The sequence below is a fragment of the Shewanella decolorationis S12 genome (assembly GCF_000485795.1).
GTDB lineage: Bacteria > Pseudomonadota > Gammaproteobacteria > Enterobacterales > Shewanellaceae > Shewanella > Shewanella decolorationis.
This window is the reverse complement of record NZ_AXZL01000044.1, coordinates 1-57,671: the sequence shown is the minus strand read 5'-3', so window position 1 is coordinate 57,671 and position 57,671 is coordinate 1. Positions and strand designations below refer to the sequence as shown.

Genomic DNA, 57,671 nt, shown 5'->3' with positions numbered 1-57,671 from the left:
CGTTACGAGTGCCTGTTGAGTATCGAGTGCTGATTGATTTTCTGCCATGGTTTTATCTCTATATAAAGATTCTTTACATGCTAACCATTTTGCCGCAGAATTTACATATCTTTATATAAAGATACTTTTCATGAAGTTTAAGTCAGTTTCACAATGCATACAGTTCAACGGATTGTGTTAGCCATTTTTATTCGACCCTGCATAGGAGTATGCGATGTCTCATATTTTATCCCCTAGGGGCAATCAACTGATGATAGGCGTTAGTCTGTTACTTATCGGGCTTAATCTGCGCCCCATTCTTGCCTCTGTCGGCCCATTACTGCCGAGTATTCAACAGGATATTTCCTTAAGTTTTGCCCTCGCCTCTATGCTCACCCTGCTGCCAGTCCTCGCCATGGGAATGGGATGTTTTGTTGGTTTTAAGATTGCTAAAGGCTTGGGGTTTGCAAACACTGTGACTGTATCGCTGCTATTTCTGCTGATTGCAACTGCGATGCGTTTTTGGGTCGAGACGGCGAATGCGCTGATCTGTTCTGCACTTTTAGCGGGCATGGGTATCGCCCTTATCCAAACCTTAATGCCTACTTTGATTAAACAAAACTTTGCCGACAAAACGCCGTTGATGATGGGCTTATATGTCACCGCCATTATGGGCGGAGCGGCACTGGCCGCCAGCAGCGCACCATTTATAGCGGCCGATTTAGGCTGGCGAGCAGGCTTGGGCCATTGGACTTGGTTAGCCCTCATCGCCATCTTGCTATGGATTGTCAGCCGAAAACATCTTGCCCTGCCGAGTCACACCGACAAACAGGCGGAATACTCATTTTGGCGCTATCGCCGCAGTTGGTTATTGGCACTGTTTTTTGCTTTAGGGACAAGTTGTTATGTCTGCGTGCTCGCTTGGTTAGCACCTTATGCCATCGAGTTAGGTTATAGCCAAACCCAGGCAGGATTAGCCTTAGGCTTCCTCACCAGTATGGAAGTGATCGCAGGCTTAGTCTTTCCTTGGCTTGCCAGCAAATCGATGGATAGACGGGCGATTATTGCCTTGCTATGTCTGTTGCAACTCATTGGTTTTATGGGGTTCGCCCTCGCACCACAGGTATCGATATTCCTCTGGGCCGCACTGGCAGGACTCGGGATTGGTGGCATTTTCCCGCTGAGTTTGATTGTGACTATGGATCATCAACAGAATCCGCTGTTAGCGGGTAAGTTAACCGCCTTTGTGCAGGGTATTGGCTACAGTATTGCCGCTATCTCACCTTGGATAGCGGGACTTATTCGCGATAATTTCCAAAGCTTTAATATGGCCTGGTTATTACTTGCGGCGCTGAGTGTCATCGCTTATCTGCTATCGCGGCAATTTAATCCGAGCGGCTATGCCCAGCACTATCGACAAGTGATGGCCTAGGATTTAAGCACATAAAAAACCGCCCAATTTGTAAAAATTGGGCGGTTCAGGTATCAAGCTAACAGCTTAAACTCGAGTCGATTAAGACTTTTTCACAAAGCAGGTCAGGATCACGATGCGAGTGCCATTCACACGGCCCTCGATATGCTCAGGATTGTTGGTCAACGAGATATTGCGAACCGCTGTGCCGCGTTTTGCGACAAAGCTGGTGCCTTTGACGTTGAGATCTTTAATGATAACTACGGTATCGCCCGCGTTCAGTACCGCACCGTTGCTGTCTAAGGTCGGAGGCGTATCATCGCTCGCTGCAGCGGCCTCGGCATCGCCCCAAGCACGCAAATCTTCTTCCAGATACAGCATATCCAGTAAATCCTGCGCCCAGCTTTCGCTGCTTAGGCGTTTCAGCATGCGGTATGACATCACTTGAACCGCAGGGACTTGGCTCCACATGCTGTCGTTTAGACAACGCCAGTGGTTCATGTCCATGGTATCCGGTGCGGCGATTTGGCTGCTGCAATTTTCACAAATCATGATCTCGTTTTCATGACCATCGGAAGCCGGTAAGTCATAAATAGAGAGTTCGACGTCGCTTCCGCAGAGTTCACATTTGCCGCCACAGCGAGTTAGCAATTCATTTTCAGTCATTTTTTCTGTCTACATGCGTAATAAAACGCGGATTATGCCATAAATTGACTTTTCACGGCAGGGGGGAAGGCAAGATAACCCTATTTTTTATATGCGTTATCTGTTTCCCCATCCTTTAGATCGACATTAATCCTTAAAATTCATAAGCTAAACTGAGCCTAATATCACGCCCCGGCGCGGGAATTCCATCCGATAGAAACGGCGTCACTTGCTGGTTAGTCAGGTTTTTTGCCATTAAACGCACGCTGAGTCCTTTTAGAGTCTCTTGGGGCTCGTAGGCTAAATATATATTTTGTAAGAAGTAATTCTCACTTGGGGACTCAGCGTTAAAAATATCACCCTGAGGCACATTATCCTGCGCATCGTACCAAGTGCCCTGCCAAGCGACTGAGATGTCATCCGTAATGTACATTCCCACACGCAAGCGAATATCCAGCGGCGCAATGTTGGCAAGGTATTCGTCCTCGCCTTGGCTGTCTCTGAGCGATCCCCTGTGCTCACCCTGTAACCAAGAAACGGCTAAGTCACTGAAGAAATCCTGATAACGGTATTGGGACTCGAGATCGGCGCCGTAGATATCATAGCCGTCAAGATTGGTGTAACCACTTTGAATTGCTTGATTTGGGTCGGACTTTGCCCCACGGCGCTGGGCAATATCGTCACGCCCTAAGTTAGCAAAGAGGGTCACTTGGGTTGAAAGCGTATCTTGGGCGGCAAAAAGACTGGTTTGCTGTGTCATCAAGCCCAGTTTAAAGGCGTGCAGACGCTCAACATCGATATCTCGGCTCGTGCCAGTTATGCTCGCCTTGGCGTATTGCACCGCATAGATTTCATCGACCACTGGCGCCTGTAAGCTGTACGCATAATCGAAATTCACTCGAGTATTCGATGTTAACTTGTAGTCGATTCCCAATCGCGGTGAAAAGCCCGAATGGTGGGTCGAACTGTAATCGTGCCCCGCCTCGATATCGTTGTAATCGGGGGCAATGTTGGGACGGCCAATGCTGTAGATAAAGTCATAGCGTAGCGAAGGAGTAATGGTCAGCTCATCCGTCACGCTAATCGCATCGCGCAGATACACTGCATAGGTATCCTGGCGCCCTTCGGGCTGATAATAAGGGGTGTACCAACCGTAGTTTTTCTCGGGATTTTTCTCATAACTTTTGTTAAAGACCATTGAATCCCTATCGAGACTGCGGAACTGCAACCCGGTTGTGAGCTCATGATCCCCAATAATGCTTAAGTTGTTGATGTCAATGTAGTCACGCTTGTAATCCAACCAAGATTCATGGCCGAAATTGCCGACGGAGACAGTCATCTTTTCCCACGCGATTGGCGGCCTGATCCAGTGACGTGCATTGGCAGAATGGGAAACCACAATTTGGGTATCAATTAAAGGATTACTCGGTGAATAGCGATAATTCGCCGACCAAGTATTGTCTTCATAGGTGTTGTAGGCCGTAGTGGCATAGAGCGCCTGTTCATAGGAGCCATATTTACGGATGTTATAGTCAGAAATTGCGGGCATAGGCCCACGACGATTGGCCCAAGGCTTACGGCCTTCGTCGAGATAATGGGTCAGGCTCAACATGAGTTGATGGTCGCCCTGCTCATAATCCAGTTTGCCGAGGTAATTATTTTGCTCATAACCTGAGTATTCAAATTCATCACCATTGGCGAGCGTCACATCCCCCGCATCACGACGAGTGACATGCAATAAACCTGAAAGTTGTTTATTAGCTCGTCCATAAACCGTTCCCGTGTAGCTTTGGGCGTCGTTATTACTGGCATAACTGGCTTTGACTCGGGCACCAAGGTTTTGATTGTAATTTAGAAAATCATCGGCAGATTTAGTCACAACATACATGGAGCCACCAAAGCCGCCGTTACCCGAGCGGACATCGTGGGCCCCTTTAATCACTTCGACTCGCTTGATTAAATCGGGATCTAAGAAGAACGAGCCATAGCGATACTGCTCAAATCCCACGGGGGCGTTATCGACATAAATATTAAAATCTTCGGTTTCGCCAAATCCCCACAGGTTGATACGCTCACCACCACTGCGAGTTCCACCATCGATATGAGCACCAGCCATATCATCGATAACCTCAGCAAATGTGGTCGCTTGCATCTCTTCAATTTGCTCCATCGAGATGATCGCCTCACCCGGCTTAGTCATAGTGGTCGCTCGGCGGTATTGCTGGCCATGTACTTGTAGTATCTCAATCGGCTCGACCTTAGGTGCTCCCAATACTTCCTTAGCATTGAGTGGCAACGCAGGCAATATAGTTAAACCCGCACAGCCAATCATTGTTTTCGCTATCCTGCTCTTAGGTTGATATCCCATCTCCCCATCCCCTGTTACATAGTGTAAAAAAATAGGGCGGCATTATAGGCATCAAAGCAAAAGATGAGAATAATTCTCACCTAGCTTTACATGTAAATCACAACCTGTTGGTAACTGCCGGGAAATGCTCGAAGAATTTGCAATATCCAAGCGCATTTGTTCAACTCACACTAGCCTGTTTTGATTAACGGTCGGAATCCCAGTCTCAAGCACCTCAAAGGTTTTATGGACATGACTAAATTAACCGCAGAATCCCAAACCGAGTTGGCATTTACGGCCGCCAGCTTAGATTTTCTCAAACGGCTGGCGCTCAATAACTCCCGCGACTGGTTTAAAGCCCATCAGGAAGAATATGAAAGTAAGGTCAGAACCCCTGCACTGCATTTTATCGAGCAAATTCAGCCCGATATTGTGGCTATTTCCCCAAGATTAACGGCGGTTGCCAAAAAAGTCGGTGGCAGCTTAATGCGCCCGCAGCGCGATAGCCGTTTTAGCAACGACAAAACGCCCTACAAGACCAATGTGGGGATCCAGTTTAGGCATTTTCAGGGTAAAGATGTTCATGCACCAGGGCTGTATTTACACATTGCCGAGGATGGATGTTTTATTGCCGCCGGTATTTGGCATCCCGAATCCAAGGTGCTGAATGCCATTCGGACTTGTATCGATGAAAACCCCAACGGCTATAAAAAGGCGCTGCAGACCTTAACCAGTCAAGGATTTGTGATGGATGGTGATAGTTTGACTCGCCCGCCTAAGGGATTCGATAAACATCACCCAATGCTGGAGGAACTCAAACGTAAGGACTTTATCGCGCTAAAACCAATCCCCTTTGAGCGACTCTGCCAAGCCGATGCCGCCCGCTACTGCGCCGAACAATTCGCCCACTGTAGTCAATTGATGGCCTACTTATGTTTCGCCCTCGAATTGGACTTTTAGTTTTTGCAGTTGACGAGGCCAAGCATTCACTTGGCCTCATGCTTTTCCGTTTTGCTTAAGCCCTATTTCCCATCAATCGGTTTAAGTGGCGCCAACGCCAAACTCTTAAGGTATTCGCTTAAAACCTTAAATGCATTATCCAACAGGGCGTACTCCTTCGCTTTGCCTAGCACTCTAATCCCTTGTAATTGAAGCACTAAAAAAGCCGCGAGCGACTCAGGCTGAACCGATTGAGATAACTCACCCTGTAGTTGACTGTAGCGTAAAACATCGGTGAAATTACTCTGCAACTGGGCAAATAAACGCTGGCACTCCTGCTGCACGCAGTCATCATCGAGGCATTTTTCCATCACCGCATTCTGCATAAAGCAGCCGTACTCTTGCTCACGCTGCAAGGCCACAAATCGCGCTAAATAGGTCAAGATTTCACTCAACCCTGCCTGTGCGTGCAGAATGTGCTCCTTCGCGCCGAAGGAATAATGGTCGAGATAAAAGCGCAGGGATTCGCGATACAAACTCTGCTTATCGCCAAAACTGTTATACAAGCTGAAGCGATTAATCCCTAAGTGTTCGACCAGATCGGCAATCGAGGTCTCGGCAAATCCCTTTCGCCAAAACAGCTCCATCGCCTGGATAAGCTTTTCCTGTCTATCAAAATTACAACTGCGTGCCATGGTCCAAACCTAGATTGATGCCTGCATTAAACGGAATATCACGGGGTAAAAACATTCTTGACTGACCGTTTAGATATGGCGTAAATTCTATCCTAACCGATCGTTCCGTTAAAGCCCTGTTTGGCCAAACTTAAAGATTAATAGAAGGAAAAAGCATGAAGCTTTATGAATTAGCCCCTACGCCAAGCGCAAGACGCGTGAGTATTTTCCTCGCCGAAAAAGGCATCGACATTCCACGTGTGAGTGTGGACATTCGCGGCGGTGAAAACCTCAGCCCTGAATTTAAAGCCAAAAGCTTAAACGGCCGTATTCCCCTGCTCGAACTCGACGATGGCAGCTATCTATGTGAATCCGTTGCTATTTGCCGCTATTTAGAAGAAATCCATCCGAGCGCAACATCACTCTTTGGTAATAGTCCACTAGAGCGTGCCAGAGTCGAAATGTGGCAGCGCATTATCGAGCTACAAGGATTGATGGTCGGCTTTCAAGCCTTTAGAAATCTGACGGGTATTTACAAAGACAGGGAAAATTGCGTCGAAGCCTGGGGCGCAGAATCACGCCAACGGGTCATTGACTTCCTGCCGACCTTAGACCAACAATTAGCCAAATCAAGCTATGTGGCGAGCGATAACTTTACGATTGCCGATATTTCTGCATACGTTTTTATTAGCTTTATTAAAAACTTAGATATTCTAGTTGATGACACCTTGCCCCACATTCAGGCATGGTTTGCGACAGTGACCCAGCGCCCTGCGATAGTGTCGCTTACCCCAAAAAACTAGCAGCTATGCCCTATTGGGCAGCCAAGTTAAGCATTAACCAGTTAAGACTTAAGGGATAACTATGATTGATTTATATACCGCCGCGACCCCGAACGGTTTTAAAATTTCCATCGCGCTCGAAGAAATGGGTCTCGACTATCGAGTGCATAAGTTAGATTTCAATACTAACGAACAGAAGCAGCCTGAGTTTCTCGCCATTAACCCTAATGGCCGTATTCCAGCCATTATCGACCGAGATAACGAGGACTTTGTGGTGTTCGAGTCCGGCGCAATTCTTCTGTATCTGGCGGAAAAAACCGGTAAGTTCTTACCAGACGATCCTAAAAAGCGCTCACAGGTCATTCAATGGCTCATGTTCCAAATGAGCGGTGTCGGCCCGATGATGGGTCAAGCTAACGTGTTTTACCGTTACTTCCCTGAAAAAATCCCCGCGGCCATTGAACGTTATCAAAAAGAAGGTCGACGTTTGTTTGAGGTAATGAATATCCAGTTAGCCAAGCATCAGTATCTGGCTGGCGATGAATACACCATTGCCGATATCGCGACTTGGCCTTGGGTGCGCATCCATGAATGGAGCGGCATCAACATGGAAGGACTCACTCACCTACAACGTTGGTTAGACGAACTAGCCCTGCGTCCCGCCTGCCAAAAAGGCATAGTGACACCTCCGCCCTCAGTATTGAGTGATGAAGAACGTGCTAAGCAAATCCAGAAAATGGTGACTAAGTAGGTCATCCTTTCCTCACCCGCGCATTCGTTTTCCCATCAAGCCCCAACTCAGCATTGGGGCTTTTTTACTGCTAGCGATACGTAAAACTGCTACACTCTGCGCCACTTATTGATTTGCTTGGCCATATTCATCCCAACGGCTGGATGTCACTCGGCCGAGCCCCTTTTCAGGCTAACTTTATGGGCAATCCAAACGGCTTATCATCAGCAATCATGGCATCAACAGTGAATATCGAACCGCAAACCCTCGCGCAAAAACGCGGATTAAGTTATGCCAATACCATTAAGTTATTGTTCGATGAGATTTTAAATACCAAGCAACCCGCCGACCGAGTGCTCGCGAACTACTTTAGGGAACATAAAAAGCACGGCTCTAAGGATCGCAAAGTGATCCGCGAATCCTTATTTAGCCTGTTCCGTTGGTGGGGCTGGTTTAAAGCCACGGGCGATCATCAACAGGCGCCCCAATTTTTTGCCATGCTCAGTGCGAGCGCCTTAATCGAAGCCCATCCATGGCAGGACATCGCCCAAGCCTGGCATGAACTCGCACAATCGACTGTTGATTATCAACAACTTCAATCCCTTAGCGCTAACAGCTTAACGGATAAGTTGGCACTGGTACGGCAGCAATTTCCCGAAGTGTCCTTCGAACTCACAGATTTATTACCCGAATGGTTTTGGCAGGTCTGCCCGATTGCCCCAGAGTTGCGTCCAAATCTCATCGAAGCCATGTCTAGCCGCCCACCGATTTGGGGACGCGCGCAGGGAATAGATAGCCAATCGGCAGTCAAACAACTGCAAGTGCTAAAGATAGATGCGAGCCTCAGCCCCTATTTTGCAGATGCCATTAACCTTGGCACTAAGAGCATGAATTTCAATGAAATATCAGTCTATAAAGAGGGCAAAATTGAGATCCAGGATCTAGCCTCGCAAGTGATAGGTCAAATTTGTGCACCAGAGCCCTGGCAGCACTGGTGGGATGCCTGCAGTGGCGCAGGCGGAAAAACCTTGCAATTGCGATCACTGATGCAAACGGCCGCGACTAAGCAAAACCCATTAGTAGGCTCAATTGTCTCATCAGATATTCGCGCCCACGCCTTAGAAGAACTCAGCAAACGTGCCCAGCGGGCAAGATTTGATGGCATCAGCATTGCGCGCTGGCGCAGTGATGCACTGCCGGTCGATGCCAACCATTTTGATGGGGTTTTAGTCGACGCGCCCTGTAGCTGCACGGGCACCTGGCGCCGTAATCCCGATATGCGCTGGCTCGACAGCCTCGATGCCGTCACAGATAAAGCCGCACTCCAGCTGGATATTTTAAGCCGCAGCAGTAAGGCGGTAAAACAGGGCGGAAGCTTAGTCTATGCCACTTGCTCATTGTCGCCTGTAGAAAATGAGCAAGTGGTTTGCGCCTTTTTACAACAACATCCCGAGTTCAGCCTAGTGCCGATCCGCCACCCCTTTACCGGCGAACAAACAGAAATGTTGACCGTGTGGCCCTTCGAAGCCAACACCGATGGAATGTTTGTGGCGCGTATGCAACGCAATTATTAGGGCGTGTTGACGTTTCAGGGTTGTTTTTGCAGCAGTTTGGCTGGCTTTTATGCAAGGCAAAGTCCGTGCAGTGTAGTTATTCTACATAAACGGACGATAACGCGGCAGAAAAGCCAGCCAAATGCTGCCCGAAGGGTTCGTCTGGCAAGCCCTTGCTCTTATTTTCTGTCATAAGAGCCGCTCGTCATTTGAGTAGAATAACGACACATCATTCCTCGTTTCGCGAGCACGTGCTTGCCAGAACGAACAAAATTTAATCTCGAAACGTCAACACGCCCTAGTTATTTTAGTGAGTACTAAAGTTTCAGGTTGGTTTTTAAGAAGCTTAGCATCTGATCGTAATACTTGGCTCTATGGCTATCATCATAAAAACCATGGCCTTCGTTATCCATCACCAGTTTTTGATAGGGATAATTATGGGCCTTGAGGGCTTTTTCGAGTGATTCGAGTTGTGTTATCGGGGTTCGTTCATCGTCACCGCCATGAACCAATAACAAGTTTGCCTTAAGCTTGTTGACGTTATAGCTTGGAGACATCGCTTTAAGTGTTTCCAAGTTGTTGCCTAGTACATTTTTTTGATAGCTGCTTCCGGAAGATGAGTCCGCAACGTCACTATCGTCTGTCCAGAGGGGAAGATCGTAGATCCCTGCCATGCCCACGGCACATTTAAACATATCGGGTGCTAATACCGCACTTTGCAAGGCGCTATAACCGCCAAAGCTACCGCCTGCGATACACACCCGTTCCTTATCGGCAAAGCCTTGGTCAATCACATATTGAGTTGCATCGATAATATCGTGCTGAACATCCGAGCCCCATTTTTTATAGCCAGCTTGCTCGAAACGCTCGCCATAACCCCCTGAGCCACGGAAGTTTACTTGCAACACCGCCATACCATTTTGAGCAAGTAGTTGGTTTTGTGAGTCAAACCCCCACCAGTCACGAACGCCATGGGGGCCACCATGGGGATTGACGACCAGAGGTAAATTTTTGGCTTCTTTTCCATTGGGTAAGGTTAAGTAGCCATGGATTTTCTGGCCATCACGGTTAGTGAAACTAATAGGTTTAACCTCAGCCATTTGTTCGGGGTCGAGCCACTTACGGGCGGCGGCCAGATACTCTAGCTTGAGTTTTTTCGTATCAAACAAATAGTAATCACCGGGATTGCGATCGTTAAATGCAATCACCACCAATTGTTCGCCATTACGGGTTTCGCTGACGATTTGCACTTGATGCCCCGGCAGGGCCGCGAGTAAATCCTTAAGCAGTTTGGCATGGTTATCGTTGTTATCGACAAAGGCATAGCTTGGATAGCCATTTTCAAACTCAACGGCATAGAGCTGTTTGTTAGTGCCATTGATCCAGAAGTTGCTCGGATCGACGACCTCATCTTGAATGATTTCCGCTTTATCGCCTGTTTCGAGATTGATGCGATAGACACCTAAGGTTTCATTACCCACGCGGCCAGCGGCATAAATGCTATTTTTATTATCGGCGAAGGAGATAGGCGTAAAATCACTTAAGCCTAGGTTGAGTTTGTCGGTGTTTACCCATTCGCCATCTTTGCGGTAAAAGACTTTAGTAATGTTTTTGCCATCTTCCCCTGCCACAAAGCGGACTTCACCCTCATGGTCTGTCATAAAGCGTGCTCGGCCAATGGGAGAGCCTGTAATCCGCTTACGTGTGCCGTTAAATAGGTCTACGCGGTAGACATCCTGTAGCAGTTCAAAGTTTAAGTTCGATTCATTATTCCAAGGAATCGCATTGACTAGCATATAGCGTTCATCATCAGGCAGAGGATCGAGAATAAAGGCGGTGGCGCGCATTGGGGTGTTTTTCTTGATATTCGAGCCGGTTTGTTGCTCGCCGCTGTTATAGCCGAATAGGTACGCCTTGCGAGAACCATCGGCGTTGACCGCCATTAATTCGCCGTAGTATTGGGGTACATCGGTCCAGCCCTTAAGATATTCTTTTGCCAGTACAATGCGTTCGCTATTAGCCCACTCATAGGTGCCTACCTGCGCGTTGCTCGGGAAGCGAATTGCGTTAAGCAGTTTTTTGGTTTGGGCATCGAGTACTAAGAGGACATTCTTGCCTTCGACACTGGTGATTGCACTTAAGTATTTGCCGGTAGGCGAGATTTTGACGTTAGAGTACTCGTTACCGCGACTGAATAATTGGGATTGTGACAGGGCATTTGTCGCCGAGGTTTCGGCCGCTAATGTGCTGAAAGGCATAATAGGCAAGCAAATTACGGCCAATGCAGCAAATGGCAAAGATTTCATCTGACATCCTTGTAATATTATTGTGGTTTTTGTTTTGTAAATGTTTGCTCGAGATTAAAACAAAAGAAATATCGATACAAGGAGTAGGGGATAAAAGAAAGGACGGTGATTACCGTCCTTTGTATTGAAAAATCATTAGCTTTGTAAAAGCTGATGCTGAATAAAGCGCCACTGTTCATCGAAGTGCTGTGTTGGTTTGAGTTTAAACTCACTGCGGACAAATTGAGCAATTCGTCCTTCAGCGAAAGCTAACAGCAAATTAGCTAAAATAGCCTCATCTAAATTAAAGCCTTTACCTTCACGCAGGGTTTTTTCCCGCAGGATTTGCTTAAGTTGGGTCTCAATTTTGGCAAATAGGGTGCTGATACGACTGCGTAGACGTTCATTTTCACCTAAGAGTGCATCGCCATTGAGTACCCGAGAGATCCCCGGGTTACGCTCGGCAAAAATCAACAGCAGTTGCAGCACTAGTTGGCAACGTCTCATGGTGTCTTTTTCATCATCCATGATGATGTTGATGCGGGAGAGTAATGATTCTTCAATAAACTCAATTAACCCTTCAAACATCCGCGCTTTACTCGGGAAGTGGCGATAGAGTGCCGCTTCTGATACACCGACTTCTGAGGCGAGTTTAGCGGTGGTAATACGTTGTCCTGGGCTGGTTTCTAGCATTTGCGCTAGGCATTGCAGTATGTGTTCACGACGATTAATTTTTGGGCTTACAGCCATTGCAGTATCCTTCGCTCAATAACGATTCAGGTTATTTAGTGCCAGAATGGCCAAATCCACCTTCACCACGGTCTGAGCTGTCGAACTCATCAACGAGTTTGAATTGCGCTTGCACCACAGGGACAAATACCAGTTGTGCGAGACGATCACCGATTTCTAAGGTAAATGGGGTATCGCTGCGGTTCCAGCAAGAGACCATCAAAGGGCCTTGGTAATCAGAATCGATTAGCCCAACCAGATTTCCAAGGACGATACCGTGCTTATGGCCAAGGCCTGAACGCGGTAAAATCACGGCGGCAAGCCCAGGATCGGCTACATGGACGGCGATACCCGTTGGGATTAACTGGGTTTCTCGCGGAGCTATTGTCATGGCAGTATCTATCATGGCGCGAAGATCCATGCCTGCGCTACCAGGTGTTGCGTAGGCTGGCAGGGGAAATTCGGAACCAATGCGGGAGTCGAGGATCTTTAATTCAATCGGTGTTTTCATTTATTTTGTTTTTTCTTTCACTATCAACGAAAGTAATTGCCGAGCCAACGTGAGCTTATCGGTAGCTGGCAAATCTTGACTACCCTGTGGCCAGAATACACGCAGGGCATTGGCATCGGCATTAAAGCCAAGACCAGCAACGGATACATCGTTTGCGGCGATCATATTCAAATTTTTGCGTTTGAGTTTATCGCGGGCGTAGGCTTCTACATCATGGGTTTCGGCGGCAAATCCCACCACAAAAGGACGGTTTGCCAAGCTTGCAACCGTCGCTAAGATATCAGGATTCCTCACCAGCGCAAGTTGCATTTCTTCGGCGGACTTTTTGATCTTACAGTCCGCAATATCGCTGACGCGATAGTCGGCAACCGCCGCGCAGCCGATAAAAATATCTTTTTTATCAACATTATCCATCACGGCGTCGAGCATGTTTTGCGCCGATTCGACATTGATGCGCGTCACCCCTTCAGGCGTGGCTAAATTTACGGGTCCTGCGACCAAGGTCACAGCGGCGCCCATGTCTGCTGCGGCTTTCGCTAAGGCGAATCCCATCTTGCCTGAGCTGTGATTAGAGATATAACGCACCGGATCGATGGCTTCACGTGTTGGCCCTGCGGTAATGAGCACTGACTGGCCCGCTAGGGGCTGCGTTTCCTGTTCAGCATAGACATCTTTTGTTGCAAAAAAGCGACTGGCAAGTTCGGCAATTTCGAGCGGTTCGAGCATACGACCAGGGCCGACTTCGCCACAGGCTTGGCTGCCGCTGGCGGGGCCCCACAGGGTATAACCTCGGCCTTGTAAACTCGCTAAATTGGCTTGGGTAGCGGCATTGCGATACATCTGCTGATTCATCGCGGGGCACAGGGCTATCGGGGCTTCGGTCGCAAGGCAAGTGGTGGTGATAAGCTCATCCGCCATGCCAGCATTGATGCGGGCGAGAAGATTCGCCGTTGCAGGGGCGATAATCACTAAATCCGCCCAGCGCGCGAGCTCGATATGACCCATTGCCGCTTCGGCGGCGGGGTCGAGTAAGCTTGATGATACTGGATGGCCAGACAAGGCTTGCAGTGTGAGTGGGGTAATAAATTCCATGGCGCTCTGGCTCATCACCACTCGCACATCAAAGCCGCGTTCTTTTAAGCGGCGCACTAAATCCGCACTTTTGTAGGCCGCAATGCCGCCACCAATACCCAGTAGGACGTTTTTCGTTATCAGGCTCACAGACATCATCCGAGATTGAAATAATGTCGCCAACCATACCACAAAGCGATGAATTGGCGTGACTGTCCAAGTTCAAAAAATCTCGTCCATACTCTCTAAAGTAAAAATAGAAAACGACAGGAGGTCACATGGCGATTAAGGATTGGCCAGAGGGAGAAGGGCCGCGAGATAAGTTATTAGTCAAAGGCGCTGCCCATCTTTCAGATGCAGAATTGTTGGCCGTTTTACTGCGAAATGGGCTGAGCGGTTTGAATGCGGTCGACCTTGCACGCTCACTCATTCAAGAATTTGGTGGATTAAGAAGCTTACTTTGCGCACCAAAGCATCAGGTGTGTCGACTTCCGGGCGTGGGACCTGTAAAATACGCCCAGCTTCAAGCCGCGGCTGAATTAGCGAGGCGTGTGGCACAAGAAAACCTGCAGAGAGGTCAGGTTTTGACAAATCCCGATTTAACTCGGGATTATTTAATGAGACAATTAGCTGACCGCTCCTATGAAGTGTTCGCAATTTTGCTGCTGGATAGCCAGCATAGAGTGATTCAATTCGTCGAATTATTCCGCGGAACAATAGATTCAGCTTCGGTGTATCCACGTGAAGTGGTGAGCTTAGTGCTGGAAAAAAAGGCTGCTGCCGTCATAGTGTGTCACAATCATCCGTCTGGTATTGCCGAGCCCAGTCAGGCTGACAGACGAATAACTGAGCGATTAAAAAATGCGTTAGCAACCATAGACGTATCCTTACTGGACCATATGGTTGTTGGTGATCGAGAGATAGTTTCCTTCGCGGAACGAGGCTGGATTAATTAATCTAACGCTTGATCTTACCTCTATGATCGTGTATAAAATGCGCCCTCTTTGTGCCTCGGGCGACGGCCATACGAGGTACATTAATGCTCGAGCGTTAAAATTGTTTTTTGGAGAAGACTGACATGTCAAGAGTATGCCAAGTTACTGGCAAGAAGCCGATGGTTGGTAACAACCGTTCGCACGCAAAAAACGCGACCCGTCGTCGTTTTTTACCTAACCTGCAAAATCACCGTTTCTGGTTAGAAGAAGAAAAACGTTTCGTACAGTTACGTGTATCTACTAAAGGTATCCGTCTGATCGATAAGAAAGGTATTGAAGTTGTTGTTGCTGAACTTCGTGCCCGTGGCGAGAAGGTGTAATAGATCATGGCTAAAGCTAAAGGTAATCGTGAGAAGATCAAATTAGTTTCTACAGCTAAAACTGGTCACTTCTACACAACTGAAAAAAACAAGCGTAACATGCCAGAAAAAATGGAAATCAAAAAATTTGATCCAGTTATTCGTCAGCACGTTATCTACAAAGAAGCAAAAATCAAGTAATCTTTGTTTAGTGTTTCGAGAAAAGCCCCTTATCTAAGGGGCTTTTTTTTGGCCTTTTTTCGGCTTCTCGTCATCAAGTTGAGATAAATCTGTCTCATACTTGGCCTGTATTGCTAAAGCACATCGAGTTAAAAAAATGTGAATATTTATCTGGAATGCAGTTTTTTGAAAATATAAGCACTTTATTGTATTAAATCTGCATTTTTGTGAGAATAAATTCTTTATTGGTGAATTAAAATGCAATACTATACGCGGGTTTTCGTTATTCACTCCTGGTAGGCCATTTTGGGGTTACCAGCTTAAATATGAGGTGTAAACAACGCGTGCGTACCACTGAACTGGTTGATGGATTTCGTCATTCTGCTCCTTACGTCAATGCCCATAGAGGGAAAACCTTTGTGGTGATGTTGGGTGGCGAGGCTTTAGCACAAAATCAATTTCGCGGCATTTTAAATGACGTGGCCCTGCTGCACAGTTTAGGCATTAAAGTGGTATTGGTGTATGGCGCGAGGCCGCAAATCGATGCGGCATTGGCAGCCAATGGAATTGAACCCGCCTACCACGAAGGTGTACGTATCACCGATGAGGACTCGCTTAAAGTGATTAAGCAAGTCGCGGGTGCATTGCAGTTTGATATCACCGCACGTTTATCGATGAGCCTAAGTAATACGCCGATGCAAGGCGCGCAAATCAACTTAGTCAGCGGTAACTTTGTGATCGCCCAGCCACTGGGGGTCGATAATGGCGTGGATTTTTGTTTAAGCGGCAAAGTGCGCCGTATCGATACCCAAGGGCTTAAGCGCCAGCTCGATAATCACTGTATCGTGCTGATGGGGCCGATTGCCGCATCGGTCACCGGCGAAAGCTTTAACCTTACCGCTGAAGAAATTGCCACACAGGTAGCGATAAAACTTAAAGCTGACAAGATGATTGGCTTTAGTTCGCAAAACGGCATCCTTGATCGCAATGGCGATGTGATTGCCGAATTAATGCCAAATGACGCGCAAAACATTCTGACTAAGCTTGCTGAGCAAGGTTCAGCCTGTGTGGGCACTATGGCCTTCCTCAAGGCGAGTATTGATGCGTGTCGCAATGGTGTGCCACGTTGTCATTTGGTCAGTTACCTCGATGACGGCGCCTTGCTTCAGGAGTTGTTCTCCCGTGAAGGCATAGGTACGCAAATCGTAACAGAGAGCGCTGAGCGTCTGCGCCGCGCATCGATTAGTGATATTGGTGGAATCCTCAATTTAATCCGTCCTCTGGAAGAGCAGGGCATTTTGGTGCGCCGCAGTCGTGAGCAGCTTGAGATTGAGATCGAGCAGTTTATGTTGATTGAGCGTGATGGCTTAGTGATTGGCTGTGCGGCCCTGTATCCCTTTGAAGAAGATAACGCCGGGGAGTTTGCCTGTTTGGTAGTGCACCCAGATTATCGCGATGCCGATAGGGGCAGTTTGTTGCTGAAAAATATTATAGGTCAGGCGCGTAGCCGTGGTTATTCGCGTTTGTTTGCCTTGACTACCCGCAGCATTCACTGGTTCTTAGAGCATGGCTTTGTGATTGAAGATGTGGATGCATTGCCGCAGAAGAAAAAGCAGCTGTATAATTATCAGCGCCGCTCTAAAATTCTCGCCCTCGATCTTTAAGCTTTTAACGCTTGATAAGATGCCAGCCTAGCGCTGGCATTTTTGTTGACATAATATGTCTTTGTTGGCAGATTAAGCTTTTCTTCCTTAAGGACTGCCCACCATGGTGACTCAGTTTTTCTCCCTTGCTCCACTGACTCAAACTTCGATTTTAAGCTTTATTACCTTGCTGTTAGTTTTAGTCGGCTTAATGTGGATGTTGTGGGTTAAACCTATGCCGAAAGTGGCTAAATCGGCGAGTTTAGGTATCTTGCTGGTAATGGTGGGTGGATCTTCTTGGGTGTTTTATCAATCCCATAATGCTGAAATCGCGCTAACCGACACAGAGCTAAAACTTGATATCCCTTTCTATAAAGTGCAGCTAGCACGCTCCGAGATCCTCGTCGAGCAGGCACGCATTATCGATTTGAAGCAGGAGGCGGATTTAGCGCCCAGCTTTAAGACCAATGGTATCGGTATGCCAGGGTTTCAACTCGGCTGGTTTAGCCTTAAAGGAAAAGGGCGTGCTTTTGTCGCAATAACGGATCGATCCAAGCTCGTATTAGTCCCAACGACCCAAGGCTACAATCTGCTACTGTCGGTGCCCGAAGGTGAGAAATTTTTAGCCCAGTTACAAAAGTAGGCGGTTAAGTTATACGTTCACTTAACCATGACCGACTTTTGTGACTGTGGACAACGGCGTGAAGTTATTACGCCATTTTGCGTTTATAGGCCATATCGAAGGTGAACACCAGCAGGGCGCTCCAGATAAAACCAAAGGTGATGCTCTTCTCGGCATCGAAGGGTTCATTGAATAAGGTTACTGCGAGGATAAACATAATACTCGGACCAATATATTGGAAAAAGCCGAGCATAGACAATGGAATGCGCACGGCAGCACCGGCAAAGCACAATAGTGGAATCGTGGTAACAATCCCCGCCGCCATCAACAACAAATTAAGGTGCCAATCGTTGGTGAGCATATTCGCCGTGGCGCTATCTAAAGTCGCGACCAGATAAACCAATGCAACCGGTAGCAGAATGGCGGTTTCGACTAGCAGACCCGATTTAGCATCCACATTGACCTTTTTACGCAGCAGCGCATATACCCCGAAGCTGCCCGCCAAGGCGAGGGAGACAATGGGAATAGAACCGAATGAAATCAACTGAATAAGCACGCCTGCACTCGCCAGCGCGACGGCAAACCATTGCAACTTACGTAATCTTTCACCCAAAAACAGCATGCCGAGCAGCACATTCAGTAGGGGGTTGATAAAGTAACCCAAGCTGGCATCGAGCATATGGTCGTTATTCACTGCCCAGATAAAAATCAACCAGTTGGCGGCAATCAACAGGGATGTGATGGTGAGCACGAGTAGCTGCTTTGGCTGTTTAAACAGTTGACGCAGCTTTCCAAAGCCACCGATAAACAGCATGATAATCACCATAAACACAAATGACCAGATCACCCGATGCAGTAAAATTTCGGTCGCCGAAACATGGTGGAGTAGTTTGAAATATAAGGGCGCAAATCCCCACATACAGTAAGCACTGACGGCGAGTAGGATCCCTTTGCGGTATTCAGTATCAGGCATGAGACATCTTCGAAGGACAACAGGACGGCGATTGTAGGAGGCTATGGGAATTGACTCAAGGTGTGTGCGCCTGCCTTTTTCGTTACAGGATGTCTCTAATGACCTGTGCTCAGCAAAAAGCAGAGGGAAACACCTGAATAATCAAGGTGTTTTCCTTTAGCTTATCGATGATGAATGCGGTAAAAAAATTCTAAAAAACGATGTGTGACAACGGACTAGCCAACCATATAAGTGCCTGTGCCGAAGGCGATATGGGTTCCTTGCTCGTTATGAAGCTCCATGCGACATACCGAGACGCGATTGCCAGCACGGATCACGCTGCCCGTGCCAGTGAAAACCTGTCCACGCCCGGGGCGCAGGTAATCAACGCGCATATCGATAGTGCCTAAGGTCTGCAACCGTTGTTGTAACTCCTCCACAGTCCAATCATCACGACTCGCAACCAGTCCTGCAAAGGCGGTGAGCCCTCCTACCACATCAAGCACAGTGGCGGTGACACCACCGTGGAGAATTTGTTGGTGAATATTGCCAATGAGTTCTGGCTTCATATTGATCACCACTTCGACGCCATCTATGTCGTAGCGTTTGATATCCAGACCCAATAAATTATGAAACGGCACGTGCTGATCAAACACTTCGGCAACACGTTTGAGTACTTCGGCTTGAATTGGGTTTGTCATGCTGTTCGTCCTTGTAGGCTGTAGGGCTTCTTAGAATAGGGTCGAAGCGTGTGCAATAGCGTTCGACTTAGAGCAATTAATCTACAGCCAAGCCTATGCCTAATGCAACTTAAGCCTTTGTGCGGGCAAATCGTCTTAGGTGTTGTGATGAGTCGTGGTAGCAGCCTAAGCCTTAGTTGTTAGCGCTGGGTCAGTTTGAGCAAGATGGCGCAAGACAGGAGCGATTCTGTCCTTTAGAATAGGCGCCCTTACTTTTTAGCTAGAAGATCCATGGAAACTCAGTTACTCGACATACATGATGATCCGCTGTCGCAACGCCTAGCGCAGGTGTTTGGCTACCGTGATTTTAGGGACGGTCAGCGCGAGGTTATCGAACGTGTATGCAGTGGTGAGGACTGCCTTGTGATCATGCCCACTGGCGGCGGTAAGAGTCTGTGTTACCAGTTGCCCGCACTGCTGATGCCTGGCATCACTATCGTGGTATCACCGCTGATTTCATTAATGAAAGATCAGGTCGACAGCCTGTTGCAGACGGGTGTCAATGCCGCCTATTTAAACTCATCGCAGCCGCGGGAACAAAGTTTAGAGGTGCTGAGGCAGTTGCATAGAGGCGAGCTAAAACTGCTATATGTGTCTCCTGAACGCTTACTTACTGGCGATTTTATCGAGCGCATGCGCTCCCTGCCGCTATCCATGTTTGCGATTGATGAGGCGCACTGCATCAGTCAATGGGGACACGATTTTCGTCCCGAATATGCTGCCCTTGGCCAGTTAAAGCAGCTCTTCCCCCATGTGCCCATGATGGCGCTCACCGCCACCGCGGATCAGGCGACGCGGCAAAATATTTGCGAGCGCCTAGGAATTAATCCCTTTAGGTTACTATCGAGTTTCGATCGGCCCAATATCCGCTATACGGTTGCCGAAAAACTCAATGCCGCGAATCAATTACGACAGTTTTTACTGCAACAGAATGGCAGTAGTGGCATTGTCTACTGCAGCAGCCGTCGCCGTGTGGATGAGGTGGCAGAAAGACTCACGCTGCAAGGGTTTCATGCTAAGGCATACCATGCGGGCATGACGCCCCAAGAGCGCGGTGAAGTGCAGGATAGCTTCCTTAAAGATCAAATTGATATTGTGGTTGCTACCGTGGCCTTTGGTATGGGGATTAACAAATCTAACGTGCGCTTTGTGGTGCATTACGATATCCCTAAGAGCATCGAAGCCTATTATCAAGAAACTGGCCGAGCGGGGCGTGATGGACTCGAGGCCGAAGCCTTTATGCTGTTCGATCCTGCCGATATTGGGCGGGTACGCCATCTTATCGAGCAGTCGGAGCCAGGGCCGCAGCAGCAGGTGGATTTCCATAAACTCAATACCATGGCTGCATTTGCAGAGGCGCAAACCTGTCGTCGCCAAGTATTGCTGCATTACTTCGATGAGAGCGCGTTAGAGCCCTGCGGCAACTGCGATATTTGTCTCGACCCGCCTAAACGTTATAACGGCACCGAGGATGCGCAGAAGGTGCTATCTTGCATCTATCGGCTCGGACAGCGTTTTGGTATCAATCATTTGATTGAAGTGTTACGTGGCTCCAAGGGCGCCGCGATTGTGGATAGAGGGCACGATAAACTCAGCACTTGGGGCATAGGCAAAGACAAAAGCCATGAATATTGGTTGAGCGTTATCCGTCAGCTCATCCATTTGGGGCTTGCGAGCCAAGATATTACGCGGGGCTCGTCCATCACCTTAAACCCTTCGGCAAGACCGATCCTTAAGGGCGAGGTGGCGCTAATGTTGGCGGAACCACGGATTCAACTGACCAACATTAAGCGTAAAGTCACTCAATCGCGGGCACCGCTGAATTACGACCGCAAACTGTTTGCGAGGCTAAAAGCCCTGCGTCGCACGATTGCCGAGGAGCAGGATGTGCCGCCCTATCTGGTGTTTAACGATGCGACCCTAGCGGAAATGGCAGCCATGATGCCGACCAGCCCCGGTGAAATGCTGGCGGTCAACGGCGTCGGTGAGCGCAAACTCAGCCGATTTGGTGACGATTTCCTCGATGAAATTGCCGCCTATTTAGCGGGGGAATAACTATTTAGTGGCTCGCTGCCCTTGAGTTTGCCTAATCGATTGATGCTAGCGCGTTTAACCAAAGATTCCAAAGTATCAAACTGTTGCATCACTGCAACGCCAATATTCACCTTACTTGTTCCTTGTAAGGTCTGAATGGTTGGGGTGATTTGGTTGACGACTCGTTGCGCGCCCACGGCAGAAGTATAGGGTAGAACGATAACGACCTCATCGATGGAATAGCGTAACAGTTTGTCTTGTTCCCGCAATTTGTCTTGCAGTTTGTCTAGTAATCCCGGTAAGTCGACTTGACGAATTTGGCTGGCATTGAGCAGCAATAATGACAGCGGATAATCACCCTGTTTAGCGCTGTGGAGTGTTAGTTCAAGTTGTTCTAGTGGTGGAATATTTTTGGGGCTAGCATCGGCTGCTGGTGCACGGTTATTTTGTTTATCAATAAAATACCAAATAGCGCTGCCAGTGAGTGCCATAATCACTAAAAATAATGTGCTATAGGCCCAATCAAGGTTTAAATCATTTAATAATGAAGTGTGACTATGTTGCTCATCACTGTTAGCCTGTTCTAATCCTTGTTGATTGAGTCTGGCTTTAAACTGCAAAATTCGGGTGTTATTGGTAGCTTCATTTGCTAATTCAGCTGCATCGAAGCGTTTTTGTAAAAACTCGTAGGCCAATTGGTAGTTATTATGGGTTTGATAGTAGTCGCTCAAAATGCCGTAAAACCACTTTAGGTCTGTATACTGTTTTAGTGCCTCTCCTTGCTCTATAGCGGATTGCATCAACGTGATTGCCGCTTCATCTCTATTCTGTGCAAATCTAATCTGAGCAAGTAAACGTGTAGAACGCATCATGGCAACTTTTTGGTTTTGTTGCTTAAAAGTGTTCATTGCAATGGAGATATATTCTTCGGCCGTGTCGATTTTTCCTTTATCGAGGGCGATTGAAGCCAAAATGGCATAGCTATAGGCGAGTTCGAGTGGAGAGCCTATTTCTGGCAGTAAAATTTTTGCTTGTTTTTCCAATTGATCGCTGTATTCACGATCGTTGTTGTCAAGTGCGATTCGAGCAGCATTACGCAGTAGCACATGTCGGACTTTTCCTTTGGCATCCGCACTTTTTAACGCTAGCTTAGTGTAATACATGGCTTGGGGTAAGTCGTTGGTTGCGTAGAGTAAATTGCCCATTGCAGCATAGACATATGCCTGCGGTGGCCACACCCAATTTTGTGTTTGTGAATTGATATCGGGATAGATATCGAGAGCGATACGTAAATCTTCGATGGCGGAGGAAAAGTTATCGGTATTGGTATCGAGTTGTCCTCTTAGCCTTAGTGCATCGATCAGGGCTTGAGGTTGCTGATAACGTCTGGCAAGAGTAATCGCAGAGTCGAGCAAGGGTAAAGCATCTTGGATATTATCATAATTGAGGTAGGCATCGGCCTGACAATTCAAAAAGTAGGGGCGAGCTTGATCGAGCTTAAGCTGCTTGGCGCTGGCCTCACCCATTTGGGCAAGGTTAATTGCCGCTTCATTTTCCCCAAGTTGTAGAAAATTTTGACATTTCAATACGTTGAGTCGAAGTTGATTGATGTCATTGGTGTTATCCGATGTTTGCTGTTTTTCTAGTGCGGTAATTTGCGCTAAGGCCTTGGTGGGGTACTGATAAACCATCTCTGCGAGATTATCTAACTGGTCGTTAGCACTGGCCCATAAAGGGAATAGCCATAAAAACAGGCTAAGTGCTAAGACGCGAAAATCCATTTTTTGCTCCATACCGTGCATCGATTCAACAATCCGTAACCGCAGGCGTGGATTATAACGTGTCTCTATGCTTTTTTGCATAAAAAATGATTTTTTTGTTATAAATTTGAGCGAGTCCAATTTATTAATTCTTATTCGCTAGCAAGGGATTAACAACTATCTCTTTAGATAGAATGCTGACATTTTGCTATTTAGGGGAAAGTATAACGCTGAACATGAAAAAAATTGGGGTTGACACACTTAGGCAAGCGAGTTAAATATTAACCGTCCTTATTTTGAGCCAATAGAATAAATATTTAATTTAAATGAATAGAATTAGCAGCAAACTCGACCTCCTCCTTCTCTCTCTCGCGCCACAAACGCGGAGGTCTTAGTGTTGCTCGCTCGATAGAAAGGCAAAACACTCATAAACCCCGCACCAATGTTGCGGGGTTTTTTGTATCTGAATACGGCAAAAGTTAAATAATGAACGGTGACGTTCCATGGAGAAGCGAGATGTCTAACAGAGTAATTATATTTGATACCACCTTACGTGATGGCGAGCAGGCGTTAGCGGCAAGCCTGTCGGTCAAAGAAAAGTTACAGATCGCCATGGCGTTGGAACGTCTCGGTGTGGATGTGATGGAAGTCGGTTTTCCGGTGTCGTCACCCGGTGATTTTGAGTCGGTGCAGACCATTGCCCGTACCATCAAAAATAGCCGTGTGTGTGCTTTATCCCGCGCCTTGGAAAAAGATATCGATGCCGCCGCCCAGGCATTATCGGTCGCCGAACAGTTCCGTATTCACACCTTTATCTCCACCTCGACTATCCATGTGGAGAGCAAGTTAAAGCGCTCATTCGATCAAGTATTGGAAATGGCGGTCGGTGCGGTGAAATATGCCCGTCGCTTTACCGATGATGTTGAATTCTCTTGTGAAGATGCAGGGCGTACGCCAATCGATAACCTGTGCCGTATGGTAGAAGCGGCGATTCATGCTGGCGCTCGCACCATCAATATCCCCGATACCGTGGGGTATACAGTGCCAAGCGAGTTTGGGGGCATTATTCAAACTTTGTTTAATCGCGTACCGAATATCGACCAAGCCATTATTTCGGTTCACTGCCACGATGATTTAGGTCTATCGGTCGCTAATTCGATTACTGCTGTGCAGCATGGCGCGCGCCAAATCGAATGTACCATGAATGGTATTGGTGAGCGTGCAGGTAACTGCTCTTTAGAAGAGATCGCCATGATCTTAGCAACTCGTAAGAACCTGCTAGGGTTTGAAACGGGGATCAATGCGAAGGAAATTCACCGCACGTCGAATCTAGTCAGCCAGTTATGCAATATGCCAATCCAGTCGAATAAGGCGATTGTGGGCGCGAATGCCTTTACCCACTCTTCGGGGATTCACCAAGATGGCATGTTAAAAGCGCAAAACACTTATGAAATCATGACGCCAGAAAGTATTGGTCTGAATCGCAATAACCTGAATATGACCTCGCGCTCAGGCCGTCATGTGATTAAGCATCGCATGGAGGAAATGGGCTACAGCGAGCAGGATTACAATCTGGATGCCCTATACGAACAGTTTTTACATTTGGCCGACAAAAAGGGTCAAGTCTTCGATTACGATTTAGAAGCCTTAGCTTTTATGGAGGCGCAAGCGGCGGAAGATAATTTCTATCAATTACAGCAGTTAGTAGTCCAATCCGACTCCACCGAAGGCGTGGCCACGGCCACTGTACGCATCGATGTCGGCGGTGAGATTAAAACTGAGGCCGCCACAGGCAATGGCCCTGTTGATGCTGCCTATAACGCTATCGCCCGTGCGACGGACCGTCGTATCGATATCATCAGCTACAAATTAGGTGCGAAAGGCGTAGGGCAAAATGCCCTGGGCCAGGTCGACATTACCGCGGTGTACCATGAACAAAATTTCCACGGTGTCGGCTTAGCGACCGACGTGGTTGAGGCATCAGCCCGTGCGTTAGTGCATGTGATGAACTTGACATGCCGCGCCGATAAGGTCGCAGATTACAAACAGAATATGCATAAAAACAGAGAGCTGGGTGGCGTGTAACCCAAGCGATATCGAGCATAAAGTTTTCACATTGAAGGAGTGAGCGGGCGTATGAGTTATCAAATTGCAGTATTAGCCGGGGATGGGATTGGGCCAGAAGTGATGGCCGAGGCACGTAAGGTGTTAAAGGCGGTTGAGGCGCGTTTTGGTCTTAATATTGAATACACTGAATATGATGTCGGTGGTATCGCTATCGACAATCATGGTTGTCCATTGCCTGAAGCAACACTGAAAGGTTGTGAAGCGGCCGATGCCATTCTATTCGGTTCTGTCGGTGGTCCTAAATGGGAAAAACTACCGCCCAATGAACAGCCAGAGCGTGGTGCATTATTGCCATTACGTGGTCATTTCGAATTGTTTTGTAACCTACGTCCGGCAAAATTGCATGATGGTTTAGAACATATGTCACCGCTGCGCAGCGATATTTCTGCTAGAGGTTTCGATGTTCTCTGCGTGCGTGAGTTAACGGGTGGGATCTACTTCGGTAAGCCTAAGGGGCGCCAAGGTGAAGGTGAGAGCGAAGAAGCCTTCGATACCATGCGTTACAGCCGCCGCGAGATTGCCCGTATTGCGCGCATTGCCTTTGAAGCCGCCCGCGGACGCCGTAAAAAAGTCACTTCGGTCGATAAGGCAAACGTCTTAGCTTGTTCGGTGCTGTGGCGCCAAGTGGTAGAAGAAGTGGCGGTGGACTTCCCCGATGTTGAACTGGAACACATCTATATCGATAACGCGACCATGCAGTTGCTTCGCCGCCCCGATGAGTTTGACGTGATGCTGTGCTCTAACTTGTTTGGCGATATTCTATCGGACGAAATCGCCATGCTGACTGGCTCCATGGGCTTGTTGTCTTCAGCGAGTATGAATAGCACTGGCTTTGGTTTATTTGAGCCTGCTGGTGGTAGTGCGCCGGATATCGCAGGTAAAGGTATTGCTAACCCGATCGCACAAATTCTGTCGGCCGCGCTGATGCTGCGTCACAGCTTAAAGCAAGAAGAAGCGGCAAGCGCGATTGAACGTGCCGTGAGTAAGGCGCTCAATTCTGGCTATTTAACCGGTGAGCTATTAAGTAGCGACCAACGCCATAAGGCTAAATCGACGGTCGAAATGGGCAACTTTATCGCCGATGCAGTTAAGGCAGGTGTGTAATGACTAATCCTTCAATATCAAGCGCTCCGAAAACCCTGTATCAAAAGGTGTGGGATGCTCACGTTGTAGCCACCCCAGAGGGCGAAGCGCCGATCATTTATGTCGACAGACATTTAGTTCACGAAGTGACATCGCCTCAAGCCTTTAGTGGCTTAAAAGTGGCTGGGCGTAAGTTACGCGCCCCAGAGAAAACTTTCGCGACCATGGATCACAACACTTCGACACGCAGTGCCAGTCTAGATGCTTTAAGCCCTATGGCGCGCACTCAGGTTGAGACCCTGGCACAAAACTGTAAAGACTTCGGCGTGCGCTTATATGACATTCACCATCCGAATCAAGGCATTGTGCATGTGATGGGGCCTGAGCTTGGCATTACCTTACCCGGCACAGTGATCGTCTGTGGTGATTCTCACACCGCGACCCACGGCGCCTTTGGCGCTCTGGCCTTCGGTATTGGCACATCTGAGGTTGAGCATGTGTTGGCGACCCAAACCCTGCGCCAATTAAAAGCCAAGACCATGAAAATCGAAGTCCGTGGTCAGGTCACCGATGGTGTCACCGCTAAAGATATCGTATTGGCGATTATCGGTAAGATTGGTATGGATGGCGGTACTGGCTATGTGGTTGAGTTTTGTGGTGAGGCCATTGAAGCACTGTCGATGGAAGGGCGCATGACAGTCTGCAATATGGCGATTGAAATGGGCGCTAAGGCTGGCATGGTCGCGCCGGACCAAACCACTTTCGATTACCTAGAAGGTCGTGAATTTGCGCCAAAGGGCGAAGATTGGGCACAAGCCGTCGCCGCCTGGAAGGCGCTGAAAACCGATGTTGGCGCTGAATTTGATGCCACTGTCGTGTTAGATGCGGCCGATATCGCGCCGCAATTGACTTGGGGTACTAACCCTGGGCAAGTGGTTGCCATCGATGCGCCCGTGCCGAATCCTGCCGACGAGGCGAATCCGACGATTCGCGCTAGCATGGAAAAAGCTTTGGAATATATTGGATTAACTCCTGGTACGCCAATGACGGATGTGACGATCAATAAGGTCTTTATCGGCTCTTGCACTAACTCGCGGATTGAAGATTTACGCAGTGCGGCGAAACAGGCGCAAGGGCGCAAAGTGGCTGCGGGCGTTACGGCAATCGTAGTGCCGGGTTCTGGCCAAGTGAAAGCACAGGCCGAGGCCGAAGGGTTAGATAAAATCTTTATTGATGCCGGATTCGAATGGCGTTTACCGGGCTGCTCTATGTGTTTAGCGATGAACGATGACAGATTAGAAGCGGGTGATCGCTGCGCCTCGACCAGCAACCGTAACTTCGAAGGGCGCCAAGGCCGTGGTAGTCGCACGCACTTGGTGAGTCCGGCGATGGCTGCTGCAGCGGCGATTGCTGGGCATTTTGTCGATATCCGTAAACCTTACTAACCGTCATCCCAAGAGGAGAAGTTAATGCAACCTTTTACTTGCCATACCGGGCTTGCGGTCATGATCGACAGCGCCAATATCGATACCGATCAAATTATCCCGAAGCAATTTTTATCTAAGGTGACGCGGGATGGATTCGGTGTGCACTTATTCCACGACTGGCGTTATCTCGATGATGCCGGGGATGTGCCTAACCCTGATTTCACTCTAAACAAGCCTCGCTATAGCGGTGCGTCGATTCTGCTGGCACAGGAAAACTTTGGCTGTGGCTCCAGCCGTGAACACGCCCCATGGGCATTAGCGGATTTTGGTCTGCGCGCCATTATTGCCCCGAGCTTTGCTGATATTTTTTATGGAAACTCCATCAATAACGGTTTGTTGCCGGTGAAGCTGAGCGCGAATGAAGTGCGTCAGTTAATGGATGAGGTGGCGAGTGAAGAAGGCGCACAAATCACCGTCGACTTAACGACTTGTAAGGTGACATCGCCTTCGGGAGCTGAGTTTAGCTTCACGCTGGCCGAGTCCGCACGGCATAAATTGCTGAATGGTTTAGATGCCATTGGCTTGACCTTGTCCCACGGAATGCAGATCAGCGAATACGAATCACAAATCCCAAGTTGGCGATGTTAAGCATTCAGCGAACACTTGTACCTTAATAGAAGTTAATCTTAAACGCCTAGTTCGAAAACTAGGCGTTTTTATTATCTATGCTTAAGTGTTTAAGTCTAATGTATTGTATTTATTGATTTAAAATGGATGGTGGCTTTTCTGTATCGCAAACAAAATGAATGCCAGTGATTTATGCTGAATTTTAATAGATAAAATGGCTTACAGGTGTTTATAGGTTTTTTGTGGTTTAGTGTATTGTTTTTAAATTGGTTTGAGTGTTTTTGGTGTTGCTTTAAAAATGCTTTCAGCAAATATCTTGTTGAAAAAATACTGATTATTCTTGTTTTAAAAGTGATTTATCTCACTAAAAATATTGATTGGGTTGTTTTTCCTAGTTTTTTTATCTGTTTTATTCCAGCTTGTTGCAAACATCTTCTGCATCGGTAAACTGCCGTGCATTCAATCTGGAGTGTTTGCTCTATTTTGTGTGAACGCCATTGTGACCAAGTTACTGGCACAGATAACAATAATATTTTTCGAGAATAACAATGCAAAAACGTCTTCTGACCTTGGCTGTGACTGCAGCCTTATTAAGCACAACGACTCAAGTGTATGCCGCAGGTTTTCAACTTGCCGAATACTCGGCAACTGGCTTAGGCCGCGCCTTCGCCGGTGAAGCCGCAATTGCTGATAATGCTTCGGCACAAGCGCGCAACCCTGCGATGCTGACCTATTTAGAAGGTCGTCAGTTATCTGCTGGTGGTATCTATGTGATGCCCAATGTAGATGTGAAAGGTGACGTGAGCGTAAGCTCGCCTCTGCTTGGTCCAAATCCAATCGTGATGAACGGTGATGCTATCGACGTAGCCGATGACGCTTTGGTACCTAACTTTTATTATTCCAATCAGTTGAATGACCAATGGACTTGGGGTCTGGCAGTTAACTCGAATTATGGTCTCGCCACTGAATTGCCTGCGACCCATGCTGCGGCTATTTTTGGTAACAAGACCTCGGTCACTACTGTTGAGTTTAATCCAAACATTGCCTATCGCATCAATGATGCGGTTAGTGTTGGTGGTGGTGTGCGTATCGTTTATGGCGAAGGTGAAATCGGTGCTTCGTTACCGGGCTGGGTGGATAAAATTAAACCCGGTTTACCTCCACAAGTAGCTGGTATGCTGCCTCCTGGTGGCACTGAACTCAAAAGCATGAAGGGTGATGACATTGGCTACGGTTGGCAAATCGGTGCTAGCTGGCAAATTAACCCTGCCCATCGTTTAGGTTTGGCTTACCACAGTGGTGTGCAGCTTGACTTAGATGGTCATGCTTCTGGTGTGATTTATGATGGTGGTCAAAATCTGTCAATCGAAGGTTATTTACCACTTGAGTTGCCTGCGTTTGCCGAGTTGTCGTCTTATCATCAATTGACCGACAAATGGGCGATGCACGCCAGTGTTAACTGGACTGATTGGAGTGTATTCGATCAGTTAGTGGCGTACTTCCCTGGTGAAGTTAAGCCAAAGGGCGGCTTAGAATCTGACTTAGTGAAAGAAGAGCACTTTGAAGATAACTGGCGCTTTGCTTTAGGTACGACTTACCAAGTGAACAATGAATGGTTAGTGCGTGCCGGTGTGGCCTTAGATAAAACCGCCGCAAATGATGAGTGGCGCACGACAACTATCCCTGACTCAGACCGTCTGTGGTTCTCTGTTGGTGCGGGCTATCAGGCGACTAAAAACCTGAATGTTGATTTTGCACTGACCTATATCCGTGCCACGGGTGATGCGCCAATTAACGAGCAGCAAAATCTGTTAAACCTAGCGACTGTTAACTTTAACGGTGAAGCGAGCGGTAATGTTTGGTTAGCTGGTATCCAAATGAGCTACAAGATGTAATATCAAGTTTGATTAAAAAAGCCCTGAATTTTCAGGGCTTTTTTGTCTGACGCTGAGCTGTTATTCCGGATCCTTAGGCTCGTGGGTGCGGTGAATGCCTAAACTGCCGAGTACATATTTTTCATAAATAGGTTCGCTAGTACCATTGCGGACTTTGTAGAGAAAGTATTTCTCAAAGGCAATTTTGGCCACATGTACCCATTTACCCATAGATGTCCAGTTAGCATTGCGGGGAGGATTTTGGGGGAGAGCCACAAAGGCGGCACCCTTATCTCCCATGTCGGCCAAACAAATAGCATTAAGTGTTGGATGGGTCTTGGGAGGCTCGCCTTTTAAACTGGAAAGAATATTATCCACAATGGCAGTGGTCATAGATTCAATCATAAAACCCGTTTTAGGTACGCCAATGGGTACGGGAGTTTTTTCCAATGGTGGGAGTGCTACGCACACGCCGGCGGCATAGATTTCTGGATAACGTGGTGAGCGCTGGAACGTGTCGGTGAGTACAAAGCCCTTCTCGTTACACAGTTCTGGTACTGCTGCTATCGCAGGACTGCCTTTAAAAGGGGGTAAAAACATTGCAAGGGAGAAGGGTAAAGTATGTTGAAATTCGACTTCTCCTTTTCTATCTAATTCATCAACATAAGCCATACCTGATTCAAAGTGGGTCGTTTTAGCATTGCAAATCCATTTGATGCTACGTTCTCTAAATTCGTGTTCCATAAGTGACTTAGAGTCTCCCACGCCGCCGAGGCCCATATGACCCACATAGGGCTCGCTGGTGACAAAAGTGATAGGTACATGCTGACGAATTTTGTGTTTACGCAATAAGCTCTCTAGGGATAACACATACTCATAGGCTGGCCCAAAGCAACTTGCACCTTGTAGTGCGCCGACAACCACTGGGCCGGGTTTAGCGAGCAGTTGTTGGAAGCATTCGTAGGCTTTTTCGGCGTGATCAATGGTACAAATAGATTGAGTAAACCCTTCTGGGCCTGCGCCTGGTACGTTTTCAAAAGCGAGTTTTGGGCCAGTACAGATGACTAAGTAATCGTAATTATCTGTTGTACCATCACCTAAGGTGAGTTGCCTATTCATGGGATCTATATGAGTCACCCCTTCACCGGAATAACTAATCTTACGTTTAGCTAAGTAGGTTCCAATTGGAAGACTGATGTCTTCGCGCTTACGTTCACCGAGTGCTACCCAAGGATTTGAGGGAACAAATTGGAAGTCAGCCCCTTCACTGATCACGCCTATTTCACAATCGGAAGGCAGTCGCTGTTTGAGTTCAAATGCTGCCGATACGCCACCTAGTCCCGCCCCAATTACAATGACTCTTTTCATTATCTACTCCTCCGAATGGATATTGTTAACAAAGAACCTGCCTTGGTCTTTGTATAATCTAAATTTTATCAATTAGATTTTTCTAATTATATAAAGCGTAGAAGGTATTTGTTTATTTGCAAAGCGAGTTGGGCGCATTGATGCTTTAGGGGCATTTGGGCTGCAATTAAGCGGGCGTATGCACTTGTGCTGTCCTTATTCTAGATAAACGGATAATAGCGCTGCCCTAGCAAACAGTATGTCATCGGACACGCTACACACCTGAGTATCTTCTTAATGATTTATTTGATTTTATTCACTGTTTCGGTCGATGCTGGTCAAAGACAGCCATTAAGAATATATTCACCCCAAGGGAATTTTGTGGCGATAATGTTGACCATAAAATCTCAATGGCGTTGATTTGGCTTGAAGAAAGGAAAGAGTGTGCAGAAAAAATACGTAGTGGCGTTAGATCAAGGCACAACCAGCTCGAGGGCGATTGTATTTGACCACGACGCCAATATTGTCAGTGTCTCACAGCGGGAGTTTACTCAACTTTATCCTAATCCCAGCTGGGTTGAACATGACCCAATGGAAATCTGGGCGAGCCAAAGTTCTGTGTTGATTGAATCTCTCGCCAGAGCAGGCATTCACAGTGATGAAGTGGCGGCGATTGGCATTACTAATCAGCGGGAAACCACCATTATTTGGGAAAAGGCCACAGGCAAACCGGTTTACAATGCCATTGTGTGGCAGTGTCGTCGCAGCTCTGAGATCTGTGAGCAACTTAAGGCCCAAGGCTTAGAAGATTATGTGCGAGAGAATACGGGACTCCTGCTCGATCCTTATTTTTCAGGCACTAAGATCAAATGGATTTTAGATAATGTGCCGGATGCGCGTGCGAAGGCCAAACGAGGCGAACTGTTATTTGGCACTGTGGATACTTGGCTACTGTGGAAACTCACCGAAGGCAAAGTGCATGTGACCGATCCCACCAATGCAGCCCGTACGTTGCTGTTTAATATCCACAGCCTGAGTTGGGATAGCAAGCTGCTGGAGGCGCTCGATATTCCTGCCGCCATGTTGCCTGAAGTGAAACCTTCTTGCAGTGTCTATGGTACAACCCGTATTGCCGGTGAGGGCAGCGAAATTCCACTCGCGGGGATCGCGGGAGACCAACAGGCAGCGCTCTTTGGCCAGCTTTGTGTCGAGCCGGGAATGGCTAAAAATACTTATGGCACTGGCTGCTTTTTATTAATGAACACAGGCAATAAAGCCGTGCGCTCATCCCATGGGTTATTAACCACAGTGGCGGTAGGCGCTCAAGGTGAAGTGAACTACGCCCTAGAAGGCTCAGTGTTTATGGGCGGCGCGACAATTCAATGGTTAAGGGATGAGCTGGGGCTTATTCGCGATGCCAGCGATACCGAATATTTTGCCTCTAAAGTCGCGGATACTAATGGCGTGTATTTAGTGCCTGCTTTTGTTGGGCTCGGTGCTCCCTATTGGGATCCTAATGCCCGTGGCGCACTGTTTGGGTTAACGCGTGGCGCTAACCGTAATCATATTATCCGTGCGGCATTAGAGTCGATTGCCTACCAGAGTAAGGATTTACTCGATGCCATGATTAAGGACAGTGGTGAGCGGCTTAAATCCCTTAAGGTTGATGGTGGCGCGGTTGCTAATGACTTCCTCATGCAATTTCAAGCGGATATCACCGATGTTGAAGTCTTAAGACCGAGTGTGTGTGAGACTACCGCGCTTGGTGCAGCCTTTTTAGCGGGACTGGCGGTTGGCTTTTGGACCTCAGTGACCGAACTTAAGCATAAGGCCTGTATCGATAAACACTTCAAACCGAATATTGATGCGAGTCAAAGGGAGCGGTTATATGCGGGCTGGCAAGATGCGGTGGCCAGAAGCCGTTCTTAGTTTCTTTTAGGCTTGAAACACATAAGGCGCACCCTGAGGTTGCGCCTTATTCATTTAACAGTCAGCACGTTAAACTTCGATGTCGATGATATGCTTGCTGGGCGATTGTGCTGTTTCAGCTAAATCGTCAGTGACTTCGAGCACCACTCCCTCTTTTAAGTTTTGTTGTTTGTCCGATGCGCGGCGTTTTTTATTGCGACTAGCATTATCCTGTTTGCGCCTTTCCCTGACTTTCGCATCTAAGGTGGGCGGTAATTGCGACTGTGGTGTTTCATGGCTATCGGGCGCATTGGCGGTCGCACTACTCACCTGATCAACGATCCGTTTTGGGGTTAATACGGGTTTTACTGGCTGGGCCAGCATAGCGTAAAGACTGTCCAATCCACTCATAGCGCCTCCTTGGTTTTGACCACTTAACCCTTTATCGGCCGGATTTGCTCAATATTTAGACTATACGCCGATTTGAGCCTGTGCGCGACACTCACTAGCGCTCGGACTGTGACCAATCTCTGTGCTGGGCTTGGGTGGCTAATTCAAGTTTGCCAGGATGCGCTTCGTGTTGGCAGCCTAGGCGAATGCCTTGTGCTAGCTCAGTGGCGGTGAGTTTATCCAGATCATAATCATTGGGGCTGGGTGGCTGCTCGACAAACCTGAGTTTACACAGGCCGCAGCGTCCGCCACCGCCACATTGGGTTCTTAATCTTTCGCGCCCTCGATTAATGCTCTCTAAATATGTGCCATTGAGATCGGTAAATTCGGCGAGCGGTTGAGCCGCCTGAGTAAAAAGCGCTAGTTTTCCTTTGGGAATTTTTCGCTTCAAGAATGGCAGGGATAACTGACCTTGATGAAATTTATGCCCAAGGATGTAAATCCCCGAAAGACCTAACAACAGTGTGGCAATGCTGACAACTTGTACCAATAAGTGATTAAAACCAATGCCATTATCGGGAGCATAGTCCATAAAATGCAGCATAAAGAGCAGATCCTTGAGATCCGATTGGCGATTCTGGTGAGCAAGCACCGCACCCGAGGCAGTATCGATATAAATTCGCGTTCCAACTTCGTCCGCGGCCGTGAGCATGGCTACTGGGCCATTGGCGTCGAATGGTGTTTCGCGGCTGAGGATTTGCGGTGTGCTGAGCTCGGCCGAACCTGAGTAGCTCTGTTTGGCAATCGCGAGTATCTCGGTATTGGTCAAGGATAGTGGCTTTAGCGAGTCCGCCCAAAACCAGCGAGTTTGCTGAGTTGTAGTAAGCGCATACACGGCGCGGCTCAGCACTGAGGTTAGCTTAAGTTCGATAATGCCTTCTGCTTGATATTGTTGCAGTAGGTCTGCCGTGGGGGCGAGTGCAGTATTGGGGCTCGCCGTTTTGTCAGTGGTGCGATATGGGTTCGCGTCCAAAAACCTCTCGTCAATTAGGTTGAAGGCAAGTCCTGTCACGACCCAAATCAATAATTGCAGACCAACAATAAGCCCCAGCCATTTATGTAAGGTTTGCAGCAGCAAGCTGATGGAATGCTTGGTACCAGCGGTGCCGGTATGGCGAAGCGTCGAGAGGCTCATACTGGCTCCTCACGATTTTGGTTTCGAAAACTGATATAGGACAAGGCGATACCAAAGAGTGCGGTCAATAGGGCGAGGCTAGTCATTAGCGTAAGTAACGGATTATGCACATTCTCCCGCGTCTCGTAGTCCATGATGTGCAGCATCCACATCAGATCGAAGAGTCGCCAATAATCATGGCGCGCGCTGACCACTTGTCCTGTAACTGCCGAGATATAGAGTGTCGAGTGCATGGCATCGTCTAACGTCAGTTGCCAAACGGGGATCAGGCGGGCAGGGATTTCACTCGGAGCGTTCTGCTCAATGAATGCCGAGCCGATAAATTTAGCCCGACCCGTATAGCCTCGCTGCGCGGCGTCGAGCGCCTGCTGTTTATCGAGCAGCGGTAATACTTCACCCGTCTTACTGCTAAAGCGCTGCAATTTTCCCGCGATATTGGCGCGATAGTAGAGTGTGCCTTGATGCGCATACAGGCTGATATCCGTCGCATCGGGATGTGCCTCGATAAAGTCCGTAAAGCTGTAGGCGGGAGTGTCAACTTGGTACATAGCTGTGTTTGCTTTGTTTACCAGTGGCTTGCCGCGAATAAACTCTATATCCATCAGTACCATGTAGGCACCCGTTGCTAGCCAGATCAGTAATTGAATGGCGGTTATTAATGCAAACCACTTGTGATAAAGACGGATCCGAGTTGCAGTCATGGTGAGTTACTTTGAGTTAATTGCACGGGAGTTTTGATCTTCCTCGCAATCGTGAAATAAAAACCTTCCGAAATTGCAGAATAAATCCGCAATCAAAAGTAATTTTTCAGCGATTTATGCTAGAAATTGACGCTCTATAAGCCTATGCGAATGTAAAAATTGAGTCTATTTTGTTGTGTTTTGTGAGTCTAGCGTGATTTGCCTAAGGGGAAAATCCTACACTTGGCGAAACTTTATGGCGAATATTGCACTGCAACTGCCTGAAAGCAAAAGGCTGCTGCTTTTTTGTTCATTTTTTATCCCTGTCGTTTCTACCGTTTAGCCGATTTTTCGCTGGTTTTTTTGTCAAAACTTTGTCGCTACGCAATGGCTTCAACATGCTGCTAACCCGCTTGCCGACTGGCTTTATAAAAGGAACCCATCCCTTGACAATGCTTGTCTACTATCCCTAAACTTAGCATTTGTGGGAAATAGTGGATATTTGTGGATCAAAAATCAAAGGATAGGATGAATTAGCGTGTTTCGTGGAGCCAGTGCTATCAACTTAGATACAAAGGGACGGATCGCTATTCCAGTGCGATACCGCGAACCTTTGCAGCTAGAGCACCAAGGCCGCATCGTCATCACAGTCGATATTCAATCCGCGTGTTTACTCCTTTATCCCATCCATGAGTGGGAATTGATCGAAGCTAAGTTACTCAAGCTTTCAGATACCGACAAAACCCAACGATCCCTCAAGCGCATGTTGCTGGGTTATGCCCATGAGGTCGAACTCGATGGCAACGGGCGCATATTACTGCCACCACCGCTAAGGCAATACGCCAATTTAGATAAGCGCATCATGCTGGTGGGACAGTTAAATAAGTTTGAGCTGTGGGATGAGCAAGCTTGGCTGCAGCAAATTGATGAGTGTCAGGAAACGATTCGAAGCGAGGAGCTCGCGAATAACGAGCGTCTGGCGGATTTTTCACTCTAACGAGTCGCATAACTAAATAAGAAGAGAGTAATGAGTCAAGAATTTGCCCATTTATCCGTTCTGCTCGAAGAAACGGTCGGCGGTTTGAACATCAAAGACGATGGCATCTATATCGATGGCACGTTCGGCCGCGGTGGTCATTCAAGACAAGTACTGCAAAGACTGGGTGAAAACGGACGTCTGATTGCGATCGACCGCGATCCTCAAGCCATTGAGGCTGCAAAACAATTTGCCGATGACCCCCGTTTCCAAATCGTACATGGCGGTTTTGGCCAATTAGCCGATTACGTCGAAGAGCTTGGTCTGGTTGGCAAAATTGATGGCGTGTTACTCGACTTAGGCGTGTCTTCACCGCAGCTCGATGATGCCGAACGTGGCTTTAGTTTCCTGCGCGATGGTCCGCTCGATATGCGCATGGATAACAGCCAAGGAGAAACGGCGGCCCAGTGGTTAGCGCGCGCCGAAATTGAAGACATGGCGTGGGTATTCAAAACCTATGGCGAAGAGAAAAATGCTCGCCATATTGCCCGTTGTATTGCGGCTGACCGTGATAAAACCCCGTTTTTACGCACCAAAGATTTAGCCGATTTGATTGCGCGGATCACTAAAAATAAAGAGCGTAACAAACACCCCGCGACTCGGGTGTTTCAGGCGATCCGCATCTATATCAACAGTGAATTAGATCAAATTGATCAAGCGCTTGAAGGTGCATTAACCGTACTCGCGCCGCAGGGACGTTTATCGATTATCAGCTTCCACTCCTTGGAAGATCGCATCGTAAAACGTTTTATTCGTCGCCATAGCCAAGGTGAGAGCGTGCCCCACGGTCTGCCTATCACCGAAGATCAAATCAACAAGTCGCGTAAATTGCGCGCCATAGGTAAGGCGATTATGCCTTCCGATGAGGAAATTGAACGCAATGCCAGAGCGCGCAGCTCAGTGTTACGCATTGCCGAGCGATTAGATTACTAGAGGGCAAACAAAGTGAGTAAGCCCTCATTAAATCTGCCACGGATTGTGTTAAACGACCTGTGGCAACACAAATGGATCTTGTTACTCGCACTGCTCGTGCTCAGTAATGCTGTGGCTGTGGTGTATACCAGCCATGTGAGCCGTAAGCTTACTACCCAATGGGATCAGCTGCTGCAGGAGCGTGACAGGTTAGATATCGAGTGGCGCAATTTATTATTGGAAGAGCAATCCCAGACTGAGCACAGCCGGATCACGCGGATTGCATCAAAGGATCTCAACATGAGTCGACCCTTACCCAGCGAAGAAGTTGTGGTAAAGGTGCCGTGAACATAGGGAAGATATGACTAGGCAAGCAAAAACCAAACAGGCCAGCAAAAAGCAAAAGCCACAACTGATCCACTGGCGTTTATACGTCGTGGTTGGCTTTGTATTTGCGATGTTTTCGAGCCTTGTGGGTCGCGCTGCTTATATCCAAATTATCGAACCTGATAAACTTCGCCATGAGAGCGACATGCGTACCCTGCGTACCACCAGTCGTGAGGTGCAGCGTGGCTTAATCACTGACCGTAACGGCGATATGCTGGCGGTGAGTGTGCCGGTACGTGCCGTGTGGGCCGACCCTAAACAAGTCAATGATAACAATGGTTTTACCGATATGCGCCGCTGGCAAGCGTTGGCGGACGTATTGCACGAACCCGTGGAAGATGTGCTCGATAAGGTGCGCAGCAATCCAACCAAACGTTTTACCTACCTTAAACGCCAGGTCACGCCTGCGGTGGCAGACTACATCACTCAGCTTAAATTGCCTGGGGTGTTTTTAAAGTCCGAGTCACGCCGTTACTATCCTGGTGGTGAGATTACTGCCCAGCTTATCGGCATTACCAATATCGACGATGTCGGTATTGAAGGGGTCGAAAACGCCTACAACAGTTGGCTTACTGGTACACCATCTAAACAAAAAGTGCGTAAATCCCGCGATGGTCATGTGGTTGAGCGTCTCGATATCGTGCAAGAAGGCGAGAGTCCGAATGATTTAGTTTTGAGTATTGACCAACGTATTCAGCAACTTGCCTACCGTGAGTTAAAGCGCACTACCGAGATGAACCAAGCGACCTCAGGCTCGATTGTGGTGCTCGATATCCACACGGGTGAAGTCTTGGCTATGGTAAATACACCATCCTACAACCCTAATTCACGCGACAATCTGCAAACCTTCAGAATGCGTAATCGCGCCATGACGGATACCTTCGAGCCCGGCTCGACCATTAAACCTTTTGTGGTTGCCGCGGCGTTAGAGGCGGGTACGGTTAAGTCTACCGATGTGATCCCAACGTCTCCGGGCTGGATGCGTTTAGGCGGCCGTCAAGTGCGTGATGCCAGTAACTACGGCGATATGACACTGGCGCGTATTTTAGCCAAATCCAGTAACGTGGGCATTAGTAAACTCGCCCTGTCGATTCCTGTGCAGCAGTTATTAGGCACCTATCAATCCATGGGCTTAGGCAGCTTCTCGGGGATTAACCTCACGGGTGAAAGTGCCGGCCTTATTCAAGATCGCCATCGTTGGTCTGATTTCGAGCGCGCAACCTTATCTTTCGGCTACGGCCTAACGGCGACCACGCTACAGCTCGCGCGGATGTACGCCACCTTAGGCAATGGTGGCACGCTATATCCAGTATCGATTTTAAAACTGAAAAAGCCCCCCGAAGGTGAGCGAGTGATCTCACAAGAGGTTGCTCACGATGTATTGCAAATGATGGTGGGCGTGACCGAAAAAGGTGGCACAGGTACGCTGGCCCATATCGATGGCTATCCCGTCGCGGGTAAGTCTGGCACCAGCCGTAAGGCGGTAGCTGGCGGTTATGGTGATGATTATGTTGCGTTATTTGCTGGTGTCGCGCCGGTGAATAATCCCAAACTCGCGGTCGTAGTTGTGGTGAACGAGCCGAAGGGTGATCTCTATTATGGTGGTTCGGTGGCAGGGCCGGCATTCGCTAAGGTGATGTCAGGCGCACTGCAAATGTTAAATGTTGAACCCATTTCCGATAAAGAACAGGTGCAATTGGCGGGAATCGCCGGGAGAACTGAATGATGTTGTTAAGGGATCTATTAGCGCCTTGGTTCCCCTACGCGGGTGAACAAACCTTCTTAGATTTGACTTTAGATAGCCGCGCAATACGTCGCGGCGATGTGTTTTTAGCGCTGCCCGGCCATAAGGTCGATGGTCGTCAATTTATCGATAAGGCCTTAGCCCAAGGTGCGACTGCGGTATTAGTGCATACGGATAATATTGAAGAGCAGGGCAAGGTGATTGCGGCTGAGCAAGGCGTGCAGATTTATTTTTATCAGTTAGCTAAGCAAGTGTCTGCGGTCGCCGCCGTGCGTTATCCCGTTGTCCAAGGCCAGTCCATGGGCATTGTCGGGATCACTGGCACCAACGGTAAAACCTCGACCAGTCAGCTCTGCGCGCAATTAGTGACGCTGCTTGAGGGTAGAGCGGCGGTGATGGGCACGCTCGGCAATGGTCTGTGGGGCGAGTTAGTCGATAGCGGCAATACGACCGCCGATGCCATTACCCTGATGCGTCAACTACATGAGTTTGCAGACAAAGGTGTTAATACCTGCGCGATGGAAGTCTCAAGTCATGGTTTAGTCCAAGGCCGAGTCGATGCCGTGCCCTTCGATGTGGCGGTATTCACTAATTTGACCCGTGATCATTTGGACTACCACGGCGATATGGAAAATTATGCCGCGGCCAAGCAAATGCTGTTTCGCTTCGACGCCCTGCGTCACGGCTTAGTAAATCTTGATGACCCCGTGGGTGCCGCTTGGTTATCCGAGCTGGCAAATGTCCCGGCGAAGATATGGGGCTTTAGCATTGAAGCGCATACCGAGGCGGCGTTTTACACTAAGAATGCCCAATTTAACGATCAAGGCGTGCAGGCGACATTAGTCTGGCCTGAGGGCGAAATCAACATTCGCTCTCCTTTATTAGGTGCCTTTAACCTCTCGAATTTACTCGCTGCTTTATCCGCCTTGTATTTGCAGGGTATGGATATGCGTGCACTGGCTGCCAAGGTACCTTATTTAGTGCCCGTGGCTGGCCGCATGGAACGTTTTACCACTGCGGACAACATTACCTTAGTCGTCGATTATGCCCACACCCCAGATGCGATTGAACAGGCGCTGAATGCCCTGCGTCGTCACTGCGCGGGCGAGTTGTGGTGCCTGTTTGGCTGTGGCGGCGACCGTGATAAGGGCAAACGTCCGCTGATGGGGCGCGCGGCGGAGCGATTTGCCGATCGCATTATGGTGACCAGCGATAATGCCCGCAGTGAAGATCCTAACCAAATTATTACCGATATTATCCAAGGGCTAACTCACCCTGAGCGAGCACTGACCGAGGTTGACCGTGTGGCTGCGATTAAACAAGTCGTCGCACAGGCTAAATCTGGGGATGTGATTCTGCTTGCGGGCAAAGGCCATGAAACTTACCAAGAGGCGGCAGGTGTGCGTCATGACTATGATGAACGCGCCCTGGCACGCCAGTTATCGGAGCAAAGCCAATGATCCCAATTTCCCTCGAGGCGCTGAGCCAACACTTAAGTGCGCATCGAGTCGGTGACGATGTCACCATCCAAGCATTAAGCAGCGATAGCCGCAAAATCGGCCCTGCAACCCTGTTTGTTGCCTTAAAGGGCGAGCGTTTCGATGGCCATGATTTTGCGGCCACGGCAATTGAAAATGGTGCCGTTGCACTAATGGTCGAGCGTCAATTGGCCTTCGATGTGCCGCAGCTTATTGTTGCCGATTGCCAAAAGGCCATGGGCGCGATTGGCGCCTATGTGCGCGACCAAGTAGATCCCATTTGTGTGGCCTTAACCGGCTCCAATGGCAAAACCAGCGTGAAAGAAATGATCGCCACGATTTTATCGGCGAAGCATCAAGTGCTTTATACGGCTGGTAACTTCAATAATGAAATCGGTGTGCCACTCACTTTGCTGCGTTTAACGCCTGAGGATAAGTACGGGGTGTTTGAGCTTGGCGCTAACCATAAAGGTGAGATTGATTACACCTCGAGTTTGGTGCGTCCTCACGTTGCCTTAGTTAATAACGTTGGCAGCGCTCACTTAGAAGGCTTTGGGTCACAGGCGGGGGTCGCTCAGGCCAAATCGGAAATCTACAATCATCTGCAACCCGGTGGCACGGCGATTATCAATGCCGATGATGCCTTTGCCGATGTGATGCGTGTTAAAGCCAAGCACTATAAGCAGTTAAGCTTCTCCCAGCAGGAAGGTGCTGCAAAACGCCAAATCGATGTCATTGCGACTGGCCACAAAACCAATAGCGATGGTTGTTACCGCTTTATCCTTAATTATGCGGGTGAGTCCTGCGAAGTGACCTTACCTTTAGCGGGTCGTCACCAAGTTAGCAACGCGCTAGCTGCGGCAAGTGTTTGTATTGCTTTGGGATTGAGCCTGAAGGAAATCGCTGAAGGCTTGAGCCAGTTGACCCCTGTAAAGGGGCGTATGCAACCAACTCAATTAGGACGCGTTCGCTTAATCGATGATAGCTATAACGCCAATCCCGTGTCAGTGGGTGCGGCTATCGCTTGGTTAAAGGAAATTTCTGAAAATCGTTGTTTGGTACTGGGAGATTTGGGCGAATTAGGCGACAATGCGCCCCTTTTACACGCTGAATTGGGACAACTGGCTAAACAACAGGGCATTGATGCTCTGTTCTGTACCGGCACCTTAACTCAGCACACTAGCCAAGCTTTCGGGGCGGAGCACCATGACAGCGTGGCGACGTTAGTAGAAAAACTCATAAAACACATCAACCAGTTGCCGGGACAGGTGACGGTTTTAGTTAAAGGTTCACGTAGTGCCGCAATGGAGCGGGTCGTGGATGGCCTAACAGTAGCCTTCGGGCGTGGGGAGTTAGTGTAGATGCTGGTGTATCTGGCCGAGTATTTAACCCGTTTTCATACTGGGTTTAACGTATTTTCCTATGTGACATTTCGAGCCATTTTAGGCTTGTTAACCGCATTAATGTTTAGTTTATGGTGGGGTCCTAAACTGATTGAGCGTTTGCAGTTAATGCAGATTGGCCAAGTTGTGCGTAACGACGGGCCAGAGTCGCATTTCAGTAAGCGTGGTACGCCGACTATGGGTGGCCTGATGATTTTAGGCGCCATTTTTATCAGTGTGCTGTTGTGGGGCGATCTCGGTAGCCGTTATGTGTGGGTGATGCTGTTTGTATTGGGCAGCTTCGGCATGATCGGTTTTATTGATGATTACCGCAAAGTCGTGCGTAAAGATACTAAGGGGCTGATCGCGCGTTGGAAGTATATTCTGCAATCCTTAGCGGCGTTGATCATTGCTTTCTTCCTCTATACCACTGCGTCTAACCCGGGTGAAACCCAGTTAGTCGTGCCTTTCTTTAAGGATGTGATGCCACAGCTTGGCGCTGTGTTTATCGTATTGGCCTACTTTACTATCGTGGGTTCGAGCAACGCGGTGAACCTAACCGATGGTCTCGACGGTTTGGCGATTATGCCAACGGTAATGGTGGCCGCGGCATTCGCCTTAATTGCTTATCTGTCTGGCCATGCTCAATTTGCTAATTACCTGCACATTCCGCATTTACCCGGTTCGGGTGAGCTAGTAATCGTCTGCACTGCGATTGTGGGCGCAGGCTTAGGCTTTTTATGGTTTAACACTTATCCAGCACAGGTCTTCATGGGCGATGTGGGCTCGCTGTCTTTAGGCGCTGCCTTAGGCGCGATTGCGGTACTGGTTCGCCAAGAAATCCTATTAGTGATTATGGGCGGTGTGTTTGTGATGGAAACCGTGTCTGTGATCCTGCAGGTCGGTTCTTACAAGTTACGAGGCCAGCGCATTTTCCGCATGGCGCCTATCCATCACCACTATGAATTGAAAGGCTGGCCTGAGCCACGCGTGATTGTCCGCTTTTGGATTATCTCGATTTTCTTAGTGTTACTCGGCTTAGCCACGTTGAAGTTAAGGTAATCGCTCATGCAAAGTCAGTATTCACACATAGTGTTAGGTTTGGGTGCCACCGGGCTCTCGGTAGTGCGCTATTTGTGTGGAAAAGGGATCACACCCTTGGTGATGGATAGCCGTCGCCAACCTCCAGGTGCGGACACCCTTGCCAGCGCATTCCCTGAGGTGCAGCTGATTGCCGGCGGATTCGATTGTCGTTACTTAGTGCAAGCAAAGCAAATCATTATCAGCCCAGGCATTGCGATTGATACGCCCGAGGTGCGCGCGGCACTGGATATGGGGATTGAAGTCATTGGCGATGTGGAGCTATTTGCCCGTGAGATTGCCGACCGTAAACCTTGTGTGATTGGGATTACTGGCTCAAACGGCAAGTCGACCGTCACCACCTTAGTGGGTGAAATGCTGCGTGAAGCTGGCATGGCGGTGGCTGTGGGGGGCAACATCGGTATTCCGGCGCTCGATCTGCTGACGGAAAATGCCGATATTTTTGTGCTTGAGTTATCGAGCTTCCAGCTCGAAACCACCCACAGCTTGAATTGCGTAGCGTCGACCTGTTTGAACGTTACCGAAGACCATATGGACAGATACAGCGATATGGATGCCTATCGTAAGGCCAAGCTGCGTCTGTACCATCAAAGCCGCTCCATTATCTTTAACCGTGATGATGCGCTGACTATCCCTACTGAGCCGATGAACCAAAACAGTTTTGGTTTAGCGCCGCCCGAGGGCGACGAGTGGGGCATTTGTGATAGCAAGATTTACCACGGTCACAGTGAAATTATGCCGATCACCGAAGTATCGCTGATTGGTAGTCATAACCATGCCAACTTACTCGCTGCCATGGCGCTGGTGTATGCCGTGGGTGTAGATAAGCAAGTGATGGCCAAAGTGGCTCGCACCTTTACTGGCCTTTCTCACCGCTGCGAAGTGGTAGGGGTCAAAGGTGGTGTGACCTATGTGAACGACTCTAAGGCGACCAATGTTGGCGCCACCGTCGCGGCGCTCGATGGATTAAGCGATCACTTAGGTGACATTATTTTGATTGCCGGTGGTGATGGTAAGGGCGCGGATTTCAGTCCATTGGTCGAGCCGTTAACGAAAGTGACACACCTCATCACCTTAGGTCGCGATGGTAATAAGATAGCCGCATTGAAGGAAGGAGCCATCAAGGTGGACTCTATGGCTACTGCAGTGGCTAAGGCCGCCGAGTTAGCCACCTCGGGCGATATCGTACTCCTATCGCCAGCCTGTGCGAGCCTAGATATGTACAGCAACTTTATGGCTCGTGGGGATGATTTTAGAAGCCAAGTGGAGCAACTCGATGGCGAGTGATGCAAGACAGCTCAGCCTGTTTGGGCGAGTGCTAAACGCACTGCCTAACTGGCAACGTGATAACGAGGTGCCGGGAGTGCAATTGTACGACCGGGCTTTGCTCACTGCTGTTTTGTCTTTGATTGGCTTTGGTTTTGTCATGGTGATGTCAGCCTCTATGCCGGAGGCACAAACCTTGACGGGTAATCCATTCCATTTTATGACCCGCCATGTGGGTTATCTGTTGGGATGCTTAGTGATTGCCGCTTTTGTGCTGAGGGTCGAGATGCAAACCTGGCAGCGGATGAGCCCAATCATGTTGCTAGGCGTGTTTTTGATGTTGCTGGCGGTGTTGGTTGTCGGTACCACAGTCAACGGTGCGACCCGTTGGTTATCCATAGGTCCTATCCGTATTCAGGTGGCCGAGGTCGCTAAATTTGCATTTTCTGTGTACATGGCGGGTTATCTGGTGCGTCGGCATCAGGAAGTGCGTGAAAATGCGAAGGGCTTCTATAAGCCGATTGCGGTATTTGCGATCTACGCAATTTTGATTTTGATGCAGCCCGACTTAGGTACCGTGGTGGTGTTGTTCGTCGGCACTGTGGGGCTATTGTTCCTCGCGGGGGCGCGTTTGCTGGACTTTTTCGCGCTGATTTTTGCCGGGGTGTTGGCATTCGTGGCGCTGGTTCTGCTCGAGCCTTACCGTATGCGCCGGGTGACCTCGTTTTTAGACCCTTGGCAGGATCCATTCGGTAGTGGCTATCAGTTAACGCAATCGCTGATGGCCTATGGCCGGGGTGATTGGTTTGGTCAGGGCCTAGGTAACAGTATTCAAAAGTTGGAGTACCTCCCCGAGGCACATACCGATTTTATCTTTGCCGTGATCGGTGAAGAGTTAGGTTTTATCGGCATTATCGCTGTGTTATCCGTGCTGCTGTTTGTGGCATTAAGGGCCATTCGCCTTGGTAACTTATGTTTAGTGATGGACAAAGCCTTCGAAGGTTATCTGGCCTATGCCATTGGAATTTGGATCTGTTTCCAGACCGTCGTTAATGTGGGCGCAAGCATTGGTATGTTACCTACTAAAGGGTTAACACTGCCCTTTGTGAGTTACGGCGGTAGTAGTCTATGGGTCATGACGGCGGCGGCAATGACATTGCTGCGCATCGATTATGAGCGGCGCATGAGTTTAGTTCAGGCCGTGCAAGGGAGATTGAAGTAATGACCGACGCGGGTAAACGTATTTTAGTCATGGCAGGCGGCACGGGCGGACATGTGTTCCCGGCGCTCGCGGTGGCAAAGTATTTAGCGCAGCAAGGTTGGCAAGTTCGTTGGTTAGGCACAGCTGACCGTATGGAGGCACGTTTAGTGCCTCAGTATGGCTTCGATATCGATTTTATCGATATCAAGGGCGTGCGTGGTAATGGCTTAGTGCGTAAATTAGCGGCGCCTTTTAAAGTGGTGCGCTCGATTCTGCAAGCCAAGGCCGTGATTGCTGAGTTCAAGCCCGATGTGGTGCTGGGCATGGGCGGATTTGCCAGCGGCCCGGGTGGTGTGGCGGCGAAATTGGCGGGTGTACCCTTAGTGCTGCATGAGCAAAATGCCATTCCGGGAATGACCAACAAGTTACTCTCGCGAATTGCGAATCAAGTACTGTGCGCCTTTAAAAATACCTTCACTCAGGTAAAGGCCAAGGTGGTGGGTAACCCCATTCGTCGCGAGCTTATTGCTTTAGGTGCCGAGCCTAAGCAAGCCGCGGATGATGCCTTAAAAGTCTTAGTGGTGGGCGGTAGTTTAGGCGCCAAAGTCTTTAACGACTTAATGCCTGAAGTGGTGGCCGCGCTGAGTAAGCAGCAGTCGATTACGGTTTGGCATCAAGTGGGTAAGGATAATCTGACGGGCGTTAAGTCGGCTTATCAACAGCAAGGACAAGAGGGCGGCGTTAACGTTGCCGAATTTATTGATGATATGGAAGCCGCCTATCGCTGGGCGGATGTGGTATTGTGCCGTGCCGGCGCGCTGACGGTATCCGAGTTAGCGGCGGTGGGACTACCGAGTATTCTGGTGCCTTATCCCCATGCCGTGGATGACCATCAGACCCGTAACGCCCAAGTATTGGTTGAGGCTGGCGCCGCTTTCCTATTGCCACAGGCCATCTTGGACGTGAATAAACTGGTGAGTAAATTACAGTTACTCGCCAATGACAGAGCAGAATTAGCCCAAATGGGCCAAAGAGCGAGAGATGTTGCCGTGTTGGATGCGACCGAGCAGGTGGCCCAAGTGTGTATTGCTCTCGCCGAGAAAGGATAGGTATGACTAAGACAGAAAGATACTTACAGCTAAGAAGTATGATCCCAGAAATGCGCCGGATTAAGCGTATTCATTTCGTCGGCATTGGCGGCGCGGGCATGGGCGGGATCGCTGAAGTATTAGTAAACGAAGGTTATGTCGTCAGTGGTTCAGACATCGCGCAAAACGCCGTGACTGACAGACTCTGCCTGCTGGGCGCGAAAATTCATATCGGCCATGGTGCCGATAACGTGCAGCAAGCCGATGTGGTGGTGGTCTCGACTGCGATTAATCCTGAGAACCCAGAGATTATTGCGGCGAAGGAATTGCGTATTCCTATCGTGCGCCGCGCTGAGATGTTGGCCGAGTTGATGCGCTATCGCCATGGTGTGGCGATTGCGGGAACTCACGGTAAAACCACAACCACCAGTTTGATTGCCAGTTTGTATGGTCAAGCGGGGCGCGATCCGACTTTTGTGATTGGTGGCCTGCTGAACAGTGCTGGTACTAATGCCCGCTTAGGTACGAGTCGTTATCTTATCGCCGAAGCCGACGAGAGTGATGCGAGCTTCTTGCACCTGCAACCTATGGTCAGCGTGGTGACGAATATCGAAGCCGACCACATGGACACCTACGGCGGTGACTTTGAAAAGCTCAAATCGACCTTCGTGGACTTTCTGCATAACCTGCCATTCTACGGCGTTGCTGTGGTCTGTATCGACGATGCGGTGGTGCGCGAGATTATGCCGCGTATTGGTCGTCACATGATCACCTATGGCTTCAGTGATGATGCCGACGTGCAGGCGCTGAATTTCCATCAGCAGGGGCATCAATGCCGCTTTACGGTAAGACGTAAAGGCAAAGAAGATTTAGATTTGCTGCTTAACTTGCCGGGTCAACACAATGTATTAAATGCGCTCGCGGCGATTGCCGTGGCGACAGAAGATGAAATTGATGATAGCGCCATCATTCAAGCCTTGGCTGAGTTCCAAGGTATTGGCCGTCGTTTCCAACACTTAGGTAAGTTCGCAACGCCAAAGGGCGAAGTGATGTTAGTGGACGACTATGGTCATCACCCCAGTGAAGTGGCGGCGACCATTAAAGCGGCGCGTGCAGGTTGGCCGGATAAACGCTTAGTCATGGCCTATCAGCCGCACAGATTCACTCGTACCCGTGACTTGTACGAAGACTTTATTGAAGTGTTGTCTCAAGTGGATTGCTTGCTGTTACTCGAGGTGTATAGCGCGGGTGAAGCGCCGATCCCCGGTGCCGATGGTCGCGCACTGTGTCGCTCGATTCGCTTGCGCGGACAGTTAGATCCCATCTTTATCGCCAGCCCAGATCAGTTAGCCGAAGTGCTACCCGATGTGTTGCAGGAGGGGGATTTATTGTTGACCCAAGGTGCGGGTAATATAGGCGCCCTGTCGCGCCAGCTAGCTGCCTCTGAATTGGGCTTTAGCGTTGCCGCGACAACTGAGGTAAAACCTTGATGTATTGCGGGACAACTCGGGTTTAAAGGAAATTTTGACCCGAGGCTTTAGCTCTATATAATGGCCGATTTTCTGTGGTTTTTAGTAGTGTCGTTGAAAGGTGGAAACAAACGTGTCTTGGAGTGATAAGAGGCGACACTGGTGGGCGAGGATGTCACGGGTTAATTGGTACCTGTGGAGCGGAATTGGTTTTTTATGGTTAGTCATTGGGAGTTTTGTCTTTGGTGGCTACCAACTGCATAAGTTTTTAAATGATGCCAGCACGCTGCCCATTGAGGCTGTGGCCATCAAAGGTGAACGGACTTACACCACAGATAGAGATATACAAATTGCACTACAGGATTTAATGCAGCGGAGTTTTTTCAGCGCAGACATCACCTTAGTGCAACAGGCCTTAGAAGCCTTACCTTGGGTGTATCGCGCGTCAGTAAGGCGTGAGTGGCCAGCGAAACTCAGGGTGTATTTACAGGAGCAGCAACCGGTCGCCCATTGGAATGGCACCGCTTGGCTCAATGTGCATGGTGAAGTGTTTGAAGCGCCATCGCATCCTGAGCTAGAGCATCTGCCTTATTTATCTGGGCCAGACGATATGGGGACCGAAGTGTTAACCGCCTACGCGCAGGTTAACTCGCTACTGAAGATTAATGGCTTTACCTTGGCCAATTTGAGTTTAACGCCACGTCATGCGTGGCACGCGACACTGGGTAACGGTATTGTTTTAGACCTAGGTCGAGAAGATAAAATGGCAAGGATACAAAGGTTTATCACTGTTTATCCGTTACTGGCGAAACAAGATAAACCGATTGCCAGAGTGGATTTGCGCTACGACACAGGGTTGGCCGTAGGCTGGGGCGATGCACAAACAAGAGAGCCGATAATTAATGACCAAAAACCAAGATAGAAATCTGATCGTCGGATTGGACATAGGAACCTCTAAAGTCGCAGTGATCATAGGCGAAGTTCTGCCCGATGGCGAAATCAGCATAGTCGGCCTTGGTAACCACCCTTCAAGGGGCATGGATAAGGGTGGCGTTAACGATTTAGACTCCATCGTGCGCAGTGTGCAACGCGCGCTCGATCAAGCGGAATTAATGGCGGACTGCCAAGTATCATCGGTTTACCTGAGCATTTCCGGTAAACATATCGCCTGCCAAAACGAAAATGGCATGGTGTCGATTAACGATGAAGAAGTGACACAGGAAGACGTCGACAACGTGATCCACACCGCTCGCTCGGTGAAGATCCCAACGGAACGTCGCATTCTGCATGTGTTACCGCAGGAATACGCGATTGACGTACAAGACGGTATTCGCAGCCCTATCGGCATGTCAGGCATGCGGATGGAAGCCAAGGTACACATAGTGACCTGCGCCAACGATATGGCGAAGAATATCACTAAGAGTGTTGAGCGCTGTGGCTTGAAGGTCGATGACTTAGTGTTCTCCGGCATTGCGTCGGCGGATGCGGTATTAACCTTCGATGAAAAAGACTTAGGCGTGTGTATCGTCGACATCGGCGGTGGTACGACGGATATCGCCGTGTACACCAATGGTGCACTGCGTCATTGCGCGGTTGTACCAGTTGCGGGCAACCAAGTGACCAACGATATCGCGAAGATTTTCCGCACCCCTTCGTCACATGCTGAACAAATTAAAGTGCAGTTCGCCTGTGCGCGTAGCTCCATGGTGAGCCGCGAAGACAGTATCGAAGTGCCATCGGTTGGTGGTCGTCCATCGCGTAGCATGTCGCGCCATACTTTGGCAGAAGTGGTAGAGCCGAGATATCAAGAGCTGTTTGAGTTAGTGCTCAAGGAGCTGAAAGACAGTGGTTTAGAAGATCAAATCGCCGCAGGTATCGTGTTAACAGGCGGTACGGCGTCGATTCAAGGCGTGGTAGACATCGCGGAGGCAACCTTTGGGATGCCAGTACGCGTTGCCTCACCATTGCCAGTTAAAGGGTTATACGAATACGTGGATCAGTCTATTTACTCCACTGGGGTTGGATTGCTTCACTATGGTGCAAGACGGGTGCTTGAGCGTCAATTCGAGCGTCCTGAGCGTCAAGGGGTTACCAGTGCTTGGAATCGGGTCCAAAGCTGGTTTAAGGGTGAATTTTAATAACGCAGGCAACACGGAGATCAGACAATGTTTGAGATCATGGACACTCACTCAGACGACGCGGTGATTAAAGTCATCGGCGTTGGCGGCGGCGGCGGTAATGCTGTCGAACATATGGTCAAACACAACATTGAAGGTGTTGAGTTTGTCGTTACCAACACAGACGCACAGGCGCTACGTAAATCAGGCGCTGGCTCAACGATTCAATTAGGTCGCGATGTCACTAAAGGTCTTGGCGCTGGCGCCAACCCAGAAGTGGGTCGTGCCGCAGCGGAAGAAGACCGCGAAAACATTCGTGCTGCGATCAAAGGCTCAGACATGATCTTTATCGCCGCCGGTATGGGCGGTGGTACGGGTACAGGTGCTGCGCCAGTGGTGGCTCAAATCGCTCGCGAAGAAGGCATCTTAACGGTTGCTGTCGTGACTAAGCCTTTCCCTTTCGAAGGCAAAAAGCGTATGGCTTATGCCGAGCAAGGTATCGCTGAGCTCGCCAAGCACGTGGATTCGTTAATCACTATCCCTAACGAAAAATTATTAAAAGTATTGGGCCGTGGTACGTCATTACTCGATGCATTTGCCGCAGCGAATAACGTGTTACTCGGTGCAGTACAAGGTATTGCCGAGCTGATCACTCGCCCAGGTCTGATTAACGTCGACTTTGCGGACGTTAAAACCGTTATGTCCGAAATGGGTAATGCCATGATGGGTACCGGTGTTGCGCGTGGTGAAGACCGTGCGGAAGAAGCGGCCGAAGCGGCAGTTGCCAGCCCATTATTAGAAGACATCGACTTAGCCGGTGCCCGTGGTGTGTTAGTTAACATTACCGCAGGTATGGACATGAGCATCGAAGAATTCGAAACCGTGGGTAACCATGTTAAAGCTTACGCTTCTGACAACGCCACAGTGGTTGTGGGTGCGGTGATCGACCCAGAAATGAGCGACGAGCTGCGTGTTACCGTGGTTGCAACGGGTATCGGTGCTGAAAAGCGTCCTGATATTCAACTGGTTTCTAAGCCAGCACCACGTCCAGAGCCAGTGGTTGTGGAACCAAAAGTCGAAGCCTATGTCGAAGAAGCGACTCATGTGAGTTATGCGGCGCCAAAAGGTAACGTGTTACCTGCATCGCCAGCACCGGCTCCTGCGCCAGCACCTTCAACAAAGCATGAATTGGATTACTTAGATATCCCAGCGTTTTTGCGTAAGCAAGCTGACTAAAACAGGTATTTGAGTCCAGCGTGTAGGGTGGTGCCTTGCTCTGTGAGCTTTACCACCCAATGACTACATTTGTATGACATGGTCAACTTATGTTACCATGTAGCACCTATGTGGTCGTTTTGCCGCCGCTGCGTGTGCAAATATTAGGCTTAATTATAGAAATCTAAACGGGTAACTGAATGATATTTCAAAGAACTGTTCAAAAAATGGTGAAGGCTACTGGAGTCGGTTTGCACTCTGGGAACAAGGTCACCTTGAGCATTATGCCCGCACCAGTCAATACAGGGATCGTACTCGTGCGTACCGACATGAATCCTCCCGTTGCTATTCCAGCAAAGGCGGAACAAGTTCGCGAAACCACAATGTGTACGGCACTCGTCAATGACGAAGGTATTCGTATTTCGACTATTGAGCATTTATTTGCAGCCTTAGCGGGTTTAGGCATTGATAACGCCGTAATCGAAGTGGACGCGCCTGAAATTCCAATCATGGATGGCAGTGCGAGCCCATTTGTCTTCTTACTTCAGTCTGCGGGTATCAAAGAGCAGGCTGCACCTAAGAAGTACTTAAAGATTAAACGCCCTGTGCGTGTTGAAGACGGTGATAAGTGGGCCGAGCTGAAGCCATTCAAAGGCTTTAGAGTCAACTTCAAAATTGACTTTGCTCACCCTGAAATTGCTCGTAGTCAACAGCATGTGGTGATGGACTTCTCTACTTCTGCTTTTGTTAAAGACATTAGCCGTGCCCGTACTTTTGGTTTTATGCGTGATATTGAGTATCTGCGTGCGAACAACCTAGCATTAGGTGGCAGCATGGAAAACGCGGTTGTACTTGATGAATATCGCGTCCTCAACCCCGACGGCCTGCGTTATGAGGATGAGTTCGTTAAGCACAAAATTTTAGATGCGTTTGGTGATCTCTACGTGGCAGGGCACGCCATTCTTGGTGAGTTTACTGCCTATAAAACGGGTCATGCACTGAATAACCAATTAGTGCGAGCCTTATTGGCGCAGCAGGATGCGTGGGAGCTGGTGAGCTTTGAGAAAGAAGCCGATGTTCCCGTCAGCTTTACTGTGCCAGGTGGCGCGGTTTACGCTTAATAGCGGTTGATGTTTACTTATTACGGCTGGCCAATGTGGCCAGCCGTTTTAGTTTTTCGCCTAGTGTTCCGCTCACATTTTCTGCAAGCGCAGCAATATGTTCTGCCGCAGCTGGACTGAGTTGCTTGTGCGCCTGTTTCGGCTTTGCGTCATACAATGCTAATCTCGGGTTGACTTTAACTTCAATTGCGGTAAGGATTGGGAGCGTTTCTGCTTGAAGCTGCGCTAGTAGTTTCGGCTTTTGGAAATTAATTCGTGCAGCCCATGCTGCCGAAGTGGTTTCAACCACAAGAACACCCTGGCGGAAATTGGCGACTTTCAGCTGCTCCGCAACAGGACCTGCGACAATCTGCTTCACGTGCTGATCCAGATATAAAAGTAGTTCCGCTTTCTCAGCTATATCGGGCAATGTGCCTGACTGGTGTAGTAATTGGCTGAGATCCTGAGGGGGCTTTTTCATATGATAATAAGATGGCTGAATTAGGCTATGAGTGTAACAGTATTTATTCAAGGTCGGAATGGCGTTACGCGCTGGCAACCCAGTAAACGCTGGTTGCTCCTTCCCATGCTATTGTTAGCTACTGGTGCCGGTATTTATCAACACAACTCTGCTAAGTTTGAAAACCAGCAAGCCAGTGTCGATAACGATCGTATCCAACGCGAACAACAAAAGAAGCAAGTCTTAGAATTAAAGAGTGCCACAGAGTCACAGCTAGCCATGCTGGCGACCCATGTTGCGCGCATGCAAGCTAAAATCACCCGTCTCGAGGCCTTAGGTCAACAAGTCGCTAAACAAAACAAATTGGATGAAGACTTTGATTTTTCCTCTGAAGTGGGTGTCGGTGGCTTGAGCGAATTAGGCTCGAATATCGAACTTGGTCAGCTTATTGATGATATGGATAAACTGGCATCACGAATTGACAACAATAATGTTCAACTATCACTACTTGAAACAGTGTCATCTAACCACCATATAGATGCTGAACGTTATGTATCAGGGCTCCCACTCGATAAAGGTTGGTTATCGTCGCCCTACGGATTACGTAATGACCCTTTCAACGGTCGTCGAACCATGCATAAAGGGATCGATTTTACCGGTCGAGAAGGGGCTAAAGTTGTCGCGACTGCAGCAGGCGTGGTGACTTGGGCTGGGAATATGTTTGGCTATGGCGAATTGGTCGAAATCGACCATGGTAACGGTTTACGTACACGCTATGGTCATAATAAAGCTTTGTCAGTAGCTGTAGGTGATGTGGTCGCAAAAGGCGATACCATCGCCAGTATGGGAAGCACTGGGCGCTCAACAGGGGCTCATGTGCATTATGAAGTGTTGCGTGGCGGACAGCAGATAGATCCACAGAAGTTTGTCTACCGCAAGGCAGGTTAATTGAAACAATTGGCTTCTAGTTTCCATCATGGACTTGGCCTACAGAAAATAAGTGATTCAGATGTTTGGTAAATTACTGACAAAAGTATTTGGTAGTCGCAACGACCGTACCCTCAAAGGGTTACAGAAAGTAGTTAATAAGATTAATGCGCTTGAAGCCGATTATGAAAAATTAACCGATGAGCAGCTTAAAGCTAAAACTGCCGAGTTCCGCGAGCGTTTAGCAGCTGGTGAGTCATTGCAAGCGATTATGGCGGAAGCCTTCGCAACTGTGCGTGAAGCATCGAAGCGAGTGTTCGAGATGCGTCACTTCGACGTGCAGTTACTCGGTGGTATGGTGCTCGACAGTAACCGCATCGCTGAAATGCGTACTGGTGAAGGTAAAACCTTAACCGCGACCCTTCCAGCCTATCTCAATGCCTTAACCGGTAAAGGCGTTCACGTTATTACCGTCAACGATTACTTAGCCCGTCGTGACGCCGAGAATAACCGTCCATTGTTCGAATTCTTAGGCTTAACAGTTGGGATCAACGTAGCAGGCCTTAGCCAGCAGGCGAAAAAAGACGCCTATAACGCCGATATTACCTACGGAACCAACAACGAATTTGGTTTCGACTATCTGCGCGACAACATGGCCTTTTCGCCACAAGAGCGTGTTCAGCGTCCATTGCACTATGCACTGATCGACGAAGTCGACTCAATCCTTATCGACGAAGCCCGTACGCCACTGATTATCTCTGGTGCTGCGGAAGATAGCTCTGAGCTATACATCAAGATCAACACGCTTATCCCAAGTCTTATCCGTCAAGATAAAGAAGACTCTGAAGAGTATGTGGGTGAGGGTGACTACAGCATTGATGAAAAAGCCAAACAAGTGCACTTTACCGAGCGTGGTCAAGAGAAGGTTGAGAACCTGTTGATTGAGCGCGGCATGTTAGCCGAAGGCGACTCACTTTACTCTGCAGCAAACATTTCTCTGTTGCACCATGTGAACGCGGCGCTGCGTGCGCATACCCTGTTTGAGCGTGATGTGGACTATATCGTTCAAGACGGCGAAGTGATCATTGTTGACGAACACACTGGCCGTACTATGCCAGGTCGTCGCTGGTCAGAAGGTTTACACCAAGCCGTTGAAGCCAAAGAAGGCGTTCGTATCCAAAACGAAAACCAAACCCTGGCATCAATTACCTTCCAAAACTACTTCCGTTTATATGAGAAGTTAGCGGGTATGACAGGTACGGCCGATACCGAAGCGTTTGAGTTCCAACACATCTATGGTCTAGATACTGTGGTTGTGCCAACCAACCGTCCAATGGTACGTAAGGATATGGCGGATTTAGTTTACTTAACCGCTAATGAAAAGTATCAAGCGATTATTAAAGACATTAAAGACTGCCGTGAACGTGGCCAACCTGTTTTGGTGGGTACGGTTTCTATCGAGCAATCTGAACTGTTAGCGCGCTTAATGGTGAAGGAGAAGATCCCGCACCAAGTGCTTAACGCTAAGTTCCACGAAAAAGAAGCCGAAATTGTTGCTCAAGCGGGTCGCACTGGCGCTGTGACTATTGCCACTAACATGGCGGGTCGTGGTACCGATATCGTGTTAGGCGGCAACTGGAATATGGAAATTGACGCCCTCGAGAATCCAACTGCGGAACAAAAAGCCAAAATTAAGGCCGACTGGCAAGTGCGCCACGATGCCGTGGTCGCCGCCGGTGGTTTACATATTTTAGGTACTGAGCGCCATGAATCTCGCCGTATCGACAACCAGCTACGTGGTCGTGCAGGTCGTCAAGGTGACGCGGGTTCTTCACGTTTCTACCTTTCTATGGAAGATAGCTTAATGCGCATCTTCGCCTCGGATCGTGTCTCAGGCATGATGAAGAAACTGGGGATGGAAGAAGGCGAAGCAATCGAGCATCCATGGGTTTCCCGTGCGATTGAAAACGCACAACGTAAAGTAGAAGCGCGTAACTTCGATATTCGTAAGCAACTGCTCGAATTTGACGACGTTGCAAACGATCAGCGTCAAGTGGTGTACGCACAGCGTAACGAGTTGATGGATGCCGAAAGTATCGAAGACACCATCAAAAACATCCAAGACGATGTGATCAGTGCGGTGATCGACCAATACATTCCACCACAATCAGTGGAAGAGTTATGGGATGTGCCAGGATTAGAGCAACGTTTACAGCAAGAATTTATGCTAAAACTGCCAATCCAAGAATGGCTAGATAAAGAAGACGACTTACACGAAGAAACATTGCGTGAGCGTATTATCACCTCTTGGTCTGATGCATATAAGGCAAAAGAAGAAATGGTCGGTGCGCCAGTACTACGCCAGTTCGAAAAAGCCGTGATGCTACAAACCCTCGATGGTCTGTGGAAAGAACACTTAGCGGCGATGGATCACTTACGCCAAGGTATCCACTTACGTGGTTACGCGCAGAAGAATCCAAAGCAAGAATATAAGCGCGAGTCGTTCGAACTGTTCCAACAATTACTGTCGACCTTAAAGCATGATGTCATTAGCGTGCTATCTAAGGTACAAGTACAAGCACAGTCAGACGTAGAAGAGATGGAAGCGCGTCGTCGTGAAGAAGATGCTAAGATCCAACGCGACTATCAGCATGCAGCAGCCGAAGCCTTAGTCGGTGGGGATGATGGTAGCGACGAGATGATGGCTCACACGCCAATGATCCGCGATGGCGATAAAGTGGGTCGTAACGATCCTTGTCCTTGTGGCTCTGGTCGTAAATATAAGCAGTGTCACGGCAAGCTAAGTTAATTCAATACGTGAACTCATTCTAAAAGGCGACTGTGATAGTCGCCTTTTTTATACCTGCTGCTTTATAAGTCCTTTAACTCTCTACCGACTCTAAAATCCTTCGGCTATAAATCCTGAGTGAAGCTGCACTAAAATTAACCGCTTTTATCTGTTTTGTGGATAAGTTTGAGGATAAATAGTGGGTATTTTGTGACTAACTGAAACTATTGAAAAAAGATCAAAAAAACCGAAAAAAGCCCTTGCACAAAAAGTTCTGCTGCCTATAATGCGCATCCACTGACACGGCAGACAGCGATACGCAGTTTCAAGTGTCGGTTCATCGAGTGATTAACTCCTCGATGAGCGAAAAGAAAGTTGCAAAAACTACTTGACGCAAAAACGGGAATGCGTAGAATACGCAGCCCTGACCCGCTGAAATCACTTGCGATAACGCGATGGTC

At 48.7% G+C, this 57,671-nt stretch carries 50 protein-coding genes (1 of these 50 running past the window's edge); 34 read left to right on the top strand and 16 right to left on the bottom strand.

The annotated features are described in order from the left end of the window. Window positions 1-48, bottom strand: partial view of a MarR family winged helix-turn-helix transcriptional regulator gene (locus SHD_RS02955; protein WP_023265776.1) — the 5' portion only. It extends 489 nt beyond the left edge of the window; the window shows 48 of its 537 coding nt (coding positions 1-48); it begins with the start codon at window positions 46-48; its stop codon lies off the left edge, out of view. 166 nt (window positions 49-214) lie between these two features. On the opposite strand from SHD_RS02955, the gene SHD_RS02950 reads away from it, so the two are divergent. Next, window positions 215-1,411 (top strand): cyanate transporter, encoded by a 1,197-nt coding sequence (locus tag SHD_RS02950; RefSeq protein WP_039977329.1) that lies wholly within the window; start codon window positions 215-217, stop codon window positions 1,409-1,411. An 81-nt stretch (window positions 1,412-1,492) separates the two neighbouring features. On the opposite strand, the gene SHD_RS02945 is transcribed toward SHD_RS02950, so the two are convergent. Next, window positions 1,493-2,056: a PhnA domain-containing protein gene (locus SHD_RS02945; protein WP_023265774.1), complete on the bottom strand. Its 564-nt coding sequence runs from the start codon at window positions 2,054-2,056 to the stop codon at window positions 1,493-1,495. 133 nt (window positions 2,057-2,189) lie between these two features. Further along, complete coding sequence (locus tag SHD_RS02940; protein ID WP_023265773.1) at window positions 2,190-4,403, bottom strand: TonB-dependent receptor domain-containing protein; 2,214 nt, start codon at window positions 4,401-4,403, stop codon at window positions 2,190-2,192. A gap of 231 nt (window positions 4,404-4,634) precedes the next feature. Between SHD_RS02940 and SHD_RS02935 the strand changes: the two genes are divergently transcribed. Then, window positions 4,635-5,342: a DUF2461 domain-containing protein gene (locus SHD_RS02935; RefSeq protein WP_084294824.1), complete on the top strand. Its 708-nt coding sequence runs from the start codon at window positions 4,635-4,637 to the stop codon at window positions 5,340-5,342. Between the two features lie 62 nt (window positions 5,343-5,404). On the opposite strand, the gene SHD_RS02930 is transcribed toward SHD_RS02935, so the two are convergent. Further along, window positions 5,405-6,016: a TetR/AcrR family transcriptional regulator gene (locus SHD_RS02930; RefSeq protein WP_023265771.1), complete on the bottom strand. Its 612-nt coding sequence runs from the start codon at window positions 6,014-6,016 to the stop codon at window positions 5,405-5,407. 155 nt (window positions 6,017-6,171) lie between these two features. Here SHD_RS02930 and SHD_RS02925 point away from each other — a divergent pair, with 155 nt between their 5' ends. From SHD_RS02925 to SHD_RS02915, 3 genes are all read left to right on the top strand, one after another. Then, window positions 6,172-6,798 (top strand): glutathione S-transferase, encoded by a 627-nt coding sequence (locus tag SHD_RS02925; RefSeq protein WP_023265770.1) that lies wholly within the window; start codon window positions 6,172-6,174, stop codon window positions 6,796-6,798. 61 nt (window positions 6,799-6,859) lie between these two features. After that, on the top strand, window positions 6,860-7,528 hold the full coding sequence (locus SHD_RS02920) for a glutathione S-transferase family protein (protein WP_023265769.1): 669 nt from the start codon (window positions 6,860-6,862) through the stop codon (window positions 7,526-7,528). 179 nt (window positions 7,529-7,707) lie between these two features. Then, the gene (locus SHD_RS02915) at window positions 7,708-9,081 is read left to right on the top strand and encodes an RsmB/NOP family class I SAM-dependent RNA methyltransferase (protein ID WP_039977326.1); all 1,374 of its coding nucleotides are present in this window, start codon (window positions 7,708-7,710) and stop codon (window positions 9,079-9,081) included. A 296-nt stretch (window positions 9,082-9,377) separates the two neighbouring features. Here the strand turns inward: SHD_RS02915 and SHD_RS02910 are convergent, their stop codons facing one another. From SHD_RS02910 to coaBC, 4 genes are all read right to left on the bottom strand, one after another. Beyond that, the gene (locus tag SHD_RS02910; RefSeq protein ID WP_023265767.1) at window positions 9,378-11,366 is read right to left on the bottom strand and encodes an alpha/beta hydrolase family protein; all 1,989 of its coding nucleotides are present in this window, start codon (window positions 11,364-11,366) and stop codon (window positions 9,378-9,380) included. A gap of 135 nt (window positions 11,367-11,501) precedes the next feature. Beyond that, window positions 11,502-12,095, bottom strand: a complete 594-nt coding sequence (gene slmA / locus SHD_RS02905; protein ID WP_011624325.1) for a nucleoid occlusion factor SlmA — start codon at window positions 12,093-12,095, stop codon at window positions 11,502-11,504. Between the two features lie 31 nt (window positions 12,096-12,126). After that, a complete protein-coding gene (dut, locus tag SHD_RS02900; protein WP_023265766.1) occupies window positions 12,127-12,585 on the bottom strand; it encodes a dUTP diphosphatase in 459 nt (152 codons plus the stop codon). Then, window positions 12,586-13,815, bottom strand: a complete 1,230-nt coding sequence (gene coaBC / locus SHD_RS02895) for a bifunctional phosphopantothenoylcysteine decarboxylase/phosphopantothenate--cysteine ligase CoaBC (RefSeq protein WP_023265765.1) — start codon at window positions 13,813-13,815, stop codon at window positions 12,586-12,588. Window positions 13,816-13,934: 119 nt separating this feature from the next. Between coaBC and radC the strand changes: the two genes are divergently transcribed. The 5 genes from radC (at window position 13,935) to SHD_RS02870 (ending at window position 17,416) form a co-directional block, all read left to right on the top strand. After that, complete coding sequence (gene radC / locus SHD_RS02890) at window positions 13,935-14,612, top strand: RadC family protein (RefSeq protein ID WP_011624322.1); 678 nt, start codon at window positions 13,935-13,937, stop codon at window positions 14,610-14,612. Between the two features lie 122 nt (window positions 14,613-14,734). Further along, complete coding sequence (rpmB, locus tag SHD_RS02885; RefSeq protein ID WP_006079870.1) at window positions 14,735-14,971, top strand: 50S ribosomal protein L28; 237 nt, start codon at window positions 14,735-14,737, stop codon at window positions 14,969-14,971. 6 nt (window positions 14,972-14,977) lie between these two features. After that, on the top strand, window positions 14,978-15,151 hold the full coding sequence (rpmG, locus tag SHD_RS02880) for a 50S ribosomal protein L33 (protein WP_006079871.1): 174 nt from the start codon (window positions 14,978-14,980) through the stop codon (window positions 15,149-15,151). A gap of 323 nt (window positions 15,152-15,474) precedes the next feature. Then, window positions 15,475-16,794 (top strand): amino-acid N-acetyltransferase, encoded by a 1,320-nt coding sequence (argA, locus tag SHD_RS02875; protein ID WP_039977292.1) that lies wholly within the window; start codon window positions 15,475-15,477, stop codon window positions 16,792-16,794. A gap of 103 nt (window positions 16,795-16,897) precedes the next feature. Continuing rightward, window positions 16,898-17,416, top strand: a complete 519-nt coding sequence (locus tag SHD_RS02870) for a PH domain-containing protein (protein WP_023265763.1) — start codon at window positions 16,898-16,900, stop codon at window positions 17,414-17,416. A 67-nt stretch (window positions 17,417-17,483) separates the two neighbouring features. Here the strand turns inward: SHD_RS02870 and rarD are convergent, their stop codons facing one another. Both rarD and SHD_RS02860 read right to left on the bottom strand, forming a co-directional pair. Continuing rightward, entirely contained in the window at window positions 17,484-18,368 is an 885-nt protein-coding gene (gene rarD, locus SHD_RS02865; RefSeq protein ID WP_023265762.1) for an EamA family transporter RarD, read from the bottom strand. A 215-nt stretch (window positions 18,369-18,583) separates the two neighbouring features. Next, on the bottom strand, window positions 18,584-19,048 hold the full coding sequence (locus SHD_RS02860; protein ID WP_011624318.1) for a thioesterase family protein: 465 nt from the start codon (window positions 19,046-19,048) through the stop codon (window positions 18,584-18,586). Window positions 19,049-19,318: 270 nt separating this feature from the next. On the opposite strand from SHD_RS02860, the gene recQ reads away from it, so the two are divergent. Further along, window positions 19,319-21,142, top strand: coding sequence for a DNA helicase RecQ (gene recQ / locus SHD_RS02855; RefSeq protein WP_023265761.1), 1,824 nt, complete (start codon window positions 19,319-19,321; stop codon window positions 21,140-21,142). On the opposite strand, the gene SHD_RS02850 is transcribed toward recQ, so the two are convergent. Then, window positions 21,124-22,902: a diguanylate cyclase domain-containing protein gene (locus SHD_RS02850; protein WP_039977291.1), complete on the bottom strand. Its 1,779-nt coding sequence runs from the start codon at window positions 22,900-22,902 to the stop codon at window positions 21,124-21,126. The genes recQ and SHD_RS02850 overlap by 19 nt on opposite strands. Window positions 22,903-23,397: 495 nt before the next feature. On the opposite strand from SHD_RS02850, the gene leuA reads away from it, so the two are divergent. From leuA to SHD_RS02825, 5 genes are all read left to right on the top strand, one after another. Beyond that, entirely contained in the window at window positions 23,398-24,966 is a 1,569-nt protein-coding gene (gene leuA, locus SHD_RS02845; RefSeq protein WP_039977290.1) for a 2-isopropylmalate synthase, read from the top strand. Window positions 24,967-25,017: 51 nt separating this feature from the next. Continuing rightward, a complete protein-coding gene (leuB, locus tag SHD_RS02840) occupies window positions 25,018-26,112 on the top strand; it encodes a 3-isopropylmalate dehydrogenase (protein WP_023265758.1) in 1,095 nt (364 codons plus the stop codon). Further along, the gene (gene leuC / locus SHD_RS02835) at window positions 26,112-27,536 is read left to right on the top strand and encodes a 3-isopropylmalate dehydratase large subunit (RefSeq protein WP_023265757.1); all 1,425 of its coding nucleotides are present in this window, start codon (window positions 26,112-26,114) and stop codon (window positions 27,534-27,536) included. The genes leuB and leuC overlap by 1 nt, the downstream gene beginning before the upstream one ends. A 24-nt stretch (window positions 27,537-27,560) precedes the next feature. Then, window positions 27,561-28,166, top strand: a complete 606-nt coding sequence (leuD, locus tag SHD_RS02830) for a 3-isopropylmalate dehydratase small subunit (protein ID WP_023265756.1) — start codon at window positions 27,561-27,563, stop codon at window positions 28,164-28,166. Window positions 28,167-28,693: 527 nt separating this feature from the next. After that, a complete protein-coding gene (locus tag SHD_RS02825) occupies window positions 28,694-30,040 on the top strand; it encodes an outer membrane protein transport protein (RefSeq protein ID WP_023265755.1) in 1,347 nt (448 codons plus the stop codon). 60 nt (window positions 30,041-30,100) lie between these two features. Here the strand turns inward: SHD_RS02825 and SHD_RS02820 are convergent, their stop codons facing one another. Then, window positions 30,101-31,387 (bottom strand): NAD(P)/FAD-dependent oxidoreductase, encoded by a 1,287-nt coding sequence (locus SHD_RS02820; RefSeq protein ID WP_023265754.1) that lies wholly within the window; start codon window positions 31,385-31,387, stop codon window positions 30,101-30,103. A 423-nt stretch (window positions 31,388-31,810) separates the two neighbouring features. On the opposite strand from SHD_RS02820, the gene glpK reads away from it, so the two are divergent. Further along, complete coding sequence (gene glpK / locus SHD_RS02815; RefSeq protein WP_039977288.1) at window positions 31,811-33,295, top strand: glycerol kinase GlpK; 1,485 nt, start codon at window positions 31,811-31,813, stop codon at window positions 33,293-33,295. A gap of 69 nt (window positions 33,296-33,364) precedes the next feature. On the opposite strand, the gene SHD_RS02810 is transcribed toward glpK, so the two are convergent. From SHD_RS02810 to SHD_RS02800, 3 genes are all read right to left on the bottom strand, one after another. Next, window positions 33,365-33,685, bottom strand: a complete 321-nt coding sequence (locus tag SHD_RS02810; RefSeq protein WP_023265752.1) for a hypothetical protein — start codon at window positions 33,683-33,685, stop codon at window positions 33,365-33,367. A 94-nt stretch (window positions 33,686-33,779) separates the two neighbouring features. Beyond that, a complete protein-coding gene (locus SHD_RS02805) occupies window positions 33,780-34,859 on the bottom strand; it encodes a PepSY domain-containing protein (RefSeq protein ID WP_023265751.1) in 1,080 nt (359 codons plus the stop codon). Further along, on the bottom strand, window positions 34,856-35,560 hold the full coding sequence (locus SHD_RS02800; protein WP_023265750.1) for a hypothetical protein: 705 nt from the start codon (window positions 35,558-35,560) through the stop codon (window positions 34,856-34,858). Before SHD_RS02800 ends, SHD_RS02805 begins: the two co-directional genes overlap by 4 nt. 517 nt (window positions 35,561-36,077) lie before the next feature. Between SHD_RS02800 and mraZ the strand changes: the two genes are divergently transcribed. From mraZ to lpxC, 15 genes are all read left to right on the top strand, one after another. Next, window positions 36,078-36,536 carry a division/cell wall cluster transcriptional repressor MraZ gene (gene mraZ / locus SHD_RS02795; RefSeq protein ID WP_011624306.1) on the top strand — a complete coding sequence of 153 codons (459 nt, stop codon included), beginning with the start codon at window positions 36,078-36,080 and terminating at the stop codon, window positions 36,534-36,536. 30 nt (window positions 36,537-36,566) lie between these two features. Continuing rightward, a complete protein-coding gene (gene rsmH / locus SHD_RS02790; protein WP_011624305.1) occupies window positions 36,567-37,508 on the top strand; it encodes a 16S rRNA (cytosine(1402)-N(4))-methyltransferase RsmH in 942 nt (313 codons plus the stop codon). A gap of 12 nt (window positions 37,509-37,520) precedes the next feature. Continuing rightward, complete coding sequence (gene ftsL, locus SHD_RS02785; protein ID WP_011624304.1) at window positions 37,521-37,835, top strand: cell division protein FtsL; 315 nt, start codon at window positions 37,521-37,523, stop codon at window positions 37,833-37,835. Window positions 37,836-37,848: 13 nt separating this feature from the next. Beyond that, window positions 37,849-39,600: a peptidoglycan D,D-transpeptidase FtsI family protein gene (locus SHD_RS02780; protein WP_023265748.1), complete on the top strand. Its 1,752-nt coding sequence runs from the start codon at window positions 37,849-37,851 to the stop codon at window positions 39,598-39,600. After that, window positions 39,597-41,078 carry a UDP-N-acetylmuramoyl-L-alanyl-D-glutamate--2,6-diaminopimelate ligase gene (gene murE, locus SHD_RS02775; protein ID WP_023265747.1) on the top strand — a complete coding sequence of 494 codons (1,482 nt, stop codon included), beginning with the start codon at window positions 39,597-39,599 and terminating at the stop codon, window positions 41,076-41,078. Before SHD_RS02780 ends, murE begins: the two co-directional genes overlap by 4 nt. Further along, window positions 41,075-42,457 (top strand): UDP-N-acetylmuramoyl-tripeptide--D-alanyl-D-alanine ligase, encoded by a 1,383-nt coding sequence (locus tag SHD_RS02770; RefSeq protein ID WP_023265746.1) that lies wholly within the window; start codon window positions 41,075-41,077, stop codon window positions 42,455-42,457. The genes murE and SHD_RS02770 overlap by 4 nt, the downstream gene beginning before the upstream one ends. Beyond that, window positions 42,458-43,540 carry a phospho-N-acetylmuramoyl-pentapeptide-transferase gene (gene mraY / locus SHD_RS02765; protein WP_011624300.1) on the top strand — a complete coding sequence of 361 codons (1,083 nt, stop codon included), beginning with the start codon at window positions 42,458-42,460 and terminating at the stop codon, window positions 43,538-43,540. Window positions 43,541-43,546: 6 nt separating this feature from the next. After that, window positions 43,547-44,866: a UDP-N-acetylmuramoyl-L-alanine--D-glutamate ligase gene (gene murD, locus SHD_RS02760; protein WP_023265745.1), complete on the top strand. Its 1,320-nt coding sequence runs from the start codon at window positions 43,547-43,549 to the stop codon at window positions 44,864-44,866. After that, entirely contained in the window at window positions 44,856-46,067 is a 1,212-nt protein-coding gene (gene ftsW / locus SHD_RS02755) for a cell division protein FtsW (protein WP_039977282.1), read from the top strand. Before murD ends, ftsW begins: the two co-directional genes overlap by 11 nt. Further along, window positions 46,067-47,155: an undecaprenyldiphospho-muramoylpentapeptide beta-N-acetylglucosaminyltransferase gene (gene murG / locus SHD_RS02750; protein ID WP_011624928.1), complete on the top strand. Its 1,089-nt coding sequence runs from the start codon at window positions 46,067-46,069 to the stop codon at window positions 47,153-47,155. The genes ftsW and murG overlap by 1 nt, the downstream gene beginning before the upstream one ends. A 2-nt stretch (window positions 47,156-47,157) precedes the next feature. Beyond that, window positions 47,158-48,624 (top strand): UDP-N-acetylmuramate--L-alanine ligase, encoded by a 1,467-nt coding sequence (gene murC, locus SHD_RS02745; RefSeq protein ID WP_039977279.1) that lies wholly within the window; start codon window positions 47,158-47,160, stop codon window positions 48,622-48,624. 151 nt (window positions 48,625-48,775) lie between these two features. Further along, window positions 48,776-49,525 (top strand): cell division protein FtsQ/DivIB, encoded by a 750-nt coding sequence (locus tag SHD_RS02740; RefSeq protein ID WP_011718495.1) that lies wholly within the window; start codon window positions 48,776-48,778, stop codon window positions 49,523-49,525. Further along, window positions 49,506-50,741, top strand: a complete 1,236-nt coding sequence (gene ftsA, locus SHD_RS02735; protein WP_011073897.1) for a cell division protein FtsA — start codon at window positions 49,506-49,508, stop codon at window positions 50,739-50,741. The genes SHD_RS02740 and ftsA overlap by 20 nt, the downstream gene beginning before the upstream one ends. Before the next feature lie 27 nt (window positions 50,742-50,768). After that, window positions 50,769-51,956, top strand: a complete 1,188-nt coding sequence (gene ftsZ, locus SHD_RS02730; protein WP_011624294.1) for a cell division protein FtsZ — start codon at window positions 50,769-50,771, stop codon at window positions 51,954-51,956. Between the two features lie 179 nt (window positions 51,957-52,135). Beyond that, window positions 52,136-53,056 (top strand): UDP-3-O-acyl-N-acetylglucosamine deacetylase, encoded by a 921-nt coding sequence (gene lpxC, locus SHD_RS02725; RefSeq protein ID WP_023265742.1) that lies wholly within the window; start codon window positions 52,136-52,138, stop codon window positions 53,054-53,056. 13 nt (window positions 53,057-53,069) lie between these two features. Here the strand turns inward: lpxC and SHD_RS02720 are convergent, their stop codons facing one another. Further along, window positions 53,070-53,516 (bottom strand): DUF721 domain-containing protein, encoded by a 447-nt coding sequence (locus tag SHD_RS02720; protein WP_011718492.1) that lies wholly within the window; start codon window positions 53,514-53,516, stop codon window positions 53,070-53,072. A 27-nt stretch (window positions 53,517-53,543) separates the two neighbouring features. Here SHD_RS02720 and SHD_RS02715 point away from each other — a divergent pair, with 27 nt between their 5' ends. Together SHD_RS02715 and secA are read left to right on the top strand one after the other, a co-directional pair. After that, the gene (locus SHD_RS02715; protein ID WP_023265741.1) at window positions 53,544-54,443 is read left to right on the top strand and encodes a M23 family metallopeptidase; all 900 of its coding nucleotides are present in this window, start codon (window positions 53,544-53,546) and stop codon (window positions 54,441-54,443) included. 61 nt (window positions 54,444-54,504) lie between these two features. Further along, window positions 54,505-57,231 carry a preprotein translocase subunit SecA gene (gene secA / locus SHD_RS02710; protein ID WP_023265740.1) on the top strand — a complete coding sequence of 909 codons (2,727 nt, stop codon included), beginning with the start codon at window positions 54,505-54,507 and terminating at the stop codon, window positions 57,229-57,231. Window positions 57,232-57,671 lie beyond the last annotated feature (440 nt).

What these genes read in the sequence shown, in the direction of transcription:
- SHD_RS02945 (WP_023265774.1), bottom strand. Translation starts at nt 2,056, where the DNA reads ATGACTGAAAATGAATTGCTAACTCGCTGTGGCGGCAAATGTGAACTC.
- SHD_RS02800 (WP_023265750.1), bottom strand. Translation starts at nt 35,560, where the DNA reads ATGACTGCAACTCGGATCCGTCTTTATCACAAGTGGTTTGCATTAATA.
- murC (WP_039977279.1), top strand. Translation starts at nt 47,158, where the DNA reads ATGACTAAGACAGAAAGATACTTACAGCTAAGAAGTATGATCCCAGAA.
- SHD_RS02940 (WP_023265773.1), bottom strand. Translation starts at nt 4,403, where the DNA reads ATGGGATATCAACCTAAGAGCAGGATAGCGAAAACAATGATTGGCTGT.
- rarD (WP_023265762.1), bottom strand. Translation starts at nt 18,368, where the DNA reads ATGCCTGATACTGAATACCGCAAAGGGATCCTACTCGCCGTCAGTGCT.
- SHD_RS02825 (WP_023265755.1), top strand. Translation starts at nt 28,694, where the DNA reads ATGCAAAAACGTCTTCTGACCTTGGCTGTGACTGCAGCCTTATTAAGC.
- SHD_RS02925 (WP_023265770.1), top strand. Translation starts at nt 6,172, where the DNA reads ATGAAGCTTTATGAATTAGCCCCTACGCCAAGCGCAAGACGCGTGAGT.
- SHD_RS02715 (WP_023265741.1), top strand. Translation starts at nt 53,544, where the DNA reads ATGAGTGTAACAGTATTTATTCAAGGTCGGAATGGCGTTACGCGCTGG.
- SHD_RS02850 (WP_039977291.1), bottom strand. Translation starts at nt 22,902, where the DNA reads ATGGATTTTCGCGTCTTAGCACTTAGCCTGTTTTTATGGCTATTCCCT.
- SHD_RS02780 (WP_023265748.1), top strand. Translation starts at nt 37,849, where the DNA reads ATGACTAGGCAAGCAAAAACCAAACAGGCCAGCAAAAAGCAAAAGCCA.
- coaBC (WP_023265765.1), bottom strand. Translation starts at nt 13,815, where the DNA reads ATGATGTCTGTGAGCCTGATAACGAAAAACGTCCTACTGGGTATTGGT.
- ftsA (WP_011073897.1), top strand. Translation starts at nt 49,506, where the DNA reads ATGACCAAAAACCAAGATAGAAATCTGATCGTCGGATTGGACATAGGA.
- radC (WP_011624322.1), top strand. Translation starts at nt 13,935, where the DNA reads ATGGCGATTAAGGATTGGCCAGAGGGAGAAGGGCCGCGAGATAAGTTA.
- secA (WP_023265740.1), top strand. Translation starts at nt 54,505, where the DNA reads ATGTTTGGTAAATTACTGACAAAAGTATTTGGTAGTCGCAACGACCGT.
- SHD_RS02915 (WP_039977326.1), top strand. Translation starts at nt 7,708, where the DNA reads ATGGGCAATCCAAACGGCTTATCATCAGCAATCATGGCATCAACAGTG.
- SHD_RS02935 (WP_084294824.1), top strand. Translation starts at nt 4,635, where the DNA reads ATGACTAAATTAACCGCAGAATCCCAAACCGAGTTGGCATTTACGGCC.
- murD (WP_023265745.1), top strand. Translation starts at nt 43,547, where the DNA reads ATGCAAAGTCAGTATTCACACATAGTGTTAGGTTTGGGTGCCACCGGG.
- leuD (WP_023265756.1), top strand. Translation starts at nt 27,561, where the DNA reads ATGCAACCTTTTACTTGCCATACCGGGCTTGCGGTCATGATCGACAGC.
- rsmH (WP_011624305.1), top strand. Translation starts at nt 36,567, where the DNA reads ATGAGTCAAGAATTTGCCCATTTATCCGTTCTGCTCGAAGAAACGGTC.
- recQ (WP_023265761.1), top strand. Translation starts at nt 19,319, where the DNA reads ATGGAAACTCAGTTACTCGACATACATGATGATCCGCTGTCGCAACGC.
- SHD_RS02770 (WP_023265746.1), top strand. Translation starts at nt 41,075, where the DNA reads ATGATCCCAATTTCCCTCGAGGCGCTGAGCCAACACTTAAGTGCGCAT.
- SHD_RS02930 (WP_023265771.1), bottom strand. Translation starts at nt 6,016, where the DNA reads ATGGCACGCAGTTGTAATTTTGATAGACAGGAAAAGCTTATCCAGGCG.
- murE (WP_023265747.1), top strand. Translation starts at nt 39,597, where the DNA reads ATGATGTTGTTAAGGGATCTATTAGCGCCTTGGTTCCCCTACGCGGGT.
- SHD_RS02870 (WP_023265763.1), top strand. Translation starts at nt 16,898, where the DNA reads ATGGTGACTCAGTTTTTCTCCCTTGCTCCACTGACTCAAACTTCGATT.
- slmA (WP_011624325.1), bottom strand. Translation starts at nt 12,095, where the DNA reads ATGGCTGTAAGCCCAAAAATTAATCGTCGTGAACACATACTGCAATGC.
- dut (WP_023265766.1), bottom strand. Translation starts at nt 12,585, where the DNA reads ATGAAAACACCGATTGAATTAAAGATCCTCGACTCCCGCATTGGTTCC.
- SHD_RS02805 (WP_023265751.1), bottom strand. Translation starts at nt 34,859, where the DNA reads ATGAGCCTCTCGACGCTTCGCCATACCGGCACCGCTGGTACCAAGCAT.
- SHD_RS02920 (WP_023265769.1), top strand. Translation starts at nt 6,860, where the DNA reads ATGATTGATTTATATACCGCCGCGACCCCGAACGGTTTTAAAATTTCC.
- leuB (WP_023265758.1), top strand. Translation starts at nt 25,018, where the DNA reads ATGAGTTATCAAATTGCAGTATTAGCCGGGGATGGGATTGGGCCAGAA.
- SHD_RS02910 (WP_023265767.1), bottom strand. Translation starts at nt 11,366, where the DNA reads ATGAAATCTTTGCCATTTGCTGCATTGGCCGTAATTTGCTTGCCTATT.
- SHD_RS02740 (WP_011718495.1), top strand. Translation starts at nt 48,776, where the DNA reads ATGTCACGGGTTAATTGGTACCTGTGGAGCGGAATTGGTTTTTTATGG.
- ftsW (WP_039977282.1), top strand. Translation starts at nt 44,856, where the DNA reads ATGGCGAGTGATGCAAGACAGCTCAGCCTGTTTGGGCGAGTGCTAAAC.
- leuA (WP_039977290.1), top strand. Translation starts at nt 23,398, where the DNA reads ATGTCTAACAGAGTAATTATATTTGATACCACCTTACGTGATGGCGAG.
- leuC (WP_023265757.1), top strand. Translation starts at nt 26,112, where the DNA reads ATGACTAATCCTTCAATATCAAGCGCTCCGAAAACCCTGTATCAAAAG.
- SHD_RS02810 (WP_023265752.1), bottom strand. Translation starts at nt 33,685, where the DNA reads ATGAGTGGATTGGACAGTCTTTACGCTATGCTGGCCCAGCCAGTAAAA.
- rpmB (WP_006079870.1), top strand. Translation starts at nt 14,735, where the DNA reads ATGTCAAGAGTATGCCAAGTTACTGGCAAGAAGCCGATGGTTGGTAAC.
- SHD_RS02860 (WP_011624318.1), bottom strand. Translation starts at nt 19,048, where the DNA reads ATGACAAACCCAATTCAAGCCGAAGTACTCAAACGTGTTGCCGAAGTG.
- SHD_RS02820 (WP_023265754.1), bottom strand. Translation starts at nt 31,387, where the DNA reads ATGAAAAGAGTCATTGTAATTGGGGCGGGACTAGGTGGCGTATCGGCA.
- lpxC (WP_023265742.1), top strand. Translation starts at nt 52,136, where the DNA reads ATGATATTTCAAAGAACTGTTCAAAAAATGGTGAAGGCTACTGGAGTC.
- rpmG (WP_006079871.1), top strand. Translation starts at nt 14,978, where the DNA reads ATGGCTAAAGCTAAAGGTAATCGTGAGAAGATCAAATTAGTTTCTACA.
- SHD_RS02720 (WP_011718492.1), bottom strand. Translation starts at nt 53,516, where the DNA reads ATGAAAAAGCCCCCTCAGGATCTCAGCCAATTACTACACCAGTCAGGC.
- SHD_RS02950 (WP_039977329.1), top strand. Translation starts at nt 215, where the DNA reads ATGTCTCATATTTTATCCCCTAGGGGCAATCAACTGATGATAGGCGTT.
- ftsZ (WP_011624294.1), top strand. Translation starts at nt 50,769, where the DNA reads ATGTTTGAGATCATGGACACTCACTCAGACGACGCGGTGATTAAAGTC.
- murG (WP_011624928.1), top strand. Translation starts at nt 46,067, where the DNA reads ATGACCGACGCGGGTAAACGTATTTTAGTCATGGCAGGCGGCACGGGC.
- mraY (WP_011624300.1), top strand. Translation starts at nt 42,458, where the DNA reads ATGCTGGTGTATCTGGCCGAGTATTTAACCCGTTTTCATACTGGGTTT.